At 40.6% G+C, this 57,671-nt stretch carries 52 protein-coding genes and 2 pseudogenes (2 of these 54 cut by a window edge); 21 read left to right on the top strand and 33 right to left on the bottom strand.

The window, feature by feature from the left end:
• Positions 1-244, top strand: the end of a protein-coding gene (locus GKR48_RS02915) for a LysR family transcriptional regulator (protein ID WP_154626880.1). 623 nt of this gene lie to the left of the window's left edge; the window shows 244 of its 867 coding nt (coding positions 624-867); its start codon lies beyond the left edge, outside the window; it ends in the stop codon at positions 242-244.
• 1 nt (position 245) lies between these two features.
• Here the strand turns inward: GKR48_RS02915 and yqfB are convergent, their stop codons facing one another.
• Positions 246-575, bottom strand: a complete 330-nt coding sequence (gene yqfB / locus GKR48_RS02910) for a N(4)-acetylcytidine aminohydrolase (protein WP_181477151.1) — start codon at positions 573-575, stop codon at positions 246-248.
• A gap of 80 nt (positions 576-655) precedes the next feature.
• Positions 656-1,378, bottom strand: coding sequence for an acyl-CoA thioester hydrolase/BAAT C-terminal domain-containing protein (locus GKR48_RS02905; RefSeq protein ID WP_230088576.1), 723 nt, complete (start codon positions 1,376-1,378; stop codon positions 656-658).
• 713 nt (positions 1,379-2,091) lie between these two features.
• Between GKR48_RS02905 and GKR48_RS02900 the strand changes: the two genes are divergently transcribed.
• The gene (locus GKR48_RS02900; protein WP_154626871.1) at positions 2,092-2,880 is read left to right on the top strand and encodes a GNAT family N-acetyltransferase; all 789 of its coding nucleotides are present in this window, start codon (positions 2,092-2,094) and stop codon (positions 2,878-2,880) included.
• Positions 2,881-2,950: 70 nt separating this feature from the next.
• Here the strand turns inward: GKR48_RS02900 and ddlA are convergent, their stop codons facing one another.
• Together ddlA and GKR48_RS02890 are read right to left on the bottom strand one after the other, a co-directional pair.
• Positions 2,951-4,054 carry a D-alanine--D-alanine ligase gene (ddlA, locus tag GKR48_RS02895; RefSeq protein ID WP_154626869.1) on the bottom strand — a complete coding sequence of 368 codons (1,104 nt, stop codon included), beginning with the start codon at positions 4,052-4,054 and terminating at the stop codon, positions 2,951-2,953.
• Between the two features lie 135 nt (positions 4,055-4,189).
• Complete coding sequence (locus GKR48_RS02890) at positions 4,190-5,065, bottom strand: LysR substrate-binding domain-containing protein (RefSeq protein WP_154626867.1); 876 nt, start codon at positions 5,063-5,065, stop codon at positions 4,190-4,192.
• A gap of 202 nt (positions 5,066-5,267) precedes the next feature.
• On the opposite strand from GKR48_RS02890, the gene GKR48_RS02885 reads away from it, so the two are divergent.
• Positions 5,268-5,891, top strand: coding sequence for a LysE family translocator (locus GKR48_RS02885; protein WP_154626865.1), 624 nt, complete (start codon positions 5,268-5,270; stop codon positions 5,889-5,891).
• A gap of 6 nt (positions 5,892-5,897) precedes the next feature.
• Here the strand turns inward: GKR48_RS02885 and GKR48_RS02880 are convergent, their stop codons facing one another.
• Positions 5,898-6,377, bottom strand: coding sequence for an NUDIX hydrolase (locus GKR48_RS02880; RefSeq protein WP_272520984.1), 480 nt, complete (start codon positions 6,375-6,377; stop codon positions 5,898-5,900).
• Between the two features lie 301 nt (positions 6,378-6,678).
• On the opposite strand from GKR48_RS02880, the gene GKR48_RS02870 reads away from it, so the two are divergent.
• Positions 6,679-7,089: an efflux RND transporter permease subunit gene (locus GKR48_RS02870; RefSeq protein WP_230088574.1), complete on the top strand. Its 411-nt coding sequence runs from the start codon at positions 6,679-6,681 to the stop codon at positions 7,087-7,089.
• 60 nt (positions 7,090-7,149) lie between these two features.
• On the opposite strand, the gene GKR48_RS02865 is transcribed toward GKR48_RS02870, so the two are convergent.
• Positions 7,150-7,968, bottom strand: coding sequence for a tetratricopeptide repeat protein (locus GKR48_RS02865; RefSeq protein ID WP_154626861.1), 819 nt, complete (start codon positions 7,966-7,968; stop codon positions 7,150-7,152).
• Positions 7,969-8,133: 165 nt separating this feature from the next.
• Positions 8,134-8,775 carry a leucine efflux protein LeuE gene (leuE, locus tag GKR48_RS02860; protein WP_154626859.1) on the bottom strand — a complete coding sequence of 214 codons (642 nt, stop codon included), beginning with the start codon at positions 8,773-8,775 and terminating at the stop codon, positions 8,134-8,136.
• 460 nt (positions 8,776-9,235) lie between these two features.
• On the opposite strand from leuE, the gene GKR48_RS02855 reads away from it, so the two are divergent.
• The 3 genes from GKR48_RS02855 (at position 9,236) to GKR48_RS02845 (ending at position 10,818) form a co-directional block, all read left to right on the top strand.
• Positions 9,236-9,937 (top strand): AzlC family ABC transporter permease, encoded by a 702-nt coding sequence (locus tag GKR48_RS02855; protein WP_154603839.1) that lies wholly within the window; start codon positions 9,236-9,238, stop codon positions 9,935-9,937.
• On the top strand, positions 9,934-10,248 hold the full coding sequence (locus GKR48_RS02850) for an AzlD domain-containing protein (protein WP_154626857.1): 315 nt from the start codon (positions 9,934-9,936) through the stop codon (positions 10,246-10,248). Before GKR48_RS02855 ends, GKR48_RS02850 begins: the two co-directional genes overlap by 4 nt.
• Positions 10,249-10,350: 102 nt before the next feature.
• Complete coding sequence (locus tag GKR48_RS02845) at positions 10,351-10,818, top strand: DUF1456 family protein (protein WP_154626855.1); 468 nt, start codon at positions 10,351-10,353, stop codon at positions 10,816-10,818.
• 61 nt (positions 10,819-10,879) lie between these two features.
• Here the strand turns inward: GKR48_RS02845 and GKR48_RS17850 are convergent.
• The 5 genes and pseudogenes from GKR48_RS17850 to GKR48_RS02825 form a co-directional block, all read right to left on the bottom strand.
• Positions 10,880-11,497: pseudogene (locus GKR48_RS17850) on the bottom strand (substrate binding domain-containing protein); the annotation flags it as partial.
• Positions 11,498-11,593: 96 nt separating this feature from the next.
• Positions 11,594-12,229, bottom strand: a pseudogene (locus GKR48_RS17845) (carboxyl transferase domain-containing protein); the annotation flags it as partial.
• Between the two features lie 107 nt (positions 12,230-12,336).
• A complete protein-coding gene (locus GKR48_RS02835; protein ID WP_336431107.1) occupies positions 12,337-12,858 on the bottom strand; it encodes a GNAT family N-acetyltransferase in 522 nt (173 codons plus the stop codon).
• A 19-nt stretch (positions 12,859-12,877) separates the two neighbouring features.
• The gene (locus GKR48_RS02830; RefSeq protein WP_442959360.1) at positions 12,878-14,305 is read right to left on the bottom strand and encodes an AMP nucleosidase; all 1,428 of its coding nucleotides are present in this window, start codon (positions 14,303-14,305) and stop codon (positions 12,878-12,880) included.
• 496 nt (positions 14,306-14,801) lie between these two features.
• Positions 14,802-15,710: an AEC family transporter gene (locus GKR48_RS02825; RefSeq protein WP_154626851.1), complete on the bottom strand. Its 909-nt coding sequence runs from the start codon at positions 15,708-15,710 to the stop codon at positions 14,802-14,804.
• A 217-nt stretch (positions 15,711-15,927) separates the two neighbouring features.
• Here GKR48_RS02825 and GKR48_RS02820 point away from each other — a divergent pair, with 217 nt between their 5' ends.
• Complete coding sequence (locus GKR48_RS02820; RefSeq protein WP_154626849.1) at positions 15,928-16,467, top strand: NADAR family protein; 540 nt, start codon at positions 15,928-15,930, stop codon at positions 16,465-16,467.
• Between the two features lie 58 nt (positions 16,468-16,525).
• Here GKR48_RS02820 and GKR48_RS02815 read toward each other — a convergent pair whose 3' ends face one another.
• A complete protein-coding gene (locus GKR48_RS02815; RefSeq protein ID WP_154626846.1) occupies positions 16,526-16,984 on the bottom strand; it encodes a GNAT family N-acetyltransferase in 459 nt (152 codons plus the stop codon).
• Between the two features lie 102 nt (positions 16,985-17,086).
• Between GKR48_RS02815 and pdxR the strand changes: the two genes are divergently transcribed.
• The 3 genes from pdxR (at position 17,087) to GKR48_RS18125 (ending at position 19,823) form a co-directional block, all read left to right on the top strand.
• The gene (pdxR, locus tag GKR48_RS02810; protein ID WP_154626844.1) at positions 17,087-18,574 is read left to right on the top strand and encodes a MocR-like pyridoxine biosynthesis transcription factor PdxR; all 1,488 of its coding nucleotides are present in this window, start codon (positions 17,087-17,089) and stop codon (positions 18,572-18,574) included.
• 95 nt (positions 18,575-18,669) lie between these two features.
• Positions 18,670-19,251, top strand: a complete 582-nt coding sequence (locus GKR48_RS02805; RefSeq protein WP_154626842.1) for a YebB family permuted papain-like enzyme — start codon at positions 18,670-18,672, stop codon at positions 19,249-19,251.
• Between the two features lie 245 nt (positions 19,252-19,496).
• Positions 19,497-19,823, top strand: a complete 327-nt coding sequence (locus GKR48_RS18125) for a hypothetical protein (protein WP_154626840.1) — start codon at positions 19,497-19,499, stop codon at positions 19,821-19,823.
• 117 nt (positions 19,824-19,940) lie between these two features.
• Here the strand turns inward: GKR48_RS18125 and ahpF are convergent, their stop codons facing one another.
• The 6 genes from ahpF to GKR48_RS02770 all read right to left on the bottom strand — a co-directional run bounded on the left by ahpF (position 19,941) and on the right by GKR48_RS02770 (position 28,258).
• Positions 19,941-21,515, bottom strand: a complete 1,575-nt coding sequence (ahpF, locus tag GKR48_RS02795; RefSeq protein WP_154626838.1) for an alkyl hydroperoxide reductase subunit F — start codon at positions 21,513-21,515, stop codon at positions 19,941-19,943.
• Positions 21,516-21,641: 126 nt separating this feature from the next.
• The gene (ahpC, locus tag GKR48_RS02790) at positions 21,642-22,205 is read right to left on the bottom strand and encodes an alkyl hydroperoxide reductase subunit C (protein ID WP_006659869.1); all 564 of its coding nucleotides are present in this window, start codon (positions 22,203-22,205) and stop codon (positions 21,642-21,644) included.
• Between the two features lie 221 nt (positions 22,206-22,426).
• Positions 22,427-23,554 (bottom strand): ABC transporter permease, encoded by a 1,128-nt coding sequence (locus tag GKR48_RS02785; RefSeq protein ID WP_272520997.1) that lies wholly within the window; start codon positions 23,552-23,554, stop codon positions 22,427-22,429.
• A 2-nt stretch (positions 23,555-23,556) separates the two neighbouring features.
• On the bottom strand, positions 23,557-26,313 hold the full coding sequence (rbbA, locus tag GKR48_RS02780) for a ribosome-associated ATPase/putative transporter RbbA (RefSeq protein ID WP_154626836.1): 2,757 nt from the start codon (positions 26,311-26,313) through the stop codon (positions 23,557-23,559).
• Entirely contained in the window at positions 26,310-27,380 is a 1,071-nt protein-coding gene (locus GKR48_RS02775) for an HlyD family secretion protein (protein WP_154626834.1), read from the bottom strand. The genes rbbA and GKR48_RS02775 overlap by 4 nt, the downstream gene beginning before the upstream one ends.
• Positions 27,381-27,781: 401 nt before the next feature.
• The gene (locus tag GKR48_RS02770; RefSeq protein ID WP_132495902.1) at positions 27,782-28,258 is read right to left on the bottom strand and encodes a GNAT family N-acetyltransferase; all 477 of its coding nucleotides are present in this window, start codon (positions 28,256-28,258) and stop codon (positions 27,782-27,784) included.
• Between the two features lie 428 nt (positions 28,259-28,686).
• On the opposite strand from GKR48_RS02770, the gene GKR48_RS02765 reads away from it, so the two are divergent.
• A complete protein-coding gene (locus GKR48_RS02765) occupies positions 28,687-30,432 on the top strand; it encodes an ABC-F family ATP-binding cassette domain-containing protein (RefSeq protein ID WP_154626832.1) in 1,746 nt (581 codons plus the stop codon).
• A 191-nt stretch (positions 30,433-30,623) separates the two neighbouring features.
• Here the strand turns inward: GKR48_RS02765 and GKR48_RS02760 are convergent, their stop codons facing one another.
• From GKR48_RS02760 to GKR48_RS02740, 5 genes are all read right to left on the bottom strand, one after another.
• Positions 30,624-30,842 (bottom strand): DEAD/DEAH box helicase, encoded by a 219-nt coding sequence (locus tag GKR48_RS02760; protein ID WP_154626830.1) that lies wholly within the window; start codon positions 30,840-30,842, stop codon positions 30,624-30,626.
• 1 nt (position 30,843) lies between these two features.
• A complete protein-coding gene (locus GKR48_RS02755; RefSeq protein ID WP_272521002.1) occupies positions 30,844-31,347 on the bottom strand; it encodes a PadR family transcriptional regulator in 504 nt (167 codons plus the stop codon).
• 306 nt (positions 31,348-31,653) lie between these two features.
• On the bottom strand, positions 31,654-32,802 hold the full coding sequence (tyrP, locus tag GKR48_RS02750) for a tyrosine transporter TyrP (protein ID WP_272521034.1): 1,149 nt from the start codon (positions 32,800-32,802) through the stop codon (positions 31,654-31,656).
• Positions 32,803-32,884: 82 nt separating this feature from the next.
• On the bottom strand, positions 32,885-34,825 hold the full coding sequence (locus GKR48_RS02745) for a pyridoxal phosphate-dependent decarboxylase family protein (RefSeq protein ID WP_154626824.1): 1,941 nt from the start codon (positions 34,823-34,825) through the stop codon (positions 32,885-32,887).
• A 402-nt stretch (positions 34,826-35,227) separates the two neighbouring features.
• Complete coding sequence (locus tag GKR48_RS02740; protein ID WP_195848217.1) at positions 35,228-36,238, bottom strand: NAD(P)H-quinone oxidoreductase; 1,011 nt, start codon at positions 36,236-36,238, stop codon at positions 35,228-35,230.
• Positions 36,239-36,580: 342 nt separating this feature from the next.
• Here GKR48_RS02740 and GKR48_RS02735 point away from each other — a divergent pair, with 342 nt between their 5' ends.
• Both GKR48_RS02735 and uspE read left to right on the top strand, forming a co-directional pair.
• Positions 36,581-37,336 carry an FNR family transcription factor gene (locus tag GKR48_RS02735; RefSeq protein ID WP_006659880.1) on the top strand — a complete coding sequence of 252 codons (756 nt, stop codon included), beginning with the start codon at positions 36,581-36,583 and terminating at the stop codon, positions 37,334-37,336.
• Between the two features lie 126 nt (positions 37,337-37,462).
• The gene (gene uspE, locus GKR48_RS02730; RefSeq protein WP_132495897.1) at positions 37,463-38,407 is read left to right on the top strand and encodes a universal stress protein UspE; all 945 of its coding nucleotides are present in this window, start codon (positions 37,463-37,465) and stop codon (positions 38,405-38,407) included.
• Positions 38,408-38,594: 187 nt separating this feature from the next.
• On the opposite strand, the gene pntB is transcribed toward uspE, so the two are convergent.
• Complete coding sequence (gene pntB / locus GKR48_RS02725) at positions 38,595-39,983, bottom strand: Re/Si-specific NAD(P)(+) transhydrogenase subunit beta (protein WP_036948336.1); 1,389 nt, start codon at positions 39,981-39,983, stop codon at positions 38,595-38,597.
• 13 nt (positions 39,984-39,996) lie between these two features.
• On the bottom strand, positions 39,997-41,526 hold the full coding sequence (gene pntA, locus GKR48_RS02720; protein WP_154626822.1) for a Re/Si-specific NAD(P)(+) transhydrogenase subunit alpha: 1,530 nt from the start codon (positions 41,524-41,526) through the stop codon (positions 39,997-39,999).
• 388 nt (positions 41,527-41,914) lie between these two features.
• Here pntA and ydgH point away from each other — a divergent pair, with 388 nt between their 5' ends.
• The 3 genes from ydgH (at position 41,915) to GKR48_RS02705 (ending at position 44,971) form a co-directional block, all read left to right on the top strand.
• On the top strand, positions 41,915-42,865 hold the full coding sequence (gene ydgH, locus GKR48_RS02715; RefSeq protein ID WP_036948148.1) for a DUF1471 family protein YdgH: 951 nt from the start codon (positions 41,915-41,917) through the stop codon (positions 42,863-42,865).
• A gap of 319 nt (positions 42,866-43,184) precedes the next feature.
• A complete protein-coding gene (locus tag GKR48_RS02710; RefSeq protein ID WP_154626820.1) occupies positions 43,185-44,576 on the top strand; it encodes an amino acid permease in 1,392 nt (463 codons plus the stop codon).
• Between the two features lie 155 nt (positions 44,577-44,731).
• Positions 44,732-44,971, top strand: coding sequence for a hypothetical protein (locus GKR48_RS02705; RefSeq protein ID WP_154626817.1), 240 nt, complete (start codon positions 44,732-44,734; stop codon positions 44,969-44,971).
• A gap of 235 nt (positions 44,972-45,206) precedes the next feature.
• Here GKR48_RS02705 and hrpA read toward each other — a convergent pair whose 3' ends face one another.
• The gene (hrpA, locus tag GKR48_RS02700; protein ID WP_154626814.1) at positions 45,207-49,106 is read right to left on the bottom strand and encodes an ATP-dependent RNA helicase HrpA; all 3,900 of its coding nucleotides are present in this window, start codon (positions 49,104-49,106) and stop codon (positions 45,207-45,209) included.
• Between the two features lie 222 nt (positions 49,107-49,328).
• On the opposite strand from hrpA, the gene GKR48_RS02695 reads away from it, so the two are divergent.
• On the top strand, positions 49,329-49,928 hold the full coding sequence (locus tag GKR48_RS02695) for an FMN-dependent NADH-azoreductase (protein WP_154626811.1): 600 nt from the start codon (positions 49,329-49,331) through the stop codon (positions 49,926-49,928).
• A gap of 49 nt (positions 49,929-49,977) precedes the next feature.
• Here GKR48_RS02695 and GKR48_RS02690 read toward each other — a convergent pair whose 3' ends face one another.
• The 4 genes from GKR48_RS02690 to GKR48_RS17840 form a co-directional block, all read right to left on the bottom strand.
• On the bottom strand, positions 49,978-50,307 hold the full coding sequence (locus GKR48_RS02690) for a YdbL family protein (protein ID WP_154603867.1): 330 nt from the start codon (positions 50,305-50,307) through the stop codon (positions 49,978-49,980).
• A complete protein-coding gene (locus GKR48_RS02685; protein WP_036948339.1) occupies positions 50,304-50,489 on the bottom strand; it encodes a YnbE family lipoprotein in 186 nt (61 codons plus the stop codon). The genes GKR48_RS02690 and GKR48_RS02685 overlap by 4 nt, the downstream gene beginning before the upstream one ends.
• 38 nt (positions 50,490-50,527) lie before the next feature.
• A complete protein-coding gene (locus GKR48_RS02680; protein ID WP_154626805.1) occupies positions 50,528-53,158 on the bottom strand; it encodes a YdbH family protein in 2,631 nt (876 codons plus the stop codon).
• A 235-nt stretch (positions 53,159-53,393) separates the two neighbouring features.
• Positions 53,394-53,903: an AAA family ATPase gene (locus tag GKR48_RS17840; RefSeq protein ID WP_230088572.1), complete on the bottom strand. Its 510-nt coding sequence runs from the start codon at positions 53,901-53,903 to the stop codon at positions 53,394-53,396.
• 265 nt (positions 53,904-54,168) lie between these two features.
• Here GKR48_RS17840 and GKR48_RS02670 point away from each other — a divergent pair, with 265 nt between their 5' ends.
• Both GKR48_RS02670 and GKR48_RS02665 read left to right on the top strand, forming a co-directional pair.
• Positions 54,169-55,167: a 2-hydroxyacid dehydrogenase gene (locus GKR48_RS02670; RefSeq protein WP_154626802.1), complete on the top strand. Its 999-nt coding sequence runs from the start codon at positions 54,169-54,171 to the stop codon at positions 55,165-55,167.
• 14 nt (positions 55,168-55,181) lie between these two features.
• Complete coding sequence (locus tag GKR48_RS02665) at positions 55,182-55,619, top strand: META domain-containing protein (RefSeq protein ID WP_154626799.1); 438 nt, start codon at positions 55,182-55,184, stop codon at positions 55,617-55,619.
• Positions 55,620-55,701: 82 nt separating this feature from the next.
• Here GKR48_RS02665 and grxB read toward each other — a convergent pair whose 3' ends face one another.
• Entirely contained in the window at positions 55,702-56,346 is a 645-nt protein-coding gene (gene grxB, locus GKR48_RS02660) for a glutaredoxin 2 (protein ID WP_154626795.1), read from the bottom strand.
• A 626-nt stretch (positions 56,347-56,972) separates the two neighbouring features.
• On the opposite strand from grxB, the gene GKR48_RS02655 reads away from it, so the two are divergent.
• Entirely contained in the window at positions 56,973-57,284 is a 312-nt protein-coding gene (locus tag GKR48_RS02655; protein ID WP_132495890.1) for a helix-turn-helix domain-containing protein, read from the top strand.
• Positions 57,285-57,516: 232 nt separating this feature from the next.
• Here the strand turns inward: GKR48_RS02655 and GKR48_RS02650 are convergent, their stop codons facing one another.
• On the bottom strand, positions 57,517-57,671 hold the 3' portion of the coding sequence (locus GKR48_RS02650; protein ID WP_154626792.1) for a fimbrial protein. The gene runs 862 nt beyond the window's last position; only the last 155 of its 1,017 coding nucleotides appear in the window; the start codon falls outside the window, past its right edge; its stop codon occupies positions 57,517-57,519.

The following is a 57,671-nucleotide window of genomic DNA, read 5'->3' as shown; positions in this document are numbered from 1 at the left end:
AAAGCTGACACCTAACATTCAATTTAGAACTCGCCAGCTTCTTAGTACTTTTTCATTGGTTGCACGAAATGAAGCCGTATCGATTGTGGCTCAACTCGCAATCCCCGAAAATATTAGCAACATCGTCGTAAAACCATTAATTCCCCGCGTGACTCGGGATATTGCCTTTGCTGTTAATAATTACAGTGATGCGTCTCCAGCCACAAAAGCATTTATCAAACTGGTGAAAAAACAATTATCGTGATTTAAGCGCTTGCGGTTGTTAATCGATAATGAATAACATACAGGCAGTTTTCAGTGGGATAAATTTCACGAATTAAGGCTTTCAACGTCTCTAATGTCATCGCTTCTTGAGTTGCGTGATACTCGGAAATATCATCGTAGTTTAGTGGCTCAACAGAAAGTATTTCAATGTCGGTATAATACTTGCCTGTTTCTAAAGCATGTACTTTGACAACCGAGCCTGGTACGTAATGACTCTCGCTTTCATCACGAATGGTGATCACTTTTTCACCGGAAACAACTAGTGGTAATAAACGCTCAAAGAACGTGATGGTTTCGGGGATATTATTCACAGATATTCCTTAATCTTCTCTTAATTCAACAAATGCTATCCCATATCCCATAGTGACAGCAATCTCAATTTCCTCCCGAGTTATTTTTTGATATTTAATTTTGTATACCAATCCTGAATATCAGCAATAACCACGGCTGTCTGATTATTGTCATGACCATCTTTAAAATAATGGTCTAATGTGGAATAGGTTTTATACGTAATATTTGGGTTATTAACCTCACTCATCATTTTTTGTGAACCTTCCACGTCCACATTAATATCGGTGAGCGTTTGGATCACTAAATGGGGTTTACGAACACCTTGAAGTAGTTTTTTATTATCTATCGTTAAGGCTTCATACCACCAATTTTGCCCGTGATTACTGGGAAATTGGTCATCGTCTAAATGGTCATGAAAAACCGCATCTGCAAACTGGTTAAACCCTTCTATTGCACCTTGTGCTTCTTCAGCAGGTAAACTTTTATTAATGCAGTAAATCACATCATTAATAAAAAATTGTCCGCCACCATTTAGCGAAATAGCAGCATCAATAAAATCAACTCTAGACGCAATAATATTCGTCACTATCGCCCCTTCACTACCGCCCAATATAACAATATGCTGATACTGATTTTTCAACTGGTTCAGCACAGCAATATAGTTATCCACTCTTTCAAAATAAGAGTCGTTCTTCATATATTCTACAGGGCAATCCTCTTCTAAGGCATTTGGATCATCTAGCCCCACATCAGGTGTTAAGCCTGTTTTTTCTACTAAAAGCACATCACTATTAGGTAATACTCCCCTAAAATTCTTAATCATATTTTGGTTATTAACGACACTTTTGCAGTCGGAGCCTTGGATTAATACCAATAGTTCTTTAAAGGGGTTAGAGTCCACTTTTAAGCAGGTAATAATGAGTCTCTTTGCCATCGTGTTTCAGTATTTGTCTATCAAAAACAAAAGGATTTTCAGCTGATTCGGCAAACACTGAATAACTCACTAAACACAAGGCGGCTAATATAAATTTTTGCATTACCTTAACGTAACCTCAGTCATCTTTTATTTTTCAAAAACAATACATTGAAGAATATAACGTTTACAACTCTATTTAGCATATTTATGCAGGTACGATCTCTTTATTTCTACTATCATAATGAAGAAATTAGTAAGATAATCTCATTGAGTTACAAAGCTTTTTATATATTTACATGGCATTTTATAGAGTAAATGTGCAATGTAAGATAGCATTAAATGACAATCTATCTGCATATCGCACAAAACGCCTTAATTCATCTTCAAATTTACTTTATAGATATTGATTAATGACACTGAAAACGTTGCACAAGAGTGGGATCCAAAGCCAAAGATAAGATGACAACTGCCGCAACGGTTGCTGATTTTAAAGGTTTAGTTATTATCAATAGATAGATCACAAAAGCTTTACTGCCAATAAGTTAACAGAATTTTACATGGGGTCAGATTTGTTATTTACTCCATTTTGACTAACACATTTTGTATCAGGTAACTGACTAATGAACATACCGCTCTACTATTTGCGACATTACCAATCGATCGAAAAGACGTTTTGGACTTCGATTTGTGAGCACAGTATCCAGATTGCACAACATACAATTTGTTATTTAACGCCATTAAATTCCCCGGCGTTCAATTTTATCTATCTGCAACCCGACTCTACTCATCATGCTTTTATGCAAGCATACAACCTGTTCGTATCGCAGAAAAAGAACCACACTTTGGTGATACCCGAAGAGATGCTGCCAAAAGTCGTCAAAGATATTGAAGCGCTTAACTATAAACGTGACAGCGTCACGACAGCCATGGCGCTAACTTTGTCGCAGCAAAAAGAAGTTGATTTGCCTGATAATCAGGTAGATATCGTGCTCGCAAACCATGATTTATCCCTTTGGGCTAAACCATTAGTTTCTGCGTTCTATCTTTCAGAAGAACACGATACGGTGATCCAAGAGTATGTTCGCTACCACGAAGATGCCCTGCAGCAAGGCGCACCACAGTTCCATTTCGTCTTATTGGTCAATGGAGAACCCGCAACATCCATGACAGTGACCATTGAAGGAGAATTGGCGCGTTTCGACGATATCGGTACTGAACCTAAGTTTCAGGGTAAAGGCTATGCTTCTCAGCTTATTGATTATGCTCTCGCATTTTGTCGTCAACAACGAGTCGAACATTGCTTCTTAGATGCTTCAGAAGCAGGCTTTGATTTATATAAAAAATTTGGATTTGAGCCGTTATTCCGTTACATCAATTATGTTTGGTGTAATAAAAACGAAGTGAATTAATGCGTTAGCTTTAGAGTGATATTGCCGATAGCAGTCTGCTATCGGCAACGTTTTCGAGAAATATCAGAGATTAAATGTCATCACAGGCTGTTTTTAATGCGGCTGTTTGCTGGAATTTTTCAATCCCAAGTTCAATTAAACGACTGATCAATTCTTGATAAGTCATACCGCCTTGTTGCCACAGTTTCGGGTACATACTGATATTAGTGAACCCCGGTAATGTGTTGATTTCATTAATCACAACATCATTTTTTTCAGTTAAAAATACATCAACACGAGACATTCCGCTGCAGTTTAAAGCTTGATAAGCTTCAAGCGCAATTGTACGGATCTTTTCACTCACATCTTGCTCTAAATCCGCTGGAGCAACAACAGACGCGCCATTTTCATCAATGTATTTAGTGTGATATGCATAGAAGCTGTCATGCAGTACGATTTCACCGCATGGGCTAGCTAATGGATGTTCATTTCCAAGCACAGCACACTCGATTTCACGCCCTTTTACTGCGCTTTCAATCAGCACTTTTACGTCGAATAAGAATGCAAAATCTAATGCCGCGTTAAACTCGCTTTCATTATTAACTTTACTGATCCCAACCGATGAACCTTGGTTAGCTGGTTTAATAAATAATGGTAAGCCCAGTTTATCAACCGTTGCAGCATAGCTGATTTCACCACGACCGCTTTTCAGCAGCGTAATAAATGGTGCAATGTGCAACCCCGCATCCCTTAAAAGGCGTTTGGTGACATCTTTATCCATGCAAGCTGATGAGCCTAGAACACCCGGTCCAACAAACGGTAGATTCACCATACGCAGTAAACCTTGTAAAGAACCATCTTCACCTAAGTTACCGTGGACAATTGGGAAAATAACATCAATTTGCGGGAGAGGTTTAGCATCTTCTAGAGAAATGAATTGTTCACTTTGTTTGCCCGGAACAACGGCAATGCTGCGCTTTGGAGTATTTAACGCGATATGAGCGGGGTCATCACCATGTAACAGGAAGTTCGCTTCATCATACTCATGCCATTGCCCTTCTTTATTGATACCGATGAGACAAACATCAAACTTATTACGATCTAATCCATTAATAATATTTTTAGCTGATTGCAACGAAACTTCATGCTCAGTGGATTTACCACCAAAAATGACACCAACCCGAATTTTGCTCATTATTTACTCCAACATAAAGACATCAAAAACGATTCTGGGAAATATAGCACGCAGAGAAATAGTTAGGGCATAAAAACTTCACTACGCAAGTAGGTTCGGTGATTAAATAACCAAACCCTTAAAATTATACAAATTTTATGCCGATTGCTGAGTCAACAATAGGCTTTGATTCACGTTTGTTTCCAACCATTCCATAAAAATAGCTGCTGGGGTGTCTGCTTTTATTTCTTTAGGTGAAAGCAAGTAATATGCCGACCCATCTTCAATAAAACCTTCTGGAGCCATTAATTGTTGTGTGTTCATTTCATCAGCAACCATTAGGAACGATGCGATAGCAACACCCTGTCCTGCTAATGCAGCCTGCAAACACAGGTAGAAATGTTCGAAATTAATTTGTTTATTATGTTGTAAATTGATGCCACTACGGGCTTGCCATGTACGCCAAACATTTGGCCGTGAGGCTGGTACAAGCAAGTTCATCTCATGATAGGGCTGGCTATCATTTTTCTTGATGATACCCATCCATTCCGCACATATTTTCTTCGCATAAATATTGTCATCCCACGTGAAATCATTACGGCGAAGAGCAAGATCAACTCCCGCCTTATTAAAATCAATAGGACCACCAGCGGCAATTAAATGCACGGTAATTTCAGGATATTGCTGATAAAAATCGGTTAAACGAGGGATCAGCCATTTCATTGCGATGGTCGGCTCACACGATAAACTAACAACTTGGTTATGAGGACGCTGAGTCATTTTTTCGACGGTATCAGAAAGTTGTTGGAATAAATGCGTCGTCGTTTGAAATAACAATTTACCTTCTTCTGTTAAAAAGATAGCTCGGTTACGTCGTTCAAACAGTAAAACACCGAGATGTTCCTCCAGAAGCTTTATCTGTCGACTAATTGCACTGTGCGTAACATACAGCTCTTGCGCTGCTTTAATAATACTTTCATAACGCGCAGCAACATCAAAAAAACGCAACGATGTTAATGGAGGCAATTTCATAGAATTAATGTCTTCATAAGATTAAGAGGTTCATAAAATTAATAGCTTCACAATTAAATAGGTAACGAAAACTGACAGGTTTCATTGAGAATAAATCGCTTTTTCTCTATCTGCAATCTATTGATAATCAGCAAATCAAATTAATCAAATCTATTTTCCACCCAGAAATTAAGTCAGTTTTTATTACCATTAGGATCCCACTATGAATGAAATTATCGCTGTTGCCACCATTACTATTTTGGCGGTTATAAGCCCTGGCCCTGACTTCGCTATGGTTACCAGAAATAGCTACTCCTATGGCACCAAAACCGGCCTATTCAGTGCTCTTGGTATTGCTGCTGGAGTGCAAGTTCATGTGCTGTACACCATTTTTGGCGTGACTCTAATCATTATGAGTTCCCCTACATTATTTATGGCAGTCAAACTCCTTGGCGTCGCTTATTTGGTGTATATTGGTTTTAAATCCTTAACAAACAAAACAGCAATTAACGCCAGCGATGACCTTAATCCGGCATCAAGACCCTCTTCATTTTCTGCATTTAAAATGGGTTTTTTAACCAATGCGCTCAACCCTAAGACGATGTTTTTCGTTGTTTCGGTCTACACCCAAGTGCTCCAAGCGGGTAACTCTCAATGGCTAAACTTCAGCTACGGATTATTTATTTCTTTTGCACATTGGGTTTGGTTTAGTTTAATTGCTCTATTTTTTGCAGCACCATTGATTAGAAATAAAATTCTTAAATATCAATTTATTATGGATAGAGTTATTGGTGCCTTATTAATTATGCTAGGTATCTCTTTGCTCTTTTTTAATATTTCATCATGACTGAATTCATTTCGAATGCGCCGAACCATTTTGAAAGTATTCATTAACCATAATAGCGAGTTCATACACATCTTTAGGAAGATTCAAGTCATTCATTTTATTCAGAGAAACCCAATGAAAATCCGCATTGCATTGGGTTTCTTCGTCTATTAGCTCACAGAGATAAACCATATCGATATGCCAATGATCTCCTTGGCGTTTATCTGCAATGAATTCTTTTAAAATAGCGAAAGGAATCGGTAAAGAGAGAGTATTCTTTGAATCATTAACCTTCGAGTATAACGGATAGCGACAGTCAATTACTCGGCACCGCAAACCTGTTTCTTCAAACACTTCACGAACAACGGTATCTTGTGGTTCTTCATTCGGGTCAATGTGGCCACCAGGCGGTAGCCAAATACCTAGCTTAGGGTGCTCATGTAATAGAAATTCTCCTCGGGAACTACAGATCATCGCCGTCGCAGTAAAATGTTTGATATGTTCCACTATTTTTATTCCTTCATACTTATCATCTTTATAAATCAATCAAATACAATACAACACGCCTAATTGCTTCGATTGCCACCGCCAACTCTTCATGGGTTAAGGTGCTAATTGCTATTCTTAACGCCTGCGGTACTGAGTTTGATGTACAGTAAGACTCTGCACTGCTAATTGCTATATTTTGCTTTTTTAATTCACTGACTACTGCATCGGCACGTACGCCATCAGGTAATGGTAACCAAACAAAGTAACTGGCTGGATGCGCAATATAGGGTAAATCCGTAAAAACTTTCTGAACTATTGCTTGTCGTATTTTTGCATCCCGCCGCTTATTGGTATTTTAATGTTGATGGGGATCGTCACCAAAAACTCGATACTTCTGGTGGAGTTTATTCTTGAAAAAGAACGAACTGGTTTAAATCGACAACAAGCTATTATCGAAGCAGGTCAGGAGCGAATTCGTCCAATTATTATGACTACTTTTGCCATGATTGCAGGCATGATCCCCCTCGTGCTCACAACAGGAGCCGATGCAGGATTTAGGGCGCCAATGGCAGTTGCGGTTATCGGGGGGTTAATGAGCTCAACGGTGCTCAGCTTACTGTTTGTTCCCGTTATTTATAGCTTGATGGATGATTTGAAAAAGAAAACATTACCACTATTGGCAAAATGTACCTCTGTTACTCAATCTGATAGAGATGTAAAACGCTGGTAGGAATAATTGCAATAATTTGGCTCTCCACACCAACGATGGAGAGCCAATAACGAGATGTTTTTACTGATTGTTTTTAAAACCTAACTTACTGTTTTTTAGTTTTACAGCCGTTTGATACCAGTGCTTATTATAATTCTGTGCTGCCTTGGGTAAAAGTGAATAGGTTTTAATCACTTCATCAATTAATGGCATCGCTTCAATCACTCGTTTTTGTTCAAATAAAAACTCAGCGTAAGCAACCTTGTATTCAATATGGTCGCGATGACTTAATAAGGCACGAAACTCATTATCAGCTTCAGTAACCAACCCTAAGCGTACTAAAGAACGAGCATATAAAAAATGCCCCGTATTCGAGTTGAACGTTGGATTTTTTTCACACAATAGGTCTAACGTCTCTTTACAACGCGCGTATTCCCCCGCTTCATACAGTGCATCCGCATATTTCAACATAATATCCGGTGAATACTGATTAATTCCTTGCAGTGATTCTTGATAGTATTTAATCGCATTTTGATAGTCACCTTTATCGGTATATGCGTCTGCGAGTGTTACACAACTATTCGTGGTCGGATTTAATTCATACTCTTTTAGAGCTTGATTGATGCTTTTATTGGGTGCTAATTGTTTTTTAATCGCTCTTTCTAATTTATATCCATGGCGGGAATAGCGCATAGCCGGCATCCAAATGACCAGCGCATAAACAACCGAGCCCAAAATTGGGAAAACAAATAAAATGAACAACCAATAAGAGTTTTGATTACTCTTTATTGAATGGACCGCAAAATAAATCGCAGGAATAAAATAGATTAATAATCCCAGAATGTGCATAACAACCTCAATGAATATCAACTCGATGGTTTTGTATATGGCCGTACTCATACTTCCTTGTACAGCGGCTTGCTTAGTCGTGACTAAATTAGCACCATGATGACAGGCATCACTCTGAAGGCAAACAGGAAAAAACCTGAAAAGATAAATTAGAAACAAAAAAATAGCTGGCTCATTCGCCAGCCACCCTATAATAAAAATATATAAATCAACAGATTAGGCTGTTAATGCCAATTTCGCACCGAACATTAAAAAGACGGCACCAATACAGCTATTTGAAAATTTAGATAATTTTTTATTGTGTTTTACCATGTTGGTCACTGCAACAGCACCAAATATCAGCATTGATAGATAAAACATGCTGCATGCTTCTAAAATCACGCCGAGCACAAAAAACGGCACCCCTGCACTTGGGTACGCTGGGTCAATAAATTGAATGAAGAATGAAACATAAAAAATGATCATTTTTGGATTTAGCAAACTTAAAAAGACGGCTTTCTTATACGTCCCTTTTGTTTCTAATATGATCCCATCGACATCTGTTGCAGATTCTTTTTTATGCAATACTGAATATAACGTTTTAATACCTAAGTAAAATAGGTAGGCAGCACCTGCATACTTGATCACGCTAAAGAATATAGGAGATGTTTTGACTAAAGACGCAACACCTAAAAATGATAAAAAAATGAGCAATGCATCACCAGTAAAGACACCAAGTGCTGCTTTATAACCATTTTTTACACCATATTTTGCACTACTCGTTAAAACAAATAGAGAATTAGGGCCTGGTACCAATGTAATAAAAATCACACCGATAAGATAAGTCCATAAGTTTGTAATACCTAAATTTTCAAGCATAATAAACCCGCTAACTCAATAAAAGTTATAACAATTAATTCACATCCTTACCTAATGGATAATATGATACACACCTTTATTTTTTAATGAAAGATATCACCATCAATACTTTCATATATGAAATATAAACCTATTAATTAAGCGTTAAGGTGGAGTTTTAATGATGTTTTACATGTTAAAACTGAAGCTAAATTCCAAACAAAAACACTTAAACAGCAGCAAGCTGAAAATATTTTTAAAATGATATAAAACTTCATAAATTAAATAAAAGTAAGTTATTAATGCTAATTAAAGCTTGTAGGTAGAGATAGTGATTTGTTCCACATTTCACGATATAACAATGGATGCCTACAGCGTATCGAATAATGATTTTTACTCTAAATACCTGTAGTTAAATCAACATTGTCTTTGTTTAGACTTTTATTTAATGAATGACATTTCAACATACAGGTGCACATCAATGTCGTCTCAACAACCAAAGCCATGGCAACGCGCAATGATGGATGGAGCTGTCCACACATTACCCTTAAATCTTGCAGTTATTCCGTGGGGGATTCTTGCGGGTTCCATGGCCATTGAAACAGGGCTTTCTTTTTGGCAAAGCATCGCAATGTCTGCCATGGTTTTTGCAGGCGCAGCTCAGTTAGTCACTCTAGGTTTGCTCAATTCAGGAGCTGGCTATATTACGATTGTGATTTCTGTTTTCTTTATTACATCGCAGCATCTTTTATATGGGTTAACCATGCGTCCTCACGTAAAAGATTTCACGACACCACAACGTTTAAGCATTGGCTTTCTATTAACTGATGAGCTATTCGCCATTAGTGCAGCCAAGCGACAAGCACTCAGCTTTGCCTATTTATTTGGTGCGGGGTTTAGTTTCTATCTTGTGTGGTTAGTCACCAGCCTATGCGGCATTGTGATGGCAAATTTGGTGGGTGATTTAAGTAAATTACATTTAGATTTCTCAGTTGTCGCGACACTATTAGCCATTGTCGTTCCACTCACTAAAAAAATAAGTACCGCCTGTGGTGTTTTATTTTCATTAATTACTGCAATTGCCCTATCGATGTATTCGATCAGTAGTGCAATTGTAATTGCCGGCGTTGGTGGGATGTTTGTTTCTGTTGGTGTCTCTCGTTTATTAAGGGAAGAAAAATGATCTGGATTTTAATTATCAGTTTAACGGCTGTTGTTTTCTCTCTGCGTTATATTTTTCTGATCCCTCAACTACCAATACGATTACCATTAATTGTACGCCAAGCACTCAGTTATTCTGCACCTTGTTTGCTTACTGCAATTTGTGCCCCTGTCATTTTATTAGAAAATCATGAATTACATAGTTTCCCTGATAATCCTTATCTCTGGGGAGCGCTATTTTGCGTTGTAGCAGCATCTTTACTGAAAAATATGTTGGTCACTGTCGGATTAACTTTAGTCTTTTTCTATGGACTTATTTACTTTATGGGCTAACCAATAATTTATAAAGCATCGGTAGCTACCTTTGCTTTATAATGACGTTTCATGGCTAATAGAAGCCTATTTTTTTAATCGATCCGTTGGATAATTACCCCCATGCTAAATAATTACGTTTTACGAAGTGTTCGTTATATGTTGGATTTGAGCGATGCTCAGATGGTTGAAATCGTAAAACTTGCAGACTTTTCAGTCACAAAAGAAGAAATGAGCCTTTGGTTAAAGAAAGATACCGACCCCGACTACGTTGAATGTAGTGACCTTGTGCTCGGTTATTTTCTGAATGGGTTGATTTATCATCGCCGTGGTAAAGATGAAAGTCGCCCAGCGCCAGAAGTTGAAGATAGAATCAATAACAATATTATTTTCAAGAAATTACGTGTTGCCTTTGAACTGAAAGACGTTGATTTACTGGAAATCTACCAGTCTGTTGATTTCCGAGTGTCAAAACCAGAATTAAGTGCTATTTTCCGTAACCCAGAACATAAAAATTATCGTGAATGTGGCGACCAACTATTACGTTACCTATTAAAAGGCTTAACGTTACGCCTACGAGGAAATAAATAGTTCATTCAGATCACCATAATGTTTACGAACATTATAGTATTAGGCTGATAGCAATATCAGCCTAGATATTTTTCAGTAAGTAACTTAAAAAAGTATCAACTTTCGGTGAAAGTGAACGTTTTGAGGCGTAAACTGCGCGTAACTCAATCGGTGCTGGATACATATCATCAAAACTCACTTCCACCAACGTTCCCGCTTGAATTGCGCTTTGGCATCCCTCTTTTGACAGAATAGCGAATCCCAATCCATTGAGTGCAGCTGCACTGGCAAGAATACCGCTGTTCACACGGTACTGACTGTTTATACTGACTTTTTTTATCTGTCCATGATGAGTGCTAAAAACCCAAGGTTGCCCTTGCAGCGCACTAAAACTCGTGATGCAGGGCATCATTCTGAGTTCATCCACGGTGCTGGGTAAACCCTGTTTTTCAATTAACTGCGGGGCTGCAACGACAACACTCTCCCATGATTTAACCAATTTTGAGTGGTAGCTACTATCCATCAACGCTCCACGATGAAAAGTCAGTAATAAATCCACTTCATCACCAATAACATCTAAAGGCGCTAGTTGCGTGTCACAATGAATGGCAAGACCCGGATGGGCAAGCACAAATTTAGCCAGTAAATCTGCAAATAATACACTGCCAGATTCACTTGGAATCGTTAGCCGCAAAGTACCGCTTAATGTTTCTGAGGCGCTAATTTGTTGCAAGGTTTCATCTAATTCTAAATACAGTTTTTGGCTCTTATTTAATAATAAAGTACCTTGCTCAGTTAAGCGCATTTGCCGTGTGGTTCGTTCAATCAATCGGCAATGAAGTTGAGTTTCAAGCTGCTTAATTTGCCGGCTCACATTCGACGTTGGCATCGAAGCTTCTGCTTGCCCACGCTCTTCAGCGCCAACACCAGGATAAGCCCCTGCAGAATCAATGAATGTAATAACTGGCAGCTTAAATCGTTCCGCCATTTTCATTAATCGAAGTGCTTTTCGATATCCTTCAGGGGATGGCATTCCAAAATTACGTTTTACTTTTTCCTTCGTATCCCGCCCTTTTTGTTGCCCCATTACCATAACTGGGCGACCGTCTAAACGCGCTAATCCACCCACTAACGCTTTGTCGTCAGCAAATGCTCTATCCCCCGCTAATTCCTGAAACTCAGTAAATATAAGAGAAATATAGTCCAATGTATAAGGACGCATTGGATGACGAGCTAATTGCACAATTTCCCATGCACCTAAAGAAGAGAAAATATTCTCCGTGAGGGATTGGCATTTCTTTTCTAATAATTGGATCTCCTCATCAAGCTTTAGTTCTGATGGATGACCCCTTTGCTTAAAGGCATTTAATGCTTCAATTTTTTCATGAAGCTCAATAATGGGTTTTTCAAATGCAAGAAAATGGCTAGACATAGTGACCTTAAAATCGACCAAATAATTTTAAGAGTCTACTGAGAGGATCAATCCTATTCTATAAATAAGAATAGGATTGATAGTTATCAAAAATGGGATAATGGCAACTAAATAAGATTTTTACGTAATAATACCGAGATGCTGCCGTTCATAAACACCTCTTTATCTTGCGTATACCCTAACTTTTCAGCGACACGCAGTGACGGTATATTTTGAGGCCCTATAAAGCAGATGCTTTCTTGGTGTTTTTGCTCCGCGATCAGCCAAGACAATGCTGCTTGCATCGCCTCCGTCGCGTAACCTTTACCTTGATATTCAGGCGCAATCACCCATCCCGCTTCAGGGACCCCTTTAACGTGGGGTTCAACAATGCGATGAAAATCGGCAAATCCGAGATCACCCACATAATTTCCCGTCGCTTTTTCTCTCACCGCCCAATAACCAAATCCGAGTAGAGGCCAAAGTCCGCCATATGCGAGCATACGCATCCATGATTCGCGCTCCGTTGAAGGAACACCGCCAATATGCTGAACCATTGAGCGTTGTCCCCATAACTGCGAAAGTGCTGAAAAATCACTAACCTCATGTTTTGCTAAAATTAATCTATCTGTTTCAAGTTTAGGGATCACGTATTTCCCCTCCTCTAGATTATCTAAATGGCGGCTCGTCGAATGTTCTTAGTTTTCGGGAATGCAGCTTATCACCTTCTTGTCGTAGCAGGTCAATGGCACGGATCCCAATTTGTAGATGCTCCGATATTGCGCCTTCATAAAAACTATTTGCTTGTCCTGGAAGCTTGATTTCTCCGTGAATCGGCTTATCTGATACACAGAGTAATGTGCCATAAGGGACACGGAAACGGTAACCTTGTGCGGCAATTGTGGCACTTTCCATATCCACCGCAACGGCTCGACTGAGGCTGAATCTGCGGGCGGTTGCAAAAAATCTTAACTCCCAGTTACGATCATCCGTTGTGACCACCGTTCCGGTACGTAAACGCTGTTTAACTAGCTCACCAGGCATATTACTCACCTGTTTAGTAGCGTCATATAGCGCCCGTTGAACTTCAGCAATACTTGGAATAGGAATATCTGGTGGTAATACATCATCTAAAATATGGTCATCGCGTAAATAGGCATGTGCTAAAACATAGTCACCAATTTTTTGGCTTTCTCGTAGCCCGCCACAATGACCAATCATTAACCACGCATGAGGGCGCAATACCGCTAAATGGTCACAAATGTTTTTCGCATTTGCTGGACCAACGCCAATATTCACTAATGTAATTCCTACACCATCACGTGCAATCAGATGATATGCAGGCATTTGAAATTTTTTCCACGTTAAATCGGATGTGGCAAATTGCGGATCGGCATTTTCAGCGGTTAAATAGTTATGTCCTACACAAGATAAAGCGATATAGCGGCTTTCTGGGTCACGAATTTGCTCACAGGCCCAATTCACAAACTCATCAACATAGCGGTTGTAGTTAGTAAACAAAATATAAGGCTGAACATGCTCAGGCTGTGTGCCCGTATAATGTTTTAATCGCGCTAAAGAGAAATCTACGCGTAGTGCATCAAAGTGGGATAATGGCATATCATCCGTCACATGATACAAACCATCCGTAATATCATCACTGATATGAGAGAGATCGGTGATAGGAAAATGAGCAGCTAAACTGCTACTCATACTTCTATCAAGAATTAAATCTGAACCATCGATAACGAATGGATATGGAATTTCAGTTTTAGACGGACGAACTGCAAAAGATACGTCATAGTCTTGTTGAAAAATGGTCAATTGCTCAACAAGGTAAGCTCGAAACAGGTCTGGTTGGGTTACAGTAATGCTGTAATCTCCCCGCTTCACAAAACGGGCATAAGCTCGCGTTTTTTCGCAATGGTCAACCTTTCCTTCCCAAGTCACACATAACTCAGGGTAGGCAAACAACCCATTTTCTCGGGCGTTAGCATCGGGTAACGTTCCATTTTCAACATAGGTTGCAATGGCATTTCTCAAGGCTTCAATGGCATTTGAATAGAGTAATGAGAGTGTTTCGATTGTCTCTTCTATAGAAAGATTTTCATATTTTCGGCATTGTTCCAAAGACACGCTTAACTCCTTATCAAATGACGTAAAATTTACGCCTTCAGTGTATGTTATTCATCGAACACTCACAAGAAATTGCATTTAATCCTTAAAAACTTAATAAGTTAAAATCTTCTTTTATTCTATTTATTATTTATTTTTAAATATTGCTAATTTCGTACTTAACTTAATATAAAGAAAATGTATTTTAATTGATTTCAATATAATGATTATGGATTATTTAACAGTCCTCATGCTAGTTAAAAATATAAAACACACACCTAAAAATATTTACACTGTTATTTATTAAAGAGATTAAATCGTAATTAAGAATATTATTTAATAGTGGCTACATGTTTATTCCATTATATTTAAAAGTAATACTATTTCTCTGTAGCTTATAGTTCCAATGTTTATGAACGCGGGTATAAATACTTAAAAGGTGCTTAATTATGATGCTACTTTTTATATAAAAACAATATCATTGGATGATTAATGTTAAAACTAGCGGTAATGTAATCACGGCAAGAATAGTTTGGAAAGTAATAATCCCTGCCATTAATTGGCTATCACCATTAAGCTGCTTAGTTAAAATATAAGAAGTTGGTGCAGTAGGAATGGAGAAAAAGATCACCAAAAGCACACTTTCTAATGTTGGTAATTCAAATAAATAAGCCGTAAATGAGGCTAGCACTGGCATAACAAGTAAGCGAAACAATGTTGAAAGCATAATCGGTTTAAATTCTTTTCTGAGCGTTGCTGTTTGTAATGCCCCACCAATACAAATTAACCCCAAAGGTAAGCTGGCTGCTGCCAATAATTTTAAAAATTGATCAGACCCAAATGGTAAACCTATCGGTAATAAATTTAATAATATTCCGATGACACAAGAAATAATCAATGGGTTTTTCACAATAGGCAAAGCTAGCTGCTTTAATGTGACTTTCTTTCCTGCACTTAGCGATAGGACCGCAATGATATTACAACTGGGAACTAGAATCGCCATAATCATCGCAGAAATCGCAATCCCTTCCGATCCCAAAAGATCCGCAACAATCGCCAATCCTAAATAAGTATTAAAACGAATAATTCCTTGAATGTGTGCCCCAAATCGTGGAATTGGCATTTTAAATAAATATTTATTTACCACGACAAGCAGTGAACTTACCGCAAGGATGAAAAAAATGGCGCAAGCTAGATAGGGTAATTTGGGATTATTGAGCGGTGCATTCGCCAAACTGTTTATTAATAATGCAGGGAATAAAATAAAGTAATTGAGTTTTTCCGCACTGGGCCAAAAATCGGCAGAAAATAGTGCTGTTCTACGTAAAACAAAACCCATTGCGATGAGAGCAAACAATGGCCACAACACGAGTAAGATCTTTTCCATGATTAAGAAATTCTTTTTTTTCAAACCATTATGAATTAATAAATGTGACTATATCGTTAAAATCAATGAGATGTTAGTTAAAAAAAGCGATGCAGATAAATACATTTCCAGAGTGTGAGCTTTATTCAAAAATACAGTGCAGGTTATTCCGATAGCCAATACATTTATTTATCGTTACTCTCACTAAATCTCATTATTATTTTTCCAAGTTAGTCCTATGGATATAAAAAACCTTTGTAAGCTCTACCGAACAGGTAAAAAATTTAAATATGTCTTTTTCTGGGGACATCAATCAAAACAACAACAAGTCACGAAAAGCTGTTTTAGCCAATGGTACCCTGCTCCTTTTATCGTTGATGGTAACCGTTTCGCCAGTGCCGAACATTTTATGATGGCAGAAAAAGCACGTTTATTTGGCGATAGTGAAATTCTGCAAAAAATTATCAATGCTCCGAATCCTGGGGCTGCAAAAGCCTATGGACGAGAAGTTCGTGGTTTTAAGCAAGATATCTGGGATGCAAACCGATTTGATATTGTTGTAAAAGCTAATTTAGCCAAATTTTCTCAAAATGATGCGCTAAAGCAGTTCTTATTGGCAACAAATGAGCGTGTCCTCGTGGAAGCGAGCCCTGTCGATAAAATATGGGGAATTGGTTTAGCGGAAGATGCGGAGAATATTGAAAACCCACTCACGTGGAAAGGCTTAAACCTATTGGGCTTTGCATTAATGGAAGTACGGACACAATTAGCCAAGTAAGATTTTCAGCACAAATATCCCGCTGTTAAAAAGCAGCGGGACTTCACTTTAAATATTCTTATAGTGGCATTCTGTATTCAATAACGCCTGGTTTTTCTGCGACCCAATTGTATAGCTTTTGTCCGCGTAAATTGGTTTCCTGGGTATGCCAATATAAACGTCCACATTGTTTCTGCTGCGCTTGTTGCTGAACAAACTCAATTAATTGTTTTCCCACATGGCGACCACGAACTTCAGGGGTCACATAAAGATCTTCTAAATAACAAAAATCATTTTCGGCCCAAGTGGAGCGGTGGTAAAGATAGTTAACAAAACCAACCACTTTGCTACCTTCTAATGCAACAGCGCAGTACATCGGCTCTTTTTCATCAAAGAAACGCGCCCATGCTTTTAAGGTAATTTCTTCGCTTAAATCCACTTGATAAAATTTTTGATACTCCAACCAATAAACTAACCATTCTGGGTAGTGATCAGGGGAAACAAACTCAATAGATACCAGTAGTTCTGCATTATTCATAATAACCCTTCCATTTGTAGACATATAACTGAATGAGGTTATAGTACAGAGCTATCTGGTACTGTATAAGATACACTTTTGTTATTTATTTAGGATCCACTTATGAGAAGAAAGCAACAAGCTCAGTTCCCACTATTATTGATTGAACAGGGTCGAATTAATGAAGGGGTTTACCATACGATCCGCAATGCAATATTAGATGGACGAATTGCTGCTGGCCTAAAATTACCTTCGACTCGAGCACTAGCCGAGATGATGTCAATTTCTCGTAACTCAGTCATTGCAGGGTTTGAACGTCTAATTGATGAAGGTTATTTATACTCAAAGCAAGGCTCAGGAACCTATGTTTCTGCACTGATTCCTGATGAGCTAGTGCGTCCAATCAACACTAAACAAGCGACTTCCAAACAAGAAAATCCTGCACTTTATCTGAATCCCGTGTTGAATAACCTTCAACCACTTTGGGAACAATCTCGCCCAAATACCAATAAGCGCTCAATATTTAATATTGGCGTTGGTTGTGTTGATCAGTTTCCCCATGACCTATGGGGGCGATTACTCGGGCGAGTTTGGCGAAAATCCAAGCATGATATCACGCACTACAATCACCCTGATGGCTATATACCGCTCAAAAAATTACTGGCTAATTATGTGCGTTCAACCCGTGGCGTTCATTGCCATGACAAACAAATTATTATCGTCAATGGAACCCAGCAGGCAATAAATTTAGTAGCTAAAGTCTTATTAAAACAAAACGATACTGTTTGGCTCGATGACCCAGGTTATGACAGTGCTCGTGCAATTCTAGCCGCCGCCGGCGCCAATATTTCACCAATCCCTTCAGATCATGAAGGAATGAATGTTGAGTACGCTGCCACACATCATAGTGATGCCAAACTGATTTACACTACGCCATCTCATCAGTTTCCGCTTGGAACAACCTTAAGCTTACCTCGCCGCCTCGCATTATTAGATTGGGCGCAACAAAATAACGCTTGGATATTTGAGGATGATTACAACAGCGAGTTTCGTTTTTTATCCAAACCGATCCAAGCCTTGCAAGGGCTGGATAATCATCAACGCGTTATTTATGCTGGTACATTTTCTAAAATGATGTATCCCGGTTTTCGCCTTGGATTTTTAATTGTGCCAGAAAATCTGAGTGACGCTTTTACGATGATGAAATATTACAGTGACAGTCATTGTAGTTATTTAGAACAAGCCGCTTTAGCCCAGTTTATTCAAGAAGGTCATTACGCGAGACATATTCGTAAGATCCGCAAAATTTGTTATGAACGCCAAACTGTTTTTTGCCAATCCATCAATCAATATCTCCCGCATATTTTTAATGCACAGATGAATGATTCTGGGATCCATACCGTCTGCTGGGTGAAAAAAGGCTATAGCTTAGAGATTATCCTAGAGCAGTGTCGTGCCCTTGGTTTTGGAGCTCAACCGCTATCTCGTTATTGCATTAGCAGTCAAAATAATGATGCTATTCTATTTGGATATGCTGCCCATACCAAGCACGAGATCGTCCACAATATTCAGTTATTAAGTGAGGCACTGGCGAAAATATACCCGAGTTAAACAGAAATGATATTCACCGCTATTCCGATTGTCGACGGTATTGAACGACTTATAAGATGACCTCAATGCAATTTTTCACCCTATTGAGGTGTACTATGACAAAAATAAATTACCCTTATGAACTCGAAGTCGGCGACATTGTTTTCACCAGTATCGGCACTGAAGTTTTCCGCCAAATCGCATCCGCATCAAAATGTTGGAGTAACCATGTTGGCATGATCATCGGCCATGATGGAGAAGACTATTTAGTGGCAGAAAGTCGCATTCCGTTATCGACCACCACCACATTATCCCGTTTTATTGCCCGCTCATCTGAGCATCGTTACAGTGTGCGCCGCTTATCAACACATTTAACTGAGGCACAAAAACAGGCGTTAGTAACACAAGTTTTTCCACGATTAAATAAGTTTTACCATACTGGATTTAAATATGATTCATCGCGCCAGTTTTGCTCAAAATTTGTATTCGATATTTACCAATCTGCCTTATCTATTCGCATTGGCGAAATCGAAACATTCCAAGAATTGTTAACAAAAAATCCGAATGCCAAATTAAAGTTCTGGAAGCTATGGTTTATTGGTTCCATTCCTTGGGAACGCACGACCGTCACCCCAGCCAGCTTATGGCATCATCCAGAGCTTTCTTTGGTGTACCGTAGTCACGAAGATATTCATTAATTCCTCACTTTAACAACCGATTGATTGACTCTTCCTACACAGATAAAGAGCCCTGTTCCACAGGGCTTTAGCGAGCAACCCAACGTTTTTAGGAGTAACTTCAGCACTATCTTTATACTATTTTTTGACTCTCTTTCCTCATCAAAATACCCTCCTACCCATACACCGATTTTTATGCCCATTCGTTTGTTCAAAACGCAATTAATGGATGAGCGCGTTCAGTAAAAGGATTGAGGAGAAACGCAATGGCGAATCAATTCCGAGAAAAACAAACCCCTTTAATGTTATTCGTCTCTTACAACGATGATTCATTTAAACAGCATCACCAAAGGGTATCTCATGGGGGAAATAATATGGACTCAAAGTTAAATAGCTTAGAAAAAGAGATCAATAAAATGAAAAATGATCTGCATGAAGTCAAAACCAATATCGCCGTGATTAAATCCAACTATTCCACCAAAGAAGCTCTAGCCGCTAGCGCCAATAAAATCATTTTATGGTTTGTGGGCAGCGTGATATTGACGCAGTTACTGCCAATGGTGGTGAGAGTTATCGATGTGTGGGTGAAGTGATTAGTACTTATATTATTGAAATTACCTTTCTTATCTTGATTTTTAGGCTCACAAAAAAAGGCACTCGCCCCCGAGTGCCTTTTGGCTACAAGCCTCTGAATATTAGGTGAAAATCACCTATTCAGCGGTTCTGGTACTTGTGCGGATCAGGTAGTCAAATGCGCTAAGTGCGGCTTTTGCTCCCTCTCCGGCGGAAATGATAATTTGTTTATAAGGCACTGTTGTACAGTCACCGGCGGCGAATACGCCCTTCACGCTGGTTTCATTACGTGCATCAACTTCGATTTCGCCCATACGATTGCGAGCAACGGTATCACCTAACCAATTGGTATTTGGTAATAAACCGATTTGAACAAACGCGCCTGCCACTTCCAAAGAGTGCACGCTTTCATCAGTGCGATCTTTGTACTCTAAGCTAGTCATCTTGCTGCCATCGCCTTTAACTTCAAGGGTTTGAGCATTCAAAATAATATCGATATTGCTCAGGCTGCGAGCTTTGTCTTGTAACACGGAGTCCGCTTTCAATTCTGACGCAAATTCCAATACCGTCACATGCTCAACGATACCCGCTAAATCGATAGCTGCTTCGATACCGGAGTTACCACCACCAATTACCGCAACACGTTTGCCTTTAAACAGAGGACCATCACAGTGAGGACAGAATGTCACTCCTTTTGTGCGGTACTCTTGTTCGCCCGGAACACCCATATTTCTCCAGCGTGCGCCAGTGGCGATAATAATACTGCGCGCCTTCATCACACCGCCTGATGCGGTTTCGATTTGGTGATATCCGCCAATTTGTTCAGCAGGGATAAGCTTAGTGACGGATTGACCATCAATCACATCCACATTGTAGCTATCCACATGATTTTTCAGAGAACCAGCTAAAATCGCGCCTTCAGTTTTCAATACCGAAATATAGTTTTCGATATCAACGGTATCCATGACCTGTCCACCGAAGCGCTCACCGATAACACCAGTACGAATACCTTTCCGCGCAGTATAAACCGCAGCGGATGCACCCGCAGGACCACTACCGATGATCAGAACTTCAAATGGGTCACGTTCGCTAATCGCTTTTGCCGCACGCGCGTCAGCATTGGTATCCACCTTGCTCACGATTTCGCTTAATGTCATACGGCCTTGACCAAATTCTTTGCCGTTTAAGAAAACAGCGGGCACACCCATGATGTTGCGTTCGTCAATTTCGTTTTGGAACAGCGCACCATCAATCGCCGTATGGCTGATGTTCGGATTTAATACCGCCATTAAATTCAGCGCCTGCACAACGTCAGGGCAGTTATGGCAAGATAATGAATAGTAAGTTTCAAAGTTAAAGTCGCCTTCCAGCCCTTTCACTTGATCCAACAATTCTTGCGCTTCTTTGGATGGATGACCACCCACTTGCAGGAGAGCCAGCACTAAAGAGGTAAATTCATGGCCTAATGGTGAGCCTGCAAAACGCACGCCAACATGAGTCCCTGGGTTGGTGATTAAAAATGAAGGTGTTCTTTGTGCGGCATCGCGCTCTTCACGCACAGTCACCTTGTCAGACAGCGACGCAATTTGTTCAAGTAATTGTTTTATTTCAATTGATTTTGCGCTGTCATCTAAATTCGAAACTAACTCTACGGGTTTAGTTAATCTTTCCAGATAGGCTTTTAATTGAGCCTGTAAATTATTATCGAGCATGTAATCCCCTTGGTCATAAAATCGGGTACATATACCCGTCGAATAGCCCGTTGCAGGCTTTTACTTAATTATGTTTAGCGCCTGCAACGTGGCTTATTTTGCAATATTCTTATCGAGGGTTATCGATTAGATTTTGCCGACTAAATCTAATGATGGAGACAGTGTTGCTTCACCTTCTTTCCATTTAGCTGGGCAAACTTCACCTGGGTGGCTTGCAACGTATTGAGCCGCTTTAACTTTACGCAGTAAGTCAGCAGCGTCACGGCCAATGCCTTCCGCAGTGATTTCGATAGCTTGGATGATACCTTGTGGGTCAACAACGAATGTACCACGGTCAGCCAGACCTTCGTTTTCACGCATGTTTTCGAAGTTACGAGTCAGAGCACCTGTTGGGTCGCCGATCATCGCGTATTTGATTTTACCGATGGTTTCAGAGCTTTCGTGCCATGCTTTGTGAGTAAAGTGGGTATCAGTCGATACAGAATAGATATCTACGCCCATTTTTTGGAATTCAGCGTAATGGTCAGCAATGTCGCCTAATTCAGTTGGGCAAACGAAAGTGAAGTCCGCTGGATAGAAGAAGAAAACGCTCCATTTACCCGCAACATCTTTCTCTGTTACTTCGATAAATTTACCGTCTTTAAAAGCTTGATTAGAAAAAGGTTTGATTTGAGTATTAATTAATGACATTTGATGTCCTCCTGTTTGGTTGACTATTAAGTTACTGTTTCGCAGAGACTTAATCCAATCAGTCGTTGCTATCGATTTGATAGGCAAAATCTAATCATTAATTAAAAATTGATAGGCATAGCATTTTATAGGTGCAACATTAGAACGCTTGCCGATAAAATCCGCAAGCGTTTTGTGAAAAATAACGCGATGTGATTTGATACGATCTAATGCAATAAAAACTATGCCATCGTAGCGATGGTTTTGCGAAAGCGCATTAATGCGAAGCTGAAAAATACGCTACCAATGACCACTAAAATAACAAACTGTGGCCATACAATTTGGAATCCTGCACCACGATATAAAATAGCTTGTGCCAGGCTAACAAAGTGTGTTGTCGGCATGGTTAGCATGATGTCTTGCACCAATTGCGGCATGCTTTCACGGGCAGTCATCCCCCCTGAGAGCATGTTTAATGGTAATAACACTAAGATCATCAATAGCCCAAATTGAGGCATTGAGCGCGCAATCGTCCCCATAAAAATACCAATCGATGTGGTGGCAAACAGGCTGAGTGCAACCCCACACATAAACAGTAGAATCGACCCTTCAATCGGTACTTGCAGCAAGGTTTTCACCACCAGCAATAGTGAGACTGCCGAGGCAATCAGTACCACTAATCCCATCGACCAAATCTTTGACATCATGATTTCAAAAGGCGTTAACGGCATCACCATTAAGTGCTCGACGGTACCATGCTCACGTTCCCGTATCAGCGCTGCACCAGTTAGAACAATCGATAACATTGTAATGTTGTTAATGATAGCCATCACCGAACCAAACCAAGACTGCGTTAAGTTTGGGTTGAACCGCATACGCACTTCCAGATCGACGGGTAAACGCCCTTGGCTACGGTATTTCGCCAGAAATTCGTTCACTTCTCCTAAGGTAATATTTTGGATATAGCTATTACCCAAAAAGGCCTGACTCATGCGTGTTGCATCGATATTAACTTGCAATTGAGGGTGACGCCCTGCAAGTACATCCCGTTGAAAGTTAGGGGGAATATCAATTGCAAATGTATAAGCGCCTCTGTCCAGTAAGCCATCTATTTCATTCGGCACAATATCCGCTGGCGGCAAGAAATACGGTTCATAGAAACTATTAATAATACGATTTGAAAGCTGGGATTTATCCTGATCAGCAATGGCTATCGGGGCATTATGCAGCGAGCCCGGCGTCACTGTTGCAGAGGAATAAATCGAGACAGTGAACGCAAACACAATCAGCGCCAGCATTGCCTTATCACGCCCTAAGCTTCGTAACTCTTTCACGCCCAAGTTAAAAATATTCTGTATTTTACGGAACACCCCTATGCCTCCTGCTTTTTCAGGAAATAAACACTCAAGCCAATCACAATCGGGATCGTGATGGCTAGCGGGATAAATGAGGCTTGTAAATCAAAGAAATTAAGCCCTTTAGAGAAGGTTCCCCGTGTAATGGTCAAAAAGTGGGATGTTGGGTAAATTTGCCCTACCCAGCGACCAATCCCTTCCAAGGAAGAAACAGGGTCAATCATGCCGGAAAATTGAGTTGCGGGGATCAAGGTAATAATTGAGGTTCCGAAAATGGCTGCAATTTGGCTTTTCATAAAGCAGGAAATCAGCAGCCCCATTCCGGTTGCAATGGTGATATATAAAAATGCAGCTAAGCTCAACGACAAGAAACTGCCTTTAAATTCCACACCAAAAACATAGACAGATAAAATGCAAAGTAAAACAAAGTTGAACATCCCTAAAACAATATAAGGCAGTTGTTTACCGAGCAGGAATTCTAATTTGGTGATCGGGGTGACATAAAGGTTAATAATTGAGCCCAACTCTTTTTCACGCACTACACTGAGCGCGCTGAGCATCGCAGGGATCATCATTAATAATAGAGGAATAACGGCGGGAACAATCGCCGGTAAGCTACGAACATCCGGGTTATAACGATAGCGTGTTTCGATATCAATAGCCGGAATTCCTGCAACACCTGCTGGCTGACGCGCCGCCATCGTGCTTAACCATGCTAAATGCATCGCTTGCACATATCCACGCACTGTTTCTGCTCGGTTTGGCATCGCGCCGTCTATCCACACCCCCAGTTTAACGTTATTGCCCTTGGCTATATCACGGGCAAAATTAGGCGGAATTTCTATGGCTACGGTTATTTTCCCACTACGCATCCCTGATTCGAGCTGCTCATAATCCCGCAATGGAGGCTGTTCAATAAAGTAGCGAGAACCCGCCAAATTCAGCGTATAACCTTGGCTTAAGCCGGTTTGATCTCGGTCGAGTACAGCAAAACGTAGATTTTCCACGTCCATGCTGATCCCATATCCCATGATGAACATCAAAATCACCGTTCCTAATAACGCCAATGTGGAACGCACGGGATCGCGCCGTAACTCCATCCCTTCACGAATGCTATAACTAAATAAGCGTCGTAAACTGAAGCGTTTTTTGAGTGCTTCCGCCGCTTGCTCTTTCAGTTTTGCATCCACATGAAATTCAGGGGCAGTCTCTTTGCCTGTATCTTTATCGCCAACCGCATCCTGTAAGTAGGCAATAAACGTGGCTTCTAAAGTGTCTAACCCGCGCTTTTTAATCAGGTTTTCTGGCGTATCGCAATCCAGTACTTTGCCCGCATGCATCAATGAGATACGGTCGCAGCGTTCCGCTTCATTCATAAAGTGGGTGGAGATAAAAATAGTGACGCCGTCACGTCTTGAAAGGTCGACCATTAAGTTCCAGAACATATCCCGCGCGACGGGATCAACCCCGGAAGTTGGTTCATCAAGGATCAGCATTTCCGGCTGGTGGATAACCGCCACAGCCAAAGAGAGGCGTTGGCGTATCCCTAGCGGCAGGTCATCAGGGAGTGTTTCTCGCACATCGTCCAAGTCAAAACGCTGGCACATTTCATCAATGCGCTGGTTAATTTTATCTTCGGGAATGTGGAATAGCTTGGCGTGTAATTCAAGGTTTTGCTGAACACTTAATTCGCTGTACAGAGAGAACGCTTGGGACATATACCCGACGCGCTTGCGGGTTTCAATGTCTTTTGGGTCAATCTCTTGCCCAAACAGCCACGCTTGCCCTTCGCTGGCTTGTAATAAGCCTGTTAACATTTTCATGGTGGTGGATTTACCGCACCCATTGGAACCTAAAAAGCCAAAAATCTCCCCCTTCGGAATTTTAAAGTTCACATGATCCACCGCCACAAAATTACCGAAACGCATGGTTAAGTCCTGAGCTTCGATAGCGATAACATCATCATCTCGTGTATCTCGAGGCGGGATTACCACTTTTTGGTGACCAGCGCGTTTTTCTTCAGGTAACAACGCGATAAAAGCAGCTTCAAGGTCATCACAACCCGTTTGGGCTTTTAATTCAGAAGCATGCCCAGTAGCCATCACCTTGCCGTCATCCATAGCCACCAACCAATCAAAACGCTCCGCTTCTTCCATATAGGCCGTGGCCACCAGCACGCTCATATTGGTTTGGCGTTCTCGAATACGGTCAATAAGATCCCAAAACTGCGCTCGAGATAAGGGATCAACCCCCGTTGTCGGTTCATCAAGAATCAATAAATCTGGGTCATGAATTAGCGCACAACATAACCCTAGCTTTTGCTTCATCCCGCCCGATAACTTCCCTGCAGGTCGGTCTTTAAAGGGGGCAAGCCCCGTACTTTCAAGAAGATCCTGAATGCGATACGCACGCTCTTCGTTGGATTGCCCAAATAATCTGCCGAAAAAATCCACGTTCTCGTACACGGAAAGCGTATGGTAAAGGTTTTTCCCTAATCCTTGAGGCATATAGGCAATTTTGGGGCAGACATTGCGACGATGGTCGCTGTTATGCATATCGCCATTGAGTACATTGACTTGCCCCTGCTGGATCACACGGGCGCCTGCAATCAGTGACATTAAGCTTGATTTGCCCACGCCATCGGGGCCAATCAACCCCACCATTTTTCGAGCAGGAATTGCGAGAGTGATGTCATCCAACGCACAGTTATCACCGTAATGTTGGCTGACATGCTGTAAATCAACAATCACATCATCCATCAATTTATCGGTCATTCTGGTAATCTCACCTCAAGATCGGTTGGCCATGCGGCTTGTGCATCTAAACGAACGTACGCTTTTCCAGGTAAACCTGTTTTGACATATTCAAGGTGTTTTTCCAGTAATTCATGGGAAATACGCGCACGAACACGGAACATTAATTTCAAACGTTCATTTTGAGTTTCCACTGTTTTAGGCGTAAATTGTGCAACACTAGCAACGAATGAGGTTTTGGCTGGGATCACAATATTCGGGGCGGCATCGAGAATAATATGAACTTCGCTTCCAAGAGCAACCTTACCAGCTTGTTCTGTTGGCAAGAAAAAGGTCATATACACATCACTTAAATCAACCATATTCAGCACGCGCCCACCCGCACCTAGAACTTCACCGGGCTCTGCAACTCGATATTGAATACGGCCATTACGTGGTGCTTTTAGAATACTGTCTTCTAAATCAGCCGTAATGCGTCTTTCTGTGGCCGTTGCAGCTTCTACGCGGTTTTTCGCTTGGACAATCCCCGCTTGTGCAGAGTCAATGGCAGCGGTGGATGCAGCAACTTGGGCCTTTGAAGCTTCAAGTGCAGCCTTCGAGCCTTGCATTTGTGCTGTATCATCATCCACTTGCTGTTGAGAGACCGCTTTAGTTTTAACCAAAACACGAGAACGATTTAACCGTTTTTGCGCGGCATCTAACTCAGCTTCACGTTGACGGACTACGGCTTGAGCCGCCAGCTTTTCACTTTTGCGCTGTACTAACCCTGATTCTGCCGTGGCAACCGCACTAATGGCTTGGCGTAACTGAGCTTGTACTTCATGAAGTTGTTCCTGTAAGGCGCGGGTATCCATACGGGCGAGTTCTTGCCCTTGTTGGACAAAATCCCCTTCTTTGACAAGGATGGTATCGATTCGTCCCGCTGTTTTAGTCGCAATATCTATCTCAGTGGCTTCAATTCTGCCATTACTTTGTGCGAACCCTTCAGGAAGACTACTCGAATTTTGGCTCCAGTAATAATATCCGGCCGCCATAATTGCCAGAATCAAAATAAGATAAAACGATACTTTGCGCTTATTTATTTTCATACCATCCCTTCTCTATTCATTGAATAAATTAGTGAACCACAGTTGTTTTTGGTCGTTAATTAAATTAATTAGTCACATTACAAAACTGTTTTCTCTTGAAATAAATATCATCTACATTTTATTTTTTTATTATTTTTATAACAGACAAAGTCTATATAACAGCCATTTCATGAGGCTATCTTATTATTTATTATAACTTTATCAGAATTTAGCTTAGGTTAAGTCGCTATATATCACAAAAAAGTCATCCACTCGAAAAAAGGGATTATTTCAAGTGTAGATAGGAATATAAAAAAGTAACAATAAAGCCAGCAACGTTATTTGCAGGCTTTGGTTTGGTAATGAAAATATTATTTAAGCGTTAATGTTTTTCTAGCAGTTAATATCGCTTTGCTAGCAAATTAATTGGCAAACTTCGCAATTGTTTCAGCATCCATACGATATCGTACCCATTCGTCTTGTGGTTGTGCTCCGATGCTTTGGTAAAAATCAATGGCTGGCTGATTCCAATCTAATACGCTCCACTCTAAGCGCTGGCACTGACGTTCAAAAGCCAATTTGGCAATGTGCTTGAGGAGTTTTTTCCCTGCCCCCGCCCCACGGCACTCGGGTGAAACGTACAAATCTTCTAAATAAATCCCATTATTGCCTAACCATGTTGAATAACTGGTAAAAAATACGGCATAACCCGCCGGTTTACCGTCAACGTAACACAGTAACGCTTCGGTTTTGGAATCTGGTGCGAACAATGAGTTTTCAATATCAGCAACACTGGCTTTTACTTCATGACGCGCTTTTTCATAGACGGCTAACTCAATAATCATCTCTAAAATCAACGGGGCATCTTCACGGGTTGCCGTTCTAATTTGTATATCCATTATTATCTCTCTTGTTGTTTGAGGCTCAATTTTAACCATCGATGGCGCTAAACCCTAACACTCAGCAGTTTTATTCATCAACGCAACGCCATTATAAGAATGATTTATAACCAATGATTCATAGCAATAATCCACAACAACAGATAAACAAAATGAATGGCTGCTATTGCTCTAAAATCCTTCTCTTTGCTATCATCCCCGCATTGTTCAACCGAAATATTGACAATAAAAAAGGAGGCTAATCTTATGCTGTTGTGTGATCTTATTGAATACTCACACTTCTTTGGTAATCGCCAGAGCTCAGGCTTTCACAGTGTTACACTGCGATAACCCTGCCTGAGCAAAGCAGCTAAAGAGTCTTTTCTCAGCTTACTGGGTTGTCGTATCGACGATACCCGGCGTTTTTACGCCTAGAATTTGAGTAAGCTATGAGCACATTATTATCTGTAAAATCATTAAACTACGATACATCCACCACCTCATTACTGTCTGATATCAGCTTCACTTTACTGCAAGGTGACCGTATTGGTCTGATTGGCCACAATGGTAGCGGCAAAAGTACCTTATTAAAGCTGTTAACTTCCCAGTTATCACCAAATAGCGGGCAAATTACCTATGCTAATCATTGTGTTACGGCATATATCGAGCAGCATCTTCCTGCGGAAGTCGCCCCGTTAACCTTGATAAATGCGCTACTGCAAAAACTGCCTACACAAGAACATCTTTCCGAACGTTGGCGAGCAGAAGTGCTATTAACGGAATTGGGATTTGCACCTCATCAGTGGGAGCAATCAGCAAATGCCATTAGTGGGGGTCAGCATACGCGTTTACTGTTAGGACGCGCGTTAATCAGCCAGCCTGATTTATTGTTGTTAGATGAACCGAGTAACCATCTGGATTTACCTACCCTTATTTGGTTAGGGAATTTCCTTCAAAGCTGGAAAGGTAGCTTTGTGTTGGTTTCTCATGACCAATCCTTGTTGGATAAGGTGACAAACAGTACGTGGATTTTACGAGATAAAACTCTGCATTTTTATCGGCTTCCATGCAGCCAAGCACGCCAAGCATTAGCAGAAACCGACCGCGCCGATGAGCATCGCTTTAACGCCGAGCAAAAGGAAATTGACCGTATTGCTTCAAGTGCCAAGCGGTTAGCCATTTGGGGTAAAGTTTATGATAATGAAGGGCTTGCCCGAAAAGCGAAGCAGATGGAAAAGCAAATAGATCGTTTAAAAGAGGATCAAACAGACCTCACTGAAGGCTATCAATGGCAATTGTTGCTGAACGGCAAAGCGATTCCTGCCGATCGAGTGCTTGAGTTGGATAATACTCAAGTCACCACGCCGGACGGACAATTTCTGTTTTCAATCCCCTTTTCGCAAGTGAAAAGCGGTGACCGAATTGCCATTATGGGCGCCAATGGTTGCGGAAAATCCACGTTATTGCGTTTGATTTGGCAGCAATACCTCGCGGATTTGCGTTATGAAACTCAGTTAAAGTTTCATCCAACGATTTCAGTGGGTTATTACGATCAGCAGTTAGAACAATTGAATGATCACGATAGTTTAATCGATGCATTGCGGCATTTTGCCCCTCTCACCGATGAACAACGAAAAATGGCGCTGATCAGTGCAGGTTTTGTCTATTCTCGCCATCAGCAAAAAGTGGCAACGTTAAGTGGTGGCGAACGCGCGCGTTTGTTATTTATTGGGCTCAGTTTGGCGCAATACGCGTTAATTTTGCTGGATGAACCAACAAACCACCTTGACCTTGAAGGTAAGGAAGCATTGAGTGAGCAAATATCCCAATTCGAAGGGGCGCTATTGGTGGTTAGCCATGATAAATGGTTAATTGAGAATAGTTGCCAGCGTTATTGGTATATTCACAATAATCGCTTGGAGAAGTATCTGAGTCTTGAGGAAATTTACCTAAAGATAGAGAGCCAATCAGCCTTATCAGAGGACGAATTAGAAAAGAATCAGACCCGTTTGATTTCTGAAAATATACCCGAGGCCATTGCTCATTCTCATGAAGATGACCTTCTTGAACAACTGTTGGAATTGGAGGAAAAGTTGGCAGCCGATAAACAACGTAAAGTTGCACATCAGAAGCCTTTACTTCAGCAGCAGTGGATTGAGGAAATGAAGCGAATTCAAACTATGCTCGAGATCTAAAATAATAAAGCCCCTAGCTGCCAACGCGCACTAGGGGCTTTTTCATTACTTCAATGACAAAATAATACCGTGACAAAATAATTATTAATAAAGTAACGCAAATTTTTATCGGTGAAATGGAGACCAATCACCCTATTTACTCTCATTTTATGAATAACTGTTTTGCCACTCTGTGTTACATGAAACTCAACTTAATATTTCTGTTTTTTTGCTCGCTTAAAGTATGACATCGGCACACTTGGGCAAACTACCTCTTTAAATTTCATCTTACTCTTCGGCGCAGAATCTGCCGGTTTTTCTTTTGGCTCAATTTGCTTATTTTCTTCCGGCTGCATCACTTGTTCTGGCTGCATGGTTTCTTTCATATGAATTTGCTCTTTAACTTGGATAATATGACGGGTTTTTGCCATGTTATTTTCCTTCTACTACGTTCTCTTCTGAAATTAATAGCGCCGCATTCACTTGTTCAATGCGCTTCACAGCTTGATTGATAATGTTGACCACTTGGGCGGATTCTTGTTTCGATAACTGTTGTAAAACAATTTTGTGTCTGAGTAATGACTTGAATTTATCAACCGCTAACTCAATTTCATTGGCAAATTGATTTCCGGCTTTCAGTTCTTGTGCATAATTTAGCTTCATTTTCACTTCAGCAAGAATTTCTGCCTTTAATAGTAAAAAACAGCGACCTTCCGGCGTAATGGCAAAGCATTTACGCCCTTTGCCTGTTTCTTTACTGGTTGAAATAAAACCCACCTCTTCCAACAATGTCAGTGTCGGATAAATCACGCCAGGGCTTGGACAATAAAATCCAGCCGTTCCTTCACTAATTTTTTTTATCAGTTCATAACCATAATTCGCACCATCTACGAGTAAATGCAAAATATAAATACGCAGTTGTTTTGGATTAAACATGCGCCGAACACTTTTACCCTCGCATAGACATGTATCGAGGGTTTTTGGATTGTCCATTTGATCTCTCAGTGAATGTGCAAAAATTAAAAACCGATATATCTAATATCATAATCGGTTTTCTGAATAATGCCAGAATTAGATATATCTGTTTTTATCATTACGTGCTAATGATAACCATTATCATTATGATAACGAAAAAATTGGCGTCTTCGCGTACAAAAAGTGTTTTTAGTGAGCTTCGTAAATGAAAAAAGCCAGTTCTGCGAGAGAACTGGCTTTCTAAATCAAAACAATAACTCGTTAGTGTTAGCCAATATCAGGCAGAACTTTGAAAACAATACCGAGCTGGATACCAATAACCGCAATACCACACAGGAATACAATCAATAATGCAGGCTTGCCACCGAGTACTTGATACTTACGAGGGTTAACATCTCGTGATTTCAGAGCCATCGCACTTGGCAGTAATAACGCTAAGATAGACAGCGCTATTGCCGCATAGCCTAATGCCATCACGAAGCCTTTCGGATAAAACAAGGCAAAAACCAGCGGTGGTAAAAAGGTAATTAACCCCGTTTGAATACGCCCTGAAGCGTTATCCTGGCGCTTAAACAAGTCTGCTAAGAAGTCAAACAAGCCTAACGCAACCCCAAGGAATGATGTGGCTAATGCTAAGCTCATAAACATTTGAGCGACGAGTTCAGTTTTACCTGACTGCGCAACTGCTTTAATGGCTTCAAGCAATCCATTTAACCCTGAGTTTTCAGCTAAAATCCCCACAAAGGTACTTGTACCAATGCTGCCCAGCGTAGCGATTTGCCATAAAATATAGGCAACTAACGGAATCGCACTTCCTAAGATAAAGATAATTCGCAGTTTTTTGACATCACCGCCCATATATTTCACGACACTTGGTACACTTCCGTGGAAACCAAATGATGTAAAGAAGACAGGGATAGCTGCGAGGATCAGGATTTTTTCTGTTGGTGAAGAGAGCAAGTTCACTTGTTCAACATGCGGGAACATCATCGCAAGAATGATCACTAAAAACACAATCTTGGCAGTAAATAAGATGCGGTTAATAAAATCGACGGACGAGGTACCAAAGCAAACCACCCCACCACCGATAATGGTAAAGATGACAATCCCCATCCAATCTGCCATTTCAATGGCAAAACTGCCTTTCAGGTTTGAAGTAATAATTTGCCCTGCGCCTGTCACATACGCGGCGGTTAAGGCATACATTAAAAACATCATACTGAAACCAGTAATGAACTTCCCTCCAGAGCCTAAATAGCGCTGAGCAACACTACCTATCCCCGTTTCATGAGATTCATGTTGGTAAACCTCAACCAACAATAATGCGGTGTAGCACATTAGCGCCCACAACCCAAACAACATCACTAAACTCACTGAAAACCCGTTACTTCCCGCTGCAATTGGCATCGCCAACATTCCAGCGCCGATCGTAGTACCTGCAACAATAAAAACACTACCAAGTGTGCGATTTTTCATATTGAGATCCTAACAAAATTAATTAAACACTAACTTTTTGAATGGAATGATTACGTTTATTTTCTTCATCAATGAGCTGTTGTAGTTTGTCTTCAAAGATGTTTCTTAATTCATTCCAGTAGCTTTCGAAGTGCTGTTTATCACGCAGGCAATGGGTCATAATTGCGGCCCTTAATACATAAATTGAGTGGACTTTATGCCATTCCTCTTCCTTGAAATTCGCCTCTAGACACAGATTCTGAGGATTATCACCGTATTCTTCATGGGTTAGTGATGTAGACGAGGTTAAAAAGTCATTTGCATAAGTACGTCCTGCCGCATAAGAGCAAAGTTCATACAAACGTTTATTTAACTGGTTTTGCTTCTCTAATGAGGTATTGCCCGTCTCCCTGAACATAAAGTTGATCATGTGGAAATCCGGTGCAGGCATCGCCGCCAACGTAAACTCACGCCCATCAATGGTAAACGGCTCGCTGGCATTGATTTTCTCAATCATCCAATTAGCAGTTGTAACCCCTGCTGCGATGACTTTGCCATACCCCAATAAGTTCAGCGGAACTAACCGATGTGCAGCCCATACTGCCGCTGCCGTCGCACCTGCTTTTGAGCCTTCCATAATCGATGAACCCAGTAATACATTCTGTTGTTTATCGGTTTTACGGCTACTTTCTTTCACTTCTTCAAACACATAGGCTGCATGATAGGAAATCAAATCGACAATGCGTTTGTCCTTCATGCAAATCGCCCCAGCTGCATAAGGGATAAAACCGACTTTATGCGGATCGACTGTAATGGAATCAGCTTGGTTTAAAGCGCGGAAGCTTTGATAAACATCGAGCTTTGGCCAAACGATATCTGACGGGAAAACACCTTCGTTATGGTAACGTTCAATAAGTGCATCATATTCAAGGAATTGATTGTTTTCATCACGGAACATCGCACAGGCATAACCTGCATACGCAGCATCAATATGCACATAGAATGAAACGCCAAAGCGTTGTTCACATTCTTCGCGTAATTTGATGACTTCAGCGACGTTATCAATAGCACCTGTTTCAGTGGTCCCGACAACAGCCACCACTGCAAGAATAGGCTCGCCCTTTTCAATCAGTGAGAAAACAATGTCACGCATTTGCGAAACATCCGTGCGATAACGTTTATCCACGGGAAGTTGAACAATATTTTGCTGCCCTAACCCTAAGATATCCATCGCTTTCATCCACGAATAATGCTTGGATTGCGGCACTAATAATTTACCGAGTTTACCTTGTTCAACACCAGTTCCTCGGCAAGTCAGATTACGGATCTCTTCAAACAATCCTTGCTTTTTCAACTCATCAATCAGATCCAGTACATCACTAGTTCGCATATTCAGTAATGCGGTCTCTGAAATATCCGTTAAAAGTTGTTTGGCTTGAGGATGGGATGCCATGGCTAAAGGTAAGGTTTTAATGTTTCTCGCGACCCATAACCCTTCATAGTTAGCCACTGTGCCACCAGAGGTAATGTGCCCCCAAGATTTTTGTACGTCATATCCAAACATACCGCATAAATCTAACCCCGCTTCGATTTCTAATACCGTCGTCGTTGGCGAAGATTCTTGTGCGCAGTTATTTGGGTTGTACATCATTGCCATGACATACGCGAGATTGGAGATCATCAGCGTATCCGCGTTCATATGCCCCATGTAACGCGGTGAAAACCAAGGCACTGACGTAGTTTTCAATTTCGAGGAAAGCTGATTAAGGATACCTTCAGTGCGATATAACGTATCCCGATATTCCGGTGCATATCTATCGACGGTAGTAATTAAATCGGGATCTTCGGGATGATAACCAGAACGCCAATGCATATGCTCAGTCACTGCGTATTCCATCATTTCTCTAAAAAATACCGCATTTTCAGATTTAGGTCCGAGGAACAATGCATCGACGTTCATGTTTTTATTTTTAAAATTATTCATTATCACTACACCTTCAAACTACAGCTGGCTGGCACCAGCTGCATTAAGTTACTCAACTTATTATCATTGGAAAGTGCAATAACGGGGGGATGTCTGTGTCGAATGACAACTTGTTAATGATATGACTAGACTTATATCCTTAACCTATATTCAGTAGTAGACAAGCCGTTAATGAGCCAACTTGCCTATAGATATAATTCATCTTCATTAAAACATTAACAAACTCATCTTAATTTTGTTCGGATTTGTGGACAGACACAAAAATTCAAAAATTAATTATCTGTAAAGAGATATTTACGCTTAAAAGACTTGATAATGTAAATTATTTGTTATAAATAAAAAATAATAACATACGTAATTATTATCTAATAATATAAACATTAAAAAATAGTTAATTCGTAGCTAACTGTTTACTAAAATAATTTTACCAATCAAATCCCCTGATTCCATATGGTGATGTGCGCTTTCCACCTGACATAATGTGTATATTTTGTTAATAATCGGCTTTATCTTACCGCTCTGTAGCATTCCCCAAACTTGCTGATGCAGCTCTTTAGCGATTTGCGCTTTCTCTTCATTACTTCGAGAGCGCATTGTTGATCCTGTATGAATTAAACGTTTTACCATCAATGGCATCATGTTCAGCTGAGTTGGGTTTCCTTTCATCATGCCAATTTGGATGATCCGTCCAAATTTTGCGGCTACCACGTAATTTTTGCTGACATAATCACCGCCAATAATATCAACGACCATATTCACACCATGATGATTTGTATATTCCTGAGTGACTTTCACAAAATCGTCTGTTCGGTAATTAATCACACAATCCGCACCGAGTGATTTCGCTGCTATCGCTTTATCTTCTGAGCCAACCGTCGTTATCACCTTGGCACCAAATGCTTTTGCGAGCTGGATAGCAGTACTACCAATACCCGAGGTACCCCCATGAATAAGTACCGTTTCCCCTTGTTTCAACTGCCCAATCTGGAACATATTCGCCCAAACAGTAAAAAAGTTCTCTGGGATAGCCGCCCCTTCTTCAAAGGATAAATTTCCTAATGGCAAAGCGATATCTTGGTGCACTAGGCAGTACTCGGCGTAACCACCACCTGCCACAAGCGCACAAATACGGTCACCTATCGTCCATTGCGCCACATCATCGGCTTTAGCAACAACGGTACCCGATACCTCAAGTCCCATGATTGGCGATGCATCTGGCGGTGGTGGGTATGATCCTTTACGTTGAAAAATATCAGGGCGGTTAACACCTGCCGCTTCTACTTTAACGATTAAATGGCCAGGAAGGAGTTTAGGGAGCGGAATCTCTATTAGCTGCAGTTCATCCGAAACACTTGGATCAATAATGTCGACAGCTGTCATTAATGGGGGCAACGACATCAAATTGTTACTCATTATGACCTCTTCTTATAGGTTAATAGGAAAAAATGATATTTTTCTGTTTATTCTTGTGTTAATTTAATGCTAATAAACTATGTAAAATAAAACATGTTTTTACTATGTTTTTTATCCCTCTTTTTATATATTAAATTTATGTATTTAATATAGTTCAAATTATTCAATTGCTAATATCCTGTAAATTAGCATGATCTGCTGAATCTATTAGATTAGTAAATTTAGCATTCTTTGCTTTTTTATTTAATAACTCGTTTCTGTCTTATATAGCCCTTACCTGTTCAATTATCTTATGCTAAAATTGACTCATATCAATAATTTTAACCTGATTGAGCATTTAATATGATCCCAGAAAAAAGAGTTGTTCGTCGCATCCAGTCTGGTGGTTGTGCTATTCATTGCCAGGATTGCAGTATTAGTCAGTTGTGCATTCCTTTTACACTGAATGAACACGAACTGGATCAACTCGATAATATTATCGAACGTAAAAAACCTATTCAAAAAGGCCAAGCTTTATTTAAAGCAGGCGATGAATTACGTTCTTTATACGCTATTCGCTCTGGCACAATTAAAAGCTACACGATTACTGAAGAAGGCGATGAGCAAATCACAGGTTTCCACTTAGCGGGCGACCTCGTTGGTTTTGATGCCATTATTCATACACAGCACCCAAGTTTTGCTCAAGCGCTAGAAACTTCAATGGTTTGTGAAATTCCATTTGAAACGCTGGACGATTTATCTGGCAAAATGCCTAACCTGCGCCAACAAATTATGCGCCTGATGAGCGGTGAAATTAAAGGGGACCAAGAAATGATCCTCTTATTATCTAAGAAAAATGCGGAAGAGCGTTTAGCTGCATTTATTCTTAATCTATCTCATCGTTTTGCTGAGCGTGGCTTCTCACCAAGAGAATTCAGACTCACCATGACTCGTGGTGATATTGGTAATTACCTTGGCTTAACCGTTGAGACAATTAGCCGTCTGTTAGGTCGCTTCCAAAAAAGCGGTATGCTCAGCGTTAAAGGTAAATATATTACCATCGACGATATGGCAAAACTAACTGATATCGCTGGTAAAGTATCCCCCGTTTCTTGCTAATATTCCTATAAACGGGTCACAAACTTTGTGATCCGTTGTTACTTTTTAATCACATTTCTTGCGTATTTATCCCCAATAACATAGTTTAGAGTGATGGAACTATCCGTTTATTGAGAGGATGTCAGCATGGCTAACTATAAAAATCTTTTAGTTGCAATCGACCCAAATCAGGATGATCAACCGGCATTAAGGCGTGCAGTTTATATCGTACAGCGTAATGGCGGACGGATAAAAGCCTTCCTGCCTATCTATGACCTATCTTATGACATGACTACCCTGCTTTCTCCTGAGGAACGCAATGCAATGCGCAAAGGAGTGATCAGCCAAAAAGCCGCGTGGATCAAGCAACAAGCCCATTTTTATTTAGAAGCGGGTATTGAGATAGAAATTAAAGTCATTTGGCACAACAAGCCTTATGAAGCCATCATTCAGGAAGTAATTAGCGGTCAACATGACCTACTACTGAAAATGGCACACCAAACTGACAACTTAGAATCCATCATTTTTACCCCATTAGACTGGCATTTATTAAGAAAATGCCCATGTCCTGTTTGGATGGTAAAAGATAAAGTTTGGCCAGATCACGGCTCAGTGGTGGTTGCGGTGAATCTTTCTAATGAAGAATCTTACCATGATGACCTAAATATCAAGTTGGTTGAGAAAACCCAAGATCTCGCTCGAAGGATCATTAAAGAGCAGGAAATTCATTTAGTCAGCGCTTACCCCATTGCGCCAATGAACATTGCCATTGAACTTCCTGATTTTGACCCAAGCTTGTATAACAATGCCCTACGCGGCCAGCATCTGATAGCCATGAAAAGCCTACGGCAAAAGTTTGCAATTGATGAGAAATACACCCATGTTCGTGAAGGGCTACCTGAAAAAATCATTCCTGACATGTGTGAGGAACTACATGCGGGTGTCGTGGTACTCGGCATATTAGGTCGTACTGGGCTTTCTGCTGCGTTCTTAGGAAATACGGCGGAACATGTTATTGATAAGCTAAAATGCGATTTATTAGCGATTAAACCTGATGGCTTTGTATGCCCTATTAGTGCCGCGGATGATTAATTAAATTGGCGATAACTATCAAGTTTAGAAGCTCATAAATGGGTATATTTGTGAGCTTTTTACCATTATCTTCTTAGTGATCATTCACAATTACTCATAATTCAATTAATAATAAAAAAGAAAATATTCAGATATAAAAACGCCCTGAATTCAGGGCGTTTTATTTTATATCGTCAATGATAAGTAATTACAGCGCTTTTAAAATTGCATCCACGCTGGCTTTCGCATCACCAAATAACATTTGAGTGTTTTCTTTAAAGAACAGTGGGTTTTGTACTCCTGCATACCCTGTATTCATTGAGCGTTTAAACACAACGACATTATTCGCTTTCCAAACTTCTAACACAGGCATACCCGCAATTGGACTGTTTGGATCTTCTTGCGCCGCTGGATTCACGGTATCATTCGCACCGATAACCAGCACCGTATCTGTTTCGGCGAAATCATCATTGATTTCATCCATTTCTAATACGATGTCATAAGGAACTTTCGCTTCTGCTAACAGTACGTTCATGTGCCCCGGTAAGCGCCCTGCAACTGGGTGAATACCGAAGCGAACATTGATGCCACGCTCACGCAGTTTTGCCGTAATATCATGCACCGGATACTGCGCTTGAGCCACCGCCAAACCATAGCCTGGAGTGATGATCACTGAGGTTGAGTTTTTCAACATTTCAGCGACTTCTTCTGCTGTGGTTTCGCGGTATTCGCCCATCTCTTCTTCAGAGCCAGTTGATGAACCATCAGTACCAAACCCGCCAGCAATAACACTGATAAACGAACGGTTCATCGCTTTACACATAATATAAGAAAGGATAGCACCCGATGAACCAACTAAAGCCCCTGTTACGATCAGTAAGTCATTACTGAGCATAAAACCTGCCGCTGCCGCTGCCCATCCTGAATATGAGTTCAGCATGGAAACCACCACTGGCATATCTGCACCGCCGATAGAGGCAACTAAATGCCAACCGAAGGCTAATGCAATCGCAGTCATGATTAGCATCACGAAAACTTGCAGGCCAACGCTGTCAGTTTTAACGAAAATAACCAGCAAAATAAATGAAACGACTAAGGCCGCAAGGTTTAATTTATGGCGATTTGGTAACATCATCGGCTTAGATGACATTTTTCCTGACAGTTTGCCATAAGCCACAATTGAGCCTGTAAACGTGACCGCACCGATAAAAATACCCAAGAAAACTTCCGTTAAATGAATATTTTCCATCACGCTGCTGGCGTGACCTTCACTTGCAATAAAGCTGTTGAAGCCCACAAGTACCGCAGCTAAACCCACAAAACTGTGCAAAATAGCAACCAGCTCAGGCATTTCGGTCATTTCAACTTTTTTGGCTAAACGAATACCAATCACGGCACCGATCACCATTGCCACAATCATCCAACCCACATTGGCGCTATGAGGCCCCAAAATGGTGGCAATCAGGGCAATCCCCATACCGATAATGCCGTATGTGTTCCCGCGTTGAGAACTTTCATGGCGAGATAGCCCCGCGAGGCTGAAAATAAATAGGATAGCAGCAACGATGTAGGCTGCTGTCACAACTCCACTTGACAACATAAGTTACCCCTTATCCCTTACGAAACATTTTTAACATGCGTTGAGTTACTGTGAACCCACCGAAAATATTGATGCTTGCGATCAAGATCGCAATAAAGGATAAGAAACTTACCCAGCCACCACTGCCAATTTGCAGCAATGCACCAACAACAATAATCCCTGAGATGGCGTTAGTGACCGACATCAACGGGGTATGCAGCGCATGGGTGACGTTCCACACCACGTAGTATCCCACCACACAAGCCAGCGCAAAGACGGTAAAGTGCGATAAAAACTCAGCTGGAGCTGAGTTGGCGAACCATCCAAACAGGATGATAGCCAGTGCCATCAGTGCCATCTTGGTTACCGGTGACATTTTTTTCTCTGGCGCTTTCACCTTTTCAACGGCTTTCGGCTTCGCTTGTGGCTGAGCTGAAACTTGAATTGGCGGTGCTGGCCAAGTAATTTCACCTTGCTTGATAACAGTAACGCCGCGAATGACTAAATCATCAAAATCAATCGTGATTTCGCCATCTTTTTCTTTGCACAACAGCTTCATCAAGTTAACAAGGTTGGTCCCATATAGCTGAGACGATTGCGTTGGTAAACGGCTTGGTAAATCGGTGTAACCAATGATTTTGACACCATTCTCAGTGACAACTAATTTATCCGCTTGAGTCAACTCGCAGTTACCACCCGTTTGTGCGGCAAGGTCAACCACCACACTGCCCGGCTTCATTGATTCAACCATCTCTTTGGTGATCAATTTCGGTGCTGGTTTACCCGGAATAAGCGCTGTCGTTACAATAATATCCACGTCTTTTGCTTGCGCAGCAAATAGCGCCATTTCTGCCTTAATAAAGGCTTCAGACATCACTTTCGCGTAACCATCACCGCTACCTGCATCCTCTTTAAAATCCAATTCGAGGAACTCGGCACCCATACTTTGAACTTGCTCTTTCACTTCTGGGCGGGTATCAAATGCTCGAACAATCGCGCCTAAGCTACCTGCCGCACCGATCGCAGCCAGGCCCGCCACACCCGCACCGATGATCATCACTTTTGCTGGCGGTACTTTACCTGCAGCAGTAATTTGACCGGTGAAGAATCGCCCAAATTCATGAGCGGCTTCCACAATCGCGCGGTAACCGGCGATATTTGCCATTGAACTTAATGCATCGAGTGATTGTGCCCGAGAAATACGCGGCACTGCATCCATGGCCATTACGTTGATATTACGGGCTTTTAGTGCCTCCATTAACTCAGGATTCTGCGCCGGCCAAATAAAGCTGACTAAAGTCGCCCCTTCTTTTAATAAAGGTATTTCGTCCGACAATGGTGCATTCACTTTAAACACAATATCTGCAGAAAATGCGCTCTCACGGTCGACAATTTCTGCACCAGCTTGCTCATAAGCTGCATCATCAAAACTTGCTAAATGTCCCGCATTTTGCTCGACACACACCGAAAAACCCAATTTTAACAATTGGGTAATTGTTGATGGTGTCGCGGCAACACGCGCTTCATTGGCAAGTCGTTCTCTTGGTATACCAATTCGCATAATATTCCCTTTTCAAAGCTCGAAGTAATCTATGTTGTAGGTTATTCGCCAAAAAAATGACTGCCTTATCAAAAGGAAAAGTCCTATTTTGTCGTTGAACAGCTGTAAAATGTCCTAATAACCTACTGAAATTAGCCTTATTGATCCATAATTGATCACGATTCTAAGACAGTAAATGGAATTCACCGTGGAAATCTTAGTTTTAGGTCAATAAAATACTGGATACTTTAAAAAAACTGGTAAATTTGACTAGTCAATCATTATTTGTGTCTTATTAAAATAAAATAGTGCGACAACATGGGCAGTTACGTGTAATAATCACCGCCATGTGTTACCACTATTTATTCAGCATGTTTATAATAAATTGCGCAAGGCGGAAGGATTTTGTATGAAGCTGAAAACTACGGTCATCGCAGCCGCGGTGCTATCATTAACTAGTATAACCGCTACACAGGCGGCTGTTGAATTAACGCCAAAACAGGCTACTGAATTACAACCTTATGAGCGTATAACCGTCACTGGGCGTTTTAATGCTATCTATGAAGCATCCGATGCAGTTTCCCGTAGGGCTGATAAGATGGGGGCTTATGCCTTTTACATTCAAAGCCTTGATGATATAGGTGACAGTGGCAACATGCGTGTTGTTGCTGATGTGTACGCAAAAGATGCATCAAAACGTGAAGAATCTGCTCGCCGAGTTTTCGGTGGCGTTGAAGAAATGTCTAAAGCGGACGCAAAAGTGTATCAGCCTTTTGATGCTGTCACAGTAAGTGGTTTCTACCCATCTGAACCTGACTTATACGAAGCAATTGCGAAAAAAGCCAAAGAAAAAGATGCAGCCTCATTTTATGTGGTTCGTAACGTAGCCATGAATGACGGTGGTAATACTTTAGCAACCGCATATATCTATAAGAAAGATGCACCTAAGCGCCAAATTCAAAAAGAAGAAGCGGTTGTTCCTGCTGATTCAGAAGCGGGTCGTGCGCTGTTAGCGCAAGGTGGTGAAGCTGCTGATAAAGTTCTGATCCCGGGCGTTGCAAGTTCTGAAGAACCAACCGAAGCTGTTGGCCGTTTCTTCGAAACTTCCTCAAGTCAACCAGGTCGTACTAGCGTGACATTACCAAGTGGCTATGTTATTGAAGAAGTGAACAAAACAGCCGCAGCCATGATGGTTCCATTTGATTCTATTACCTTCTCCGGTTATTACACCAATACCCCAGAAGTTCGTTATCAAATCGCCAAGCGTGCAGAAGCTAAAGGTGCAAAATACTACCATATCACTCGTGAATGGCAGTCGAATGGTGGCAGCGTCACCATCAGTGCAGACCTGTTCAAATAATTAGATAGCTCTGTTTTGTTATGAAAGCCAGCTTAAATATCAAGCTGGCTTTTTTTGTTTGCGCTGCCATACTTTTTTATAACCTCGAGTGAGCAGTTTATAAAATGTGTGCCTATTTGCCATAAACAACGAAAGTGAATAAAACATCTTGTTCTGTGCATATTTTCCCATTGCATCTGTCGCATTTCATTCGTAGAATCCACACTCTAATTTAGCAGGCGATCCAACTGGATTTAAAAGCTGTGACAGTGAATCCATTTATAGCATTGCTATCTTAACGTGATTTTAACTTTTGATTGCACAACAACCAGGATATACATTGAAAAATACATTAAGCCTTACTGCACTCACCGCGCTAGTTCTTAGCTCAATGGTTGGTGCTGGTGTATTTAGCCTTCCGCAGAATATGGCTGAAGTGGCAAGCCCATTAGCATTAATTATCGGCTGGTCCATCACGGGCGTCGGGATCTTATTTCTTGCATTCTCTCTTTTATTCCTTTCCAGAATTCGTCCTGATCTGGATGGTGGAATATTTACTTATGCAAAAGTAGGATTCGGTGAGTTTATTGGTTTTTGCTCTGCATGGGGCTATTGGTTGTGTGCTGTTGTCGCCAACGTTTCTTATTTAGTCATTGTTTTTGCTGCGATCAGCTTCTTTACTGACACGCCGGATAACATTGTGTTTGGCGATGGAAATACTTGGCAAGCTCTAATCGGTGAATCTATCTTACTGTGGGTTGTGCATTATTTAGTTCTTCGCGGTGTGCAAACGGCTGCGGGGATCAACAAGCTCGCCACGATGGCTAAATTAGTCCCTCTTGGGTTATTTATCGTACTCGCATTCTTTGCCTTCAAGCTCGATATTTTTGATGCCGATTTTAGCGGCATTGACCTTGGTATTCCCGTTTGGGAGCAAGTTAAAGACACCATGCTGATTACTTTGTGGGTCTTTATTGGTATTGAAGGTGCTGTCGTCGTCTCCGCTCGCGCGAAAAACCGCCGAGATGTCGGTCTAGCCACTATTTTTGCGGTAAGCTCCGCATTAATTATCTACATTCTTGTCACGCTTTTATCACTTGGGATCATGCCTAGAGCCGATCTGGCTGAGATTAAAAACCCGTCGATGGCAACATTAATGGTTTCTTTAATTGGCTCTAGTGGTGACATCATTATTGCAGCTGGTTTGATTATCTCTGTTTGTGGTGCCTATTTGAGCTGGACAATTATGGCGGCTGAAGTTCCGTATATTGCCGCACAATACCAATCATTTCCTAAAATTTTCAATAAATTAAATAAGAATGATGCGCCATCTTCTTCGTTATGGTTCACCAATGGTGCAGTTCAATTATCTTTAGTGCTGATTTGGTTAAGTGGCAGTAATTACAATACCCTGCTGACTATCGCTTCAGAGATGATTTTGGTTCCTTACTTTTTAGTCGGTGCCTTCTTAGTAAAAGTTGCTTATCAACGCCATAGCAAAGCCCTGCTCGCGGTTGGTTTTGTTGCCGCTGTCTATGGATTATGGCTATTGTACGCGTCAGGATTGATTAACTTGATGCTCTCTGTGGTACTTTATGCACCAGGGATCATTATTTTTCTGTATGCTCGTTCACAACAAACAGCAAAAGCGCCATTGAAGTTAATTGAGAAAATTTTAGCATTTGGGATTGCGATAGCCTCAGTACCAGCTTTATATTCCCTGTTAGCGTAATCCACTCTTTATTAATGAGCTAAATTTAACCCATTGAATTTAGCTCGTTTTTTATTATCTTTATTTCCCCCTGCTCAACCCCCACGTTTTTTACAATTTTCATTCTTTTTTGTGATGTAGTTTTTGAATGACTATTCACCAATAAGGAAACTCAAATGCACGTAACCTCACTGCGTACAGTCACATTTGCTGATCTCCCTGCTTTCATTCAATTATCGTCAGAAACGGCACATTCAATGGCACAAAATATAGCCACTGTAACCCAATCATTCCCTACTCAGCCACCAAGTCCCTTTCAGCAAAAATTACCTCAAATTAAAGCGCAAGATCGTATCGAAGGCTCTCAATTTAAATTAGCAACTCAGCAGCAAATAGAACAAGCTATTGAGCGATAAATCCCAAACAGCGCTAGCTTGCTAAATATATTGCGGACAACTCAGTTGCTAATGCAGAAATAGTACAAACTCATTAGTATGTTGTAACTAAAAAAGAGTTAAATATAAGTAGTAAAGCTTACCCGCAATCAATCTCACAAAAAAAATACGCGAGTGGTACAGTTGCCACATCGCGCATTAATTATCTTATTAGCCAATAAATTATCATCAGCCTAACACTATCATTAACCCCAAACTACAGTTGCTGCGTTAAACTTTCCATGGTTTGAATTATCCGTTTATCCGAAATCGGATATGGTGTCCCGAGTTGTTGAGCAAACAAACTCACTCGCAACTCTTCAATCATCCAGCGAACTTCCTGTACTTCTGGTAACTGCTTTTGCAGTGGCGTTAGTTTACTCACCCACTGCTGCCACATGGTTTGAACGTGTTCAACTTTGCTCATCTGAGCGCGGTCACGATTTGGATCGATGGCTAACTTTTCTAATCGGCGTTCAATACCGTTTAAGTAGCGCAAAATATCCGGTAATCGCTTCCAGCCCTGCTCTGTCACAAAACCTTTAAATACCAACCCAGACATTTGCGCTTTGAGATCAGACAATGCGAGCGCCATCGAAAAATCAACGCGACCTTTCAATCGTTTATTGATAGCAAACACCGCCGTTAAGATCTGTTCAACTTGCTTAGCGATATTCACAACCACATCATTCAATTCTGCTCTCGCGTACTCTTTTAATGATTCGAATTGCTCTTCTGTCCACACCGCACCGCCATAGGTTGCAATCAGCTGATCAATACCGCACGCGATACAATCATCAATAAGCTCAAGCACCTTACCATAAGGGTTAAAATAGAGCCCCAATTTGGATTTATTCGGTAGCTTTTCATGCAAGTATTTGATAGGCGAAGGAATATTTAACAGTAATAATCGACGAATTCCGCCCCACATTGCTTGCTGTTGCTCGAATTCAGTTTCAAAAACACGGATCCCTACACTGTTCTTTTCATCCACTAATGCAGGATAAGCTTTAACTGAATATCCTCCGCGTTTTTGTTCATAACGTTGTGGTAACTCGCCGAAACTCCAAATATGCAAGCCACTTTGTTCAATTCCATCATCCACAACTTCAGACAGTGTTTCTTGCACTTTTTCCTTAAGGCTATCTTTTAAGGCATCCAGATCTTGCCCTTCCGCGATGGTTTTATTTTTGTCATTCACCACTCGATAGGTCATTTTTAAATGCACTGGAAGTTGGTCTAATTGCCAAGCCTCTCGCTCTACCGTTACTCCCGTCATTCGACGCAGTTCACGTTCTAGCTTATCTAATACACTACCTTCAGGAGTTGGAACTCGCTCCAAAAATGCAGAAGCATAATTTGGCACAGGCACAAAGTTCCGACGAATAGGTTTAGGCAATGATTTGATTAATGCAACGATTAATTCGTGGCGTAAACCCGGTACTTGCCAGTCAAAGCCCACATTTTGTACCTGATTCAAAATGGCTAATGGGATATGAACGGTGACGCCATCAGCGTCAGTGCCGGGTTCAAACTGGTAGCTTAAACGGAATTTGAGATCGCCTTGGTACCAATAATTCGGGTAATCAAGCGCCGAGACATTCCCTGCATCTTCTTTGATCAGCATGTTTTTTTCAAAACTGAGCAAATCAGGTTGCTGTTTTGATGCGGTTTTCCACCATTTATCAAAATGGCGAGAGGAAATCACATCATTCGGGATACGCTGGTCATAAAACGCAAATAACGTTTCATCATCCACTAAAATGTCACGACGGCGTGATTTGTGTTCCAAATCTTCCACTTCTGATAACAGTTTTAGGTTAGCTCGAAAGAAAGCGTGACGGGTATTCCAGTCGCCTTCCACCAGCGCATGACGGATAAATAATTCACGACATAATAATGGATCAATCGAACCATAATTAACTTGGCGTGAAGCAACAATCGGCAACCCATATAAAGTTACTTTTTCCGATGCTGTCACAGCACCTTCTGATTTTGACCAATGGGGCTCGCTATAGTGGTGTTTTACCAAATGTTCAGCTAGCGGTTCAATCCATTCAGGATCAATGGAAGCCGCAATCCGACCCCACAACTTTGATGTTTCAACCAGTTCAGCGACCATTGCCCACTTCGGTGGTTTTTTGAATAAACCTGAGCCTGGGAATATAGTAAATCGTGCATTCCTCGCTCCCGTAAACTCGTGTTTTTCAGCATCTTTCTGGCCGATATGCGAGAGCAATCCTGCCAATAGCGAGACATGAATACTGCGAAAATCTGCCGGTGCACTGTTGATTGCAAACCCTTGCTCTTTCACGACTTGGCGTAACTGAGTGTAGAGATCTTGCCACTCGCGAATTCGCAAATAGTTAAGGAAATCCTGACGACACATTTTTCTAAATTGTGCGTTAGATAATTCCTCTTGCTGTTGCTTTAAATAGTCCCACAGATTTAAAAATGCCAGAAAATCCGATTGCTTATCATGGAAACGTCGATGTTTTTCATCAGAAGCTTGCTGCTTATCCAGCGGTCTTTCTCGGGGGTCTTGAATCGATAATGCCGAAACGATCACCATTGTTTCGCGTACCGCGCCATACTTTCTGGCTTCAATCACCATTCGCGCTAAACGCGGGTCAACGGGTAATTGTGCTAACTGGCGTCCGATATCGGTTAATCGATAACCTTTATCTGCATCTTTATGAGGTTGGATCCCACCAAGCTCTTCCAGTAATTTGACACCATCTTGAATATTGCGCTTATCCGGTGCTTCAACGAATGGAAATGCCGCGATATCCCCAAGCCCGATTGAGGTCATCTGTAAAATGACCGACGCCAAGTTGGTTCTCAGGATTTCAGGATCGGTAAACTCCGGTCGAGATAAGAAATCTTCTTCAGAATACAAGCGGATACAGATACCGTCCGAAACACGACCACAGCGCCCTTTACGCTGATTAGCAGAGGCTTGCGAAATCGCTTCCACAGGTAAGCGTTGTACCTTGGTGCGATAACTATAACGGCTGATACGCGCATAACCCGTATCAATCACATACTTGATCCCCGGAACCGTCAGCGAAGTTTCTGCTACGTTAGTGGCAAGGATAATTCGGCGGCCACCATGAGGATGGAAAATTCGGTTTTGCTCACTGTTAGATAACCGAGCAAATAGCGGTAGGACTTCCGTATGACGCAGTTGTAGCTTGGATAGCGCATCGGCGGTATCACGAATTTCACGCTCACCACTCATAAAAATCAGAATATCGCCGGCACTTTCGCGTCCTAACTCATTAACCGCATCGATGATACCGTCAATTTGGTCGCGTTCACTGTCATTATCATCCCCCATAATTGGGCGATAACGCACTTCAACCGGGTATGTCCGCCCTGAAACTTCAACAATTGGCGCATGACCAAAGTGTCGAGAGAATCGTTCTGGATCAATCGTCGCTGATGTAATAATGACTTTTAAATCAGGTCGCTTAGGCAATAATTGCCGTAAATACCCTAAAATAAAATCAATATTTAAACTGCGTTCATGGGCTTCATCGATAATGATTGTGTCGTATTGCAGCAGCAATTTATCATTTTGCAATTCTGCCAGCAAAATACCATCCGTCATTAATTTAACTTGGGTGGTATCACTCACTTGGTCACTAAAGCGAACTTTATAACCGACATTGGTTCCTAATTCGCACTCTAATTCTTGTGCAAGGCGTGAAGCTACTGAGCGAGCCGCTAATCGCCTTGGCTGAGTATGACCAATAAAGCCCTTCACGCCACGGCCAAGCTCTAAGCAAATCTTAGGGATCTGCGTGGTTTTACCTGATCCCGTTTCACCCGCGATGATCACTACTTGATGCTGATTAATCGCATCAAAAATAGCTTGTTTCCTTTGGCTAACGGGTAAGTTTTCAGGGTAAACAATTTTCGGCATATTCAGGCGTTTTTTCTCAACCTTCTGTTTTGCCTTTTCAATATCCCCTTTGATGACATCGATAACTGCCATACGGGATTTTTGATCTTGTATTTTTGCAATACCGTGAAGGCGCTTCTTCAATTGCCACTGATCACGCAGTGATGTTTGTTCAATGTCAGCATGTAATGCTGATAGAATGGGATCCATTCTTAAATCCTTATTTTTCAATTCATTATAACGCCACTCATCAACCTATAATCATGTGGTGGCTAAAGATAATATTTAGGTTTGTTTTATGATTTTAGTTATCTCATACAAATACCATCAGTTTTTTTGAAGTATGGCTTCTAAATTTCTTCCTATTAATCTGCCATATACCGAGTATCATCATTATCTGATGAGATAGACACATGAGTTTCGAGGAAAATAATGAGTAAAGTACTACTATTGAAATCAAGCATTTTGGCAGATTATTCACACAGCAATAAAATGGCTGATTATTTTGTACAACAGTGGCAAGAAAAAAATCCCGATGATGAATTTATAGTTCGAGATTTAGTTAACCAGCCTATCCCTGCGATTGATGGCGAAATTTTAGCAGCTTTTGCACCTACTGACACTAAAACCGCACAGCAACAAGCACATTTAGACCTATCCAATCAGCTCATTGATGAGATTAAACAAAGTGATGTTCTGGTGATCACCGCACCAATGTACAACTTTTCCGTGCCGTCTCAGTTGAAACATTACTTTGATTTTATCGCCCGTTCAGGGCATACCTTTAAATATACCGAGCAAGGTTCTGTGGGTTTGTTAACCAATAAGCGTGCATATGTTCTGACAAGCCGAGGCGGGATTTATAAAGATACACCAACGGATATCATGGTGCCTTACATCACCCTATTTTTGAATTTTATTGGTATTACAGATATTGAATTTGTTTTCGCAGAAGGTACTGCATTAAGCGCTGAATCCGCAGAGAAAGCGCAATCACATGCGAAAAACCATATTGATTCACTGATTGCTTAGCAGTAGGCCTCGTTAAATAGTGCGCACTATGTTAGTTTTCGTGCGCATTTTATTTTTTCTGCATCCATTGCCCATTAATACCGCGTACATATTCTCCCGTCGGCGCCCGTTCAACCAATTTCTGCCCAGCCATTCTTGCGACATCATTGGTTTTAAGCCCATTTTTATCAGCAATTTCTGTATATCGATTTTTCCTTTCCGCATTGATATGTTCAACCAATTGCTTTGCATCTGCACTACTTTGGTCAATTACCGCCAAATATCCCGATAAGGTTTCCCCCACCATACCGTGAGTTTTACCTTCTTCCACCGTCAGAGCAAATGCAGAAAATATGCTTAATGTGGAACATAACGTGACGACTTTAAACCAGTTCATCATTTTGCAGGTACCTCACCGAATAGATCGCTGTTTTCCTTTAATAACTCTTCAACTTGTCGGTCAGCTTTAATTTGGATTTCATGTTCAATCTTAACATTCATATTGATGTTAATTGGCTTATCTGGCGTAGCGACTTCTACGCGTAAACATGCCGTTAATAGCGATGCCATTGCCATCATCATGATCAATTTTAATGTTTTCACGTTAGTCCTTTTCTCTTCTATATATTCTTTTCGAGCCATTCTTCTAAGCCAGTACCAAAACGTAAACTGCGCCATAACTGAAAAATATTCTCTTCATGGTGATAATTTAAGTGAACTTCACGCTTCTTGGCTTCTTTGGTGTTATACCCTTCAAGAATAGTCGACATAGTGAGCAATCCCAAGTTTGTGACATTCACATCGGTACGACTGCGTTGAATTTCAAGATATTGTAGCCATCCAATCGCCGATCCTGCTGAAATATTATCTTTGGCAATAGACTCCACAAAATTGGTATCTAAACGTAATGTCAAAGGTCCGTTATTTTCCATCCATCCCCCTTTAATAATCCAATCAGGATTATTCAGGTAAAATGGCAACTCACCATTTACTCGGCCAGAAACAGCAAATTGTGAAACTTTTAGTTTTGTGAATAGCTCGCTAAGCTCCACTTGATGGACGCTAATTGTTGCCGGTTTATTTTGTGGCCAGCGCAGTAAATCGAGATTGATTTCCCCACCTAACATTTTAAAACCAACATTGCTAAGCTGGATCGGATGAGTCTCAGTCGGCGGATACGTTCCTGATAAATCCGCTTTGATATCGGTGAATTCAAATAAATTCGAGACGTGCTTAATGCGTAACTCAACGGGTGATTTTTCACCTAATGTCCAGGTGCTATTATGCAATTTCCACGGTAAGACAAAATCCAAACCATTAAGCTCGCCATCCTTCATCCATAAGCTCGTATTTTGCACTCGCCAATGTCCACCAGCAATAAAACCATTTTCTGGTGTCATGGAAAAAGCAGCTTGAGAAAATAGTTTACCTTCACGTAATTCAATACCTAGGTCTTTCGGAATTAATGTCTGAAATGCTTTAACTGACTGCTCAGGCCAACGTGCTTCACCACGCAGACGTTCACCGTCCCAGCGTCCAAATATAACAATAGGTCCTACTTGTCGGGTACTTAAATCCCCTTTCAACTGAAAACTGGCTGGGGATGTACCTTTAAGTTCTGCATTCGCCGTAATTTTAGGCAAATAGCTATCTGCACCAAATAACATTCGATTACTGGTTAATTGTAATGCGCCATAAAAATCCGCTTTTGCGTGATCTCGCTGCCAAACCAACGGGGATGTCAATTTAAGACGTGGAGCAGACATGGAGAGTAAACCATATTTAATTTGGTCAAATCCCGTATTTAAGCTATTGAGCGTTAATTGTGTATCTTGCCAACTCCCGTTGCCTTTAACATCCCAACGAGCCGCTAACGCAGGCAGTTGAGCATTACCCCAGTAATTCCAGAACCATTTACCTTTATCAATATTAAATTTATTCGCACTGCCATCGAGATGAATATCAAAGTCACCCCAATATTGTTCCTTTACCTTTAAAATTGCTTGTAAGCGCCCCGAAATTCCTTCGGCATTTAACCGGGTACCCGCCAAAGGTAAGCGTATTTCTCGTAACAGAATCGTCGGTGAAACCCGCCCATAGGCTCTCAATAACGAACCAGGCATAAATGCGACGGTGGGTGAAACCAACTGGCCTGCAATTTTCGCTGGCAAATTAATATCCAGTACCATGTCATCGTATTTCACTTGACCGTTGAGTCTAAAATCAATATCCGCATCGAGGAGATTGATACGACTAGGCTCAAGCGTAAGGACTAAGTTAGCTTTTCCTTTTTTCGCATCAGTCAACATGTTCAAACGACCTGAAACCACAAACTCACTCAGGGTTTGATTCCAGTTATCAATTTGAAATGCAATTCCACCATGAAGTGGAATTTCTCCATCATCCCAGCGCCATTGCCCATCCGTCACGGTCACTTGTGATGATGAAACCTGCCATGGAAGATGGAATAATTCGTGTTGCTGCTCAAGATCTGTAACGGTCAGTAAGCCTTGATCGCGCTGCCAATGCAGTTTTGTATTTAAGCGTTTATTTAACTCAATAAGCTTAAATTGGGCTTCGATATCTCCCGTTTCGGGCAATTGAGCCGTCGTCAGAGGTAAAGCTAATTGCGCTGTTAATTCAATATGTTGAGGCTCTTCTTGTGGCTTATTTTGATCCACTTCTAACGCTAATGCACTCTGAGGTAACATCGCCGAAAATTGTTGTATAATCAGTTGATTTTGCGAATTAACAAAAGAAGAAACCCGTACATTTTCCCCTTGATAATTCAACATAAGTGGCAAATCAGCGGTACTGCGTAACCATAAACTGCCTTGATACTGTTCCCAAGAATGCAGTGTGATTTTATCAATGACGAGTGAAAATTGAGGGATAGCATCCAGTATCTCGGTGATGTTTATAGGAGAACTTGGTGACTCCTCACTCGTTTTGATGCCATCCAAACATTCCGCATTAACATCAAGCCCATCAACTTTGGCCCTAATCGGGAAAAAAGAGATTCGGGCATTCGTTAGTGTTGCAAGAGAACAATTATTTGCACTTAATCCCACACTCGGGAATCTAATTTGATGATTAACAAGTTGTGGTTCAGAAAGTGACAGTGTCACTGGTGTGGGTAAAAAATGTTTAGCAACAACGGGCGCCCAACGGGTTAATGTTGACCATAATATGATTAGGAGCACAACACTCACCCCTAATAAGAAAAACAGTATTTTTATTGCCCGTTTCATGAAAATTCTCTGAGCATCATCTTCATGAAGCAGCGATGAATATCATTGATGAGATGGATGAAAATAAAGTGAAAGGGTGCATTGGCACGAGTAGTTCGACGACTTGCATTGCGATGTAGGTCATTTCCATAATAACTTTCTCTATTTAGATAAATATATTCTAATCTTTTAAAGCAGAAATGAACAACTTAACCCTATCCGTTCACTCTGTTACTTTATTATTTTCAGTCAGTTCTTAGTGATTATGCGATGCTGCATGGTTTGTCATTTCACGAAAGCATGATTGTGTATCATGCTCAACCTTCACTTTTTCGGCAAACATCGGATTAGCTGCAAAAAAATCATCCAATCGCTGATCAAATTGCTTAGCGAAATGCAGTAGCTCTATCGTATTCATGAAGGTTTCTTTTGGTCGCCCCCCCTTTAATTGCGATATTAAAAAGCGTTTAATGATCCGATACGCGCAAACTCGATAAGGAATGTTGAGCCTAATAATTAATGAACTATCGGCAAAAAAAGGTGCTAAACGCTTGTCATAAGAGCCTTCCATTATCCAGCTTTCTTTAGATTTGATCTCCGAAATCAGCGACTTCATAGTTTCCGGCGTATTTTTAACATATTCTGCTTGGGTTTTATCCCAATAAATTTCATCATAAGCATGTGCGGGGAGACTAAATTCTTCCGATAACTTTTGAGCGAGCGTTGTTTTTCCTGCTCCCGATATACCAATAATGCAAATTTTCACGCTGCTCCTTAACTTTCTTTACTCTTTAAAACCAATCTATTCTGTAAAAGAAGAAAAATAAAACTTAACAGTTGCATTATGTTAACACTAAAAATGGCTGTCTTTGTTAAAGATAGTGAGCAAACGTAAACAGTAAGATATTTTCTTAATTTAGAGGTGATTTACGTCACTAATTGCCTTATTCTGAATGCATATTTTTGTAGGTTTGTTTGTTTTACCTACAGCTTGTCATTTATTGGTTCCTATAAATTATGGAGTTCCTCTGATGAAAATTGTTTCCTATAGCACCAAACAGTATGATCGCAAACATATGGAACAGGTCAACCAACAATCAGAGTTTAATTTTAATATTGAATACTTTGATTTTCCATTAACGGTTCAAACAGCCAAAAACGCCGTCGGTGCTGATGCAGTCTGCATTTTTGTTAATGATGAAGCGAACCGTGCTGTGCTGGAAGAGCTCGCGGCTCTCGATGTCCATATTCTCGCGTTACGCTGCGCAGGCTTTAACAATGTTGATTTGGATGCCGCCAATGAGTTGGGCATTCAAGTCGTTCGCGTCCCTGCTTATTCCCCTGAAGCTGTTGCAGAACATGCTGTTGGCATGATGCTATGCTTGAATCGCCGTATTCATCGTGCGTATCAACGTACTCGAGATGCTAACTTTTCTCTTGAAGGTTTAACTGGCTTTAATATGCATAACCGTACTGCGGGTATTATTGGTACGGGCAAAATTGGCCAAGCCACACTACGAATTTTAAAAGGTTTTGGGATGCGCTTACTGGCTCATGACCCATACCCTAACCAAGCCGTCCTTGATCTGGGTGCCGAGTATGTCGATTTAGATACCTTGTATCGGGAATCCGATGTTATTTCTCTGCACTGCCCTTTAACACCGGAGAACCACCATTTACTGGATGAAAATGCATTTAATCGCATGAAATCGGGCGTGATGATCATCAATACCAGCCGTGGAGCATTAGTCAATTCTGCGGCTGCTATTAATGCACTTAAATCCCAAAAAATTGGTGCATTGGGCATGGATGTGTATGAGAATGAAAGAGATCTATTCTTTGAAGATAAATCTAATGATGTGATTCAAGATGATATCTTCCGCCGATTGTCTTCTTGCCATAATGTCTTATTTACTGGTCATCAGGCGTTTTTAACCGAAGAAGCTTTAACAAGTATTAGCTTAACAACACTGAGTAATATTCAACAAATCAGTCGTGGCGAAAGCTGCCCGAATGTTGTGAAGCCTTAGCAGGATCTTGCATCATGAAAAGATTGATCCCGCTCACTCTCTTTGGTTTGTTACTTGCAGCTTGCCAAACCCATCAAGTAAAGGCAGGTAGCAGTCAGCAATCCCTTGAGCAACAGCTGATGCATCATAATTTTGTCTTAACTGAAGTGGATGGTCAGCGCATTGCCAAAAAACAGACCGCGCCGTCCATTTCATTCGGTGAAAAATTGTTTGTCTCTGCCTCTATGTGTAATGACTTTAACGGAATGGGCGCAATTAATAATGCAACATTGAAAGTTAAAACATTAAGTAAAACAGAATTAGAGTGCGTAGATGAGGATCTTTCACGATGGGATACCTTAATTAACCGTATGTTAACAAATGGTGCAACAGTAACATTAACCAAAGATCATTTAACGTTGACACAAGGGCATTATAAACTTGTTTATACCTTGAGTGATTATATGCAGTAATTCTGCCTTTATTACAAAATAAAAAACCGCCATTTTTAATCTGGCGGTTTTTTTATCTTATTCTATTGCTATCCGTTAAAAGCTACTTAGCTTGGCTGAATAACAAATTAATTCCCGTCGCTTTTGATGTGCGATCCATATAGTCATGAATTGTGGTGCTAAAACCTATTTCTTTCACAATACTTAAGCTGCGCAGCACAGGGAAAATAATAAAATCGTTAATATCCACAAGTGCTTTGTTACGCTTTTCTAGCCATACATCTAATAGATCCATATGCGGCTCTAACTCAATCAACAGCGTGTGCGTTTCTTTACGCAGTACGGATAAATTATCCCCATGAAACTTGCTAACACGCTGGATATATGCGGTTTTAGCCGCCTCTGTCGCTATCTCAGGAAATTCAGATTCAGTAAAACGTGGTGTCACTAATTTAGATACCGTCGAAGAAACTGCTTTATACCAGCTATCAATTTCAGGGCTAATTTCTCCTGCAGCTAAACGGGGTTCACTTAATTGGTCAACATAACGCACAATATCTAAACTCTCAGGTAAATAGCTACCATCTTCTTTCTCTAGAATAGGTACCATTTTGCGTCCTATCATACGTGTTGGGGTTTCGATATCGTTATCCAACAAAATAACTTCTTCTACCGCAACTTTTTTTAAACCAAAAATCATTCTGGCACGAACACAAAATGGACAATGATCATAGATATACAGTTTCATGTTACCCTCGCACACTCAGTGATAAAGCAAATTAAGTTAACTCAAGTATACTTGATCTTTATACTTAGTGTAGCGTTAAAGAAATTTCTTTTTTATTATTTCATATAATGGATTTAGTTATATTTAATTATAAAAATCAAATAAAACAAAATACAAATTAAATTTTAATTCACAAATAAATCACGACATTGTATTTTAAATTCATTAATTTATATTTTCATTTATATTCAAAATAAATAATTTTTAAGGAGATGGGAAATATAGAATATCTCCTAACCAACAAAAAAAGTTCCAAAATGGAACAATTTAACCAAACCAATCAATATATTAAACAATTAGATTACAAATAAGAAGATGTCGATTTTATTAAATAGACAGGTTTAACCGCTTAATTCTAGCGGGATATTCTTATTGTTATTTCAATTCAGAATATTCAAAATGGCATTACAGCAACAAGCCTCAAACTTTTGAATATTACTATCGTTAAATGAAAGACTATCATTGAAATTTAAACACTTTAATTTGACGTTAAATTTAATTATTAGCTTTTAAACCAGCTTGTAATTTAATATAATATATAGTGAAAACGACTGATAATAACCTTAATAATAAGTTGAGCATGTCATATGGACATTCATAGTGTCATTGGTCTTAGAATAAAAAACCGGAGAAAAGAGCTAGGCTTGTCAGGTGCAAATCTAGCCAATAAGTTACATTTAAGTCAGCAGCAAATATCGCGGTATGAAAATGGAGTCAACAAGATCCCGATCGACCATCTGCTTGATATTGCTGAAATTTTAATGTGCCCAATCGAATGGTTTTTTAACGGTTATAAAAGTGAAATTAATAATAACGATGACCATTCATTCGATATTCCGAATAGAGAATTACAATACGCAGCAGAAAGTGTAATTATTCCATCTAAACATCACGCATAATAATCTTTTTTTGATTATCTAAAAGTACCCAGTTAAGGATAATGTAATAATTAATCTTTATTGATTAAAATTAGCCTCCTGGGTATTTATTTCTTTTGCAAAATTAAAATTGCATATTATATATAATAAAACATCCGACCTCACACCACTGGCCAGCATTAATTTAAAAATAAAAAAATCGCATGTTTTTTATTAAAAATATGCGATTCATTATAGAAAATTAATGTGCTTTTTAATCGTAGGTTACATTGAAAACCAAATGCGACCGAACATCACCTGCCGAAATCGCTCTTTCATAAGGAAAATATCGAGCTGTTAAAGGAAAAATTAACAAATCATCTTGATTATTCACTACGGTACCTACTTTATAACTACGAGTAAAACTTA

The organism is Providencia sp. wls1943 (genome assembly GCF_009706275.1).
In the GTDB taxonomy this organism is placed as follows: domain Bacteria; phylum Pseudomonadota; class Gammaproteobacteria; order Enterobacterales; family Enterobacteriaceae; genus Providencia; species Providencia zhijiangensis.
This window is presented reverse-complemented; position numbering and strand designations above follow the sequence as displayed.

Coding starts and splice junctions, on each gene's coding strand:
- GKR48_RS02905 (WP_230088576.1), bottom strand. CDS start 1,378: ATGATTAAGAATTTTAGGGGAGTATTACCTAATAGTGATGTGCTTTTA.
- GKR48_RS02900 (WP_154626871.1), top strand. CDS start 2,092: ATGAACATACCGCTCTACTATTTGCGACATTACCAATCGATCGAAAAG.
- ddlA (WP_154626869.1), bottom strand. CDS start 4,054: ATGAGCAAAATTCGGGTTGGTGTCATTTTTGGTGGTAAATCCACTGAG.
- GKR48_RS02890 (WP_154626867.1), bottom strand. CDS start 5,065: ATGAAATTGCCTCCATTAACATCGTTGCGTTTTTTTGATGTTGCTGCG.
- GKR48_RS02885 (WP_154626865.1), top strand. CDS start 5,268: ATGAATGAAATTATCGCTGTTGCCACCATTACTATTTTGGCGGTTATA.
- GKR48_RS02865 (WP_154626861.1), bottom strand. CDS start 7,968: ATGAGTACGGCCATATACAAAACCATCGAGTTGATATTCATTGAGGTT.
- leuE (WP_154626859.1), bottom strand. CDS start 8,775: ATGCTTGAAAATTTAGGTATTACAAACTTATGGACTTATCTTATCGGT.
- GKR48_RS02855 (WP_154603839.1), top strand. CDS start 9,236: ATGTCGTCTCAACAACCAAAGCCATGGCAACGCGCAATGATGGATGGA.
- GKR48_RS02850 (WP_154626857.1), top strand. CDS start 9,934: ATGATCTGGATTTTAATTATCAGTTTAACGGCTGTTGTTTTCTCTCTG.
- GKR48_RS02845 (WP_154626855.1), top strand. CDS start 10,351: ATGCTAAATAATTACGTTTTACGAAGTGTTCGTTATATGTTGGATTTG.
- GKR48_RS02825 (WP_154626851.1), bottom strand. CDS start 15,710: ATGGAAAAGATCTTACTCGTGTTGTGGCCATTGTTTGCTCTCATCGCA.
- GKR48_RS02820 (WP_154626849.1), top strand. CDS start 15,928: ATGGATATAAAAAACCTTTGTAAGCTCTACCGAACAGGTAAAAAATTT.
- GKR48_RS02815 (WP_154626846.1), bottom strand. CDS start 16,984: ATGAATAATGCAGAACTACTGGTATCTATTGAGTTTGTTTCCCCTGAT.
- pdxR (WP_154626844.1), top strand. CDS start 17,087: ATGAGAAGAAAGCAACAAGCTCAGTTCCCACTATTATTGATTGAACAG.
- GKR48_RS02805 (WP_154626842.1), top strand. CDS start 18,670: ATGACAAAAATAAATTACCCTTATGAACTCGAAGTCGGCGACATTGTT.
- GKR48_RS18125 (WP_154626840.1), top strand. CDS start 19,497: ATGGCGAATCAATTCCGAGAAAAACAAACCCCTTTAATGTTATTCGTC.
- ahpF (WP_154626838.1), bottom strand. CDS start 21,515: ATGCTCGATAATAATTTACAGGCTCAATTAAAAGCCTATCTGGAAAGA.
- ahpC (WP_006659869.1), bottom strand. CDS start 22,205: ATGTCATTAATTAATACTCAAATCAAACCTTTTTCTAATCAAGCTTTT.
- rbbA (WP_154626836.1), bottom strand. CDS start 26,313: ATGACCGATAAATTGATGGATGATGTGATTGTTGATTTACAGCATGTC.
- GKR48_RS02775 (WP_154626834.1), bottom strand. CDS start 27,380: ATGAAAATAAATAAGCGCAAAGTATCGTTTTATCTTATTTTGATTCTG.
- GKR48_RS02770 (WP_132495902.1), bottom strand. CDS start 28,258: ATGGATATACAAATTAGAACGGCAACCCGTGAAGATGCCCCGTTGATT.
- GKR48_RS02765 (WP_154626832.1), top strand. CDS start 28,687: ATGAGCACATTATTATCTGTAAAATCATTAAACTACGATACATCCACC.
- GKR48_RS02760 (WP_154626830.1), bottom strand. CDS start 30,842: ATGGCAAAAACCCGTCATATTATCCAAGTTAAAGAGCAAATTCATATG.
- GKR48_RS02755 (WP_272521002.1), bottom strand. CDS start 31,347: ATGTTTAATCCAAAACAACTGCGTATTTATATTTTGCATTTACTCGTA.
- tyrP (WP_272521034.1), bottom strand. CDS start 32,802: ATGTTGGCGATGCCAATTGCAGCGGGAAGTAACGGGTTTTCAGTGAGT.
- GKR48_RS02745 (WP_154626824.1), bottom strand. CDS start 34,825: ATGAATAATTTTAAAAATAAAAACATGAACGTCGATGCATTGTTCCTC.
- GKR48_RS02740 (WP_195848217.1), bottom strand. CDS start 36,238: ATGAGTAACAATTTGATGTCGTTGCCCCCATTAATGACAGCTGTCGAC.
- GKR48_RS02735 (WP_006659880.1), top strand. CDS start 36,581: ATGATCCCAGAAAAAAGAGTTGTTCGTCGCATCCAGTCTGGTGGTTGT.
- uspE (WP_132495897.1), top strand. CDS start 37,463: ATGGCTAACTATAAAAATCTTTTAGTTGCAATCGACCCAAATCAGGAT.
- pntA (WP_154626822.1), bottom strand. CDS start 41,526: ATGCGAATTGGTATACCAAGAGAACGACTTGCCAATGAAGCGCGTGTT.
- ydgH (WP_036948148.1), top strand. CDS start 41,915: ATGAAGCTGAAAACTACGGTCATCGCAGCCGCGGTGCTATCATTAACT.
- GKR48_RS02705 (WP_154626817.1), top strand. CDS start 44,732: ATGCACGTAACCTCACTGCGTACAGTCACATTTGCTGATCTCCCTGCT.
- hrpA (WP_154626814.1), bottom strand. CDS start 49,106: ATGGATCCCATTCTATCAGCATTACATGCTGACATTGAACAAACATCA.
- GKR48_RS02695 (WP_154626811.1), top strand. CDS start 49,329: ATGAGTAAAGTACTACTATTGAAATCAAGCATTTTGGCAGATTATTCA.
- GKR48_RS02690 (WP_154603867.1), bottom strand. CDS start 50,307: ATGATGAACTGGTTTAAAGTCGTCACGTTATGTTCCACATTAAGCATA.
- GKR48_RS02685 (WP_036948339.1), bottom strand. CDS start 50,489: ATGATGATGGCAATGGCATCGCTATTAACGGCATGTTTACGCGTAGAA.
- GKR48_RS02680 (WP_154626805.1), bottom strand. CDS start 53,158: ATGAAACGGGCAATAAAAATACTGTTTTTCTTATTAGGGGTGAGTGTT.
- GKR48_RS02670 (WP_154626802.1), top strand. CDS start 54,169: ATGAAAATTGTTTCCTATAGCACCAAACAGTATGATCGCAAACATATG.
- GKR48_RS02665 (WP_154626799.1), top strand. CDS start 55,182: ATGAAAAGATTGATCCCGCTCACTCTCTTTGGTTTGTTACTTGCAGCT.
- grxB (WP_154626795.1), bottom strand. CDS start 56,346: ATGAAACTGTATATCTATGATCATTGTCCATTTTGTGTTCGTGCCAGA.
- GKR48_RS02655 (WP_132495890.1), top strand. CDS start 56,973: ATGGACATTCATAGTGTCATTGGTCTTAGAATAAAAAACCGGAGAAAA.